Source organism: Pseudomonas mandelii, assembly GCF_002251635.1.
Taxonomy (GTDB): domain Bacteria; phylum Pseudomonadota; class Gammaproteobacteria; order Pseudomonadales; family Pseudomonadaceae; genus Aquipseudomonas; species Aquipseudomonas mandelii_B.
Genome location: NZ_NMOJ01000076.1, coordinates 57,672 through 115,072, shown reverse-complemented (window position 1 = coordinate 115,072; position 57,401 = coordinate 57,672). Strand labels below are relative to the sequence as shown.

General features: G+C 59.3%; 59 protein-coding genes (1 of these 59 only partly in view). 54 read left to right on the top strand and 5 right to left on the bottom strand.

Annotation, left to right across the window (positions count from 1 at the left end; translation table 11 throughout):
• The first annotated feature begins 4 nt into the window (after positions 1–4).
• From uppS to ispD, 19 genes are all read left to right on the top strand, one after another.
• Entirely contained in the window at positions 5–760 is a 756-nt protein-coding gene (uppS, locus tag B7L09_RS11345) for a polyprenyl diphosphate synthase (RefSeq protein WP_094468868.1), read from the top strand.
• Complete coding sequence (locus tag B7L09_RS11340) at positions 761–1,567, top strand: phosphatidate cytidylyltransferase (protein WP_094468867.1); 807 nt, start codon at positions 761–763, stop codon at positions 1,565–1,567.
• Entirely contained in the window at positions 1,564–2,754 is a 1,191-nt protein-coding gene (gene ispC, locus B7L09_RS11335; RefSeq protein ID WP_094468866.1) for a 1-deoxy-D-xylulose-5-phosphate reductoisomerase, read from the top strand. The genes B7L09_RS11340 and ispC overlap by 4 nt, the downstream gene beginning before the upstream one ends.
• Positions 2,755–2,807: 53 nt before the next feature.
• On the top strand, positions 2,808–4,160 hold the full coding sequence (gene rseP, locus B7L09_RS11330; RefSeq protein WP_094468865.1) for a sigma E protease regulator RseP: 1,353 nt from the start codon (positions 2,808–2,810) through the stop codon (positions 4,158–4,160).
• Positions 4,161–4,234: 74 nt separating this feature from the next.
• Complete coding sequence (gene bamA / locus B7L09_RS11325; RefSeq protein WP_094468864.1) at positions 4,235–6,625, top strand: outer membrane protein assembly factor BamA; 2,391 nt, start codon at positions 4,235–4,237, stop codon at positions 6,623–6,625.
• A 45-nt stretch (positions 6,626–6,670) separates the two neighbouring features.
• Complete coding sequence (locus B7L09_RS11320) at positions 6,671–7,174, top strand: OmpH/Skp family outer membrane protein (RefSeq protein ID WP_094468863.1); 504 nt, start codon at positions 6,671–6,673, stop codon at positions 7,172–7,174.
• Positions 7,175–7,177: 3 nt separating this feature from the next.
• Positions 7,178–8,233, top strand: a complete 1,056-nt coding sequence (gene lpxD / locus B7L09_RS11315; protein WP_094468862.1) for a UDP-3-O-(3-hydroxymyristoyl)glucosamine N-acyltransferase — start codon at positions 7,178–7,180, stop codon at positions 8,231–8,233.
• 111 nt (positions 8,234–8,344) lie between these two features.
• A complete protein-coding gene (gene fabZ, locus B7L09_RS11310) occupies positions 8,345–8,785 on the top strand; it encodes a 3-hydroxyacyl-ACP dehydratase FabZ (protein WP_094468861.1) in 441 nt (146 codons plus the stop codon).
• A complete protein-coding gene (gene lpxA / locus B7L09_RS11305) occupies positions 8,782–9,558 on the top strand; it encodes an acyl-ACP--UDP-N-acetylglucosamine O-acyltransferase (protein WP_053254744.1) in 777 nt (258 codons plus the stop codon). The genes fabZ and lpxA overlap by 4 nt, the downstream gene beginning before the upstream one ends.
• A gap of 2 nt (positions 9,559–9,560) precedes the next feature.
• Positions 9,561–10,691, top strand: a complete 1,131-nt coding sequence (lpxB, locus tag B7L09_RS11300) for a lipid-A-disaccharide synthase (RefSeq protein WP_094468860.1) — start codon at positions 9,561–9,563, stop codon at positions 10,689–10,691.
• An 11-nt stretch (positions 10,692–10,702) separates the two neighbouring features.
• Positions 10,703–11,329: a ribonuclease HII gene (rnhB, locus tag B7L09_RS11295; RefSeq protein WP_094468859.1), complete on the top strand. Its 627-nt coding sequence runs from the start codon at positions 10,703–10,705 to the stop codon at positions 11,327–11,329.
• 76 nt (positions 11,330–11,405) lie between these two features.
• Positions 11,406–14,927 (top strand): DNA polymerase III subunit alpha, encoded by a 3,522-nt coding sequence (dnaE, locus tag B7L09_RS11290; protein WP_094468858.1) that lies wholly within the window; start codon positions 11,406–11,408, stop codon positions 14,925–14,927.
• Between the two features lie 140 nt (positions 14,928–15,067).
• The gene (locus B7L09_RS11285; protein WP_094468857.1) at positions 15,068–16,015 is read left to right on the top strand and encodes an acetyl-CoA carboxylase carboxyltransferase subunit alpha; all 948 of its coding nucleotides are present in this window, start codon (positions 15,068–15,070) and stop codon (positions 16,013–16,015) included.
• Between the two features lie 148 nt (positions 16,016–16,163).
• Positions 16,164–17,492, top strand: a complete 1,329-nt coding sequence (gene tilS / locus B7L09_RS11280) for a tRNA lysidine(34) synthetase TilS (protein ID WP_094468856.1) — start codon at positions 16,164–16,166, stop codon at positions 17,490–17,492.
• A 273-nt stretch (positions 17,493–17,765) separates the two neighbouring features.
• Complete coding sequence (gene pyrG, locus B7L09_RS11275; protein WP_094468855.1) at positions 17,766–19,397, top strand: CTP synthase; 1,632 nt, start codon at positions 17,766–17,768, stop codon at positions 19,395–19,397.
• 5 nt (positions 19,398–19,402) lie between these two features.
• Positions 19,403–20,248: a 3-deoxy-8-phosphooctulonate synthase gene (gene kdsA, locus B7L09_RS11270; RefSeq protein WP_094468854.1), complete on the top strand. Its 846-nt coding sequence runs from the start codon at positions 19,403–19,405 to the stop codon at positions 20,246–20,248.
• 156 nt (positions 20,249–20,404) lie between these two features.
• Positions 20,405–21,694 (top strand): phosphopyruvate hydratase, encoded by a 1,290-nt coding sequence (gene eno, locus B7L09_RS11265; protein WP_094468853.1) that lies wholly within the window; start codon positions 20,405–20,407, stop codon positions 21,692–21,694.
• Between the two features lie 171 nt (positions 21,695–21,865).
• Entirely contained in the window at positions 21,866–22,144 is a 279-nt protein-coding gene (ftsB, locus tag B7L09_RS11260; protein WP_094468852.1) for a cell division protein FtsB, read from the top strand.
• The gene (gene ispD / locus B7L09_RS11255) at positions 22,141–22,848 is read left to right on the top strand and encodes a 2-C-methyl-D-erythritol 4-phosphate cytidylyltransferase (protein WP_094468851.1); all 708 of its coding nucleotides are present in this window, start codon (positions 22,141–22,143) and stop codon (positions 22,846–22,848) included. Before ftsB ends, ispD begins: the two co-directional genes overlap by 4 nt.
• A gap of 133 nt (positions 22,849–22,981) precedes the next feature.
• Here ispD and B7L09_RS11250 read toward each other — a convergent pair whose 3' ends face one another.
• On the bottom strand, positions 22,982–23,878 hold the full coding sequence (locus B7L09_RS11250; protein WP_094468850.1) for a LysR substrate-binding domain-containing protein: 897 nt from the start codon (positions 23,876–23,878) through the stop codon (positions 22,982–22,984).
• Positions 23,879–23,985: 107 nt separating this feature from the next.
• On the opposite strand from B7L09_RS11250, the gene B7L09_RS11245 reads away from it, so the two are divergent.
• The 8 genes from B7L09_RS11245 (at position 23,986) to rpoS (ending at position 31,134) form a co-directional block, all read left to right on the top strand.
• On the top strand, positions 23,986–25,098 hold the full coding sequence (locus B7L09_RS11245; RefSeq protein WP_094468849.1) for an S-(hydroxymethyl)glutathione dehydrogenase/class III alcohol dehydrogenase: 1,113 nt from the start codon (positions 23,986–23,988) through the stop codon (positions 25,096–25,098).
• Between the two features lie 8 nt (positions 25,099–25,106).
• Positions 25,107–25,952 carry an S-formylglutathione hydrolase gene (fghA, locus tag B7L09_RS11240; protein WP_094468848.1) on the top strand — a complete coding sequence of 282 codons (846 nt, stop codon included), beginning with the start codon at positions 25,107–25,109 and terminating at the stop codon, positions 25,950–25,952.
• A gap of 53 nt (positions 25,953–26,005) precedes the next feature.
• Entirely contained in the window at positions 26,006–26,479 is a 474-nt protein-coding gene (gene ispF, locus B7L09_RS11235; RefSeq protein WP_094468847.1) for a 2-C-methyl-D-erythritol 2,4-cyclodiphosphate synthase, read from the top strand.
• Positions 26,476–27,534: a tRNA pseudouridine(13) synthase TruD gene (gene truD / locus B7L09_RS11230; protein ID WP_094468846.1), complete on the top strand. Its 1,059-nt coding sequence runs from the start codon at positions 26,476–26,478 to the stop codon at positions 27,532–27,534. Before ispF ends, truD begins: the two co-directional genes overlap by 4 nt.
• Positions 27,522–28,271, top strand: a complete 750-nt coding sequence (surE, locus tag B7L09_RS11225) for a 5'/3'-nucleotidase SurE (protein WP_094468845.1) — start codon at positions 27,522–27,524, stop codon at positions 28,269–28,271. The genes truD and surE overlap by 13 nt, the downstream gene beginning before the upstream one ends.
• Positions 28,272–28,312: 41 nt before the next feature.
• Positions 28,313–28,948: a protein-L-isoaspartate(D-aspartate) O-methyltransferase gene (locus B7L09_RS11220; protein WP_176457689.1), complete on the top strand. Its 636-nt coding sequence runs from the start codon at positions 28,313–28,315 to the stop codon at positions 28,946–28,948.
• A 211-nt stretch (positions 28,949–29,159) separates the two neighbouring features.
• On the top strand, positions 29,160–30,017 hold the full coding sequence (locus B7L09_RS11215; protein ID WP_094468843.1) for a peptidoglycan DD-metalloendopeptidase family protein: 858 nt from the start codon (positions 29,160–29,162) through the stop codon (positions 30,015–30,017).
• A gap of 106 nt (positions 30,018–30,123) precedes the next feature.
• Positions 30,124–31,134, top strand: coding sequence for an RNA polymerase sigma factor RpoS (gene rpoS / locus B7L09_RS11210; protein WP_094468842.1), 1,011 nt, complete (start codon positions 30,124–30,126; stop codon positions 31,132–31,134).
• A 471-nt stretch (positions 31,135–31,605) separates the two neighbouring features.
• On the opposite strand, the gene fdxA is transcribed toward rpoS, so the two are convergent.
• Together fdxA and mutS are read right to left on the bottom strand one after the other, a co-directional pair.
• Complete coding sequence (gene fdxA, locus B7L09_RS11205) at positions 31,606–31,944, bottom strand: ferredoxin FdxA (protein WP_094468841.1); 339 nt, start codon at positions 31,942–31,944, stop codon at positions 31,606–31,608.
• Positions 31,945–32,086: 142 nt separating this feature from the next.
• Complete coding sequence (mutS, locus tag B7L09_RS11200; protein ID WP_094468840.1) at positions 32,087–34,666, bottom strand: DNA mismatch repair protein MutS; 2,580 nt, start codon at positions 34,664–34,666, stop codon at positions 32,087–32,089.
• A 190-nt stretch (positions 34,667–34,856) separates the two neighbouring features.
• Between mutS and B7L09_RS11195 the strand changes: the two genes are divergently transcribed.
• The 25 genes from B7L09_RS11195 to recX all read left to right on the top strand — a co-directional run bounded on the left by B7L09_RS11195 (position 34,857) and on the right by recX (position 54,848).
• A complete protein-coding gene (locus B7L09_RS11195) occupies positions 34,857–35,603 on the top strand; it encodes a LexA family transcriptional regulator (protein ID WP_094468839.1) in 747 nt (248 codons plus the stop codon).
• Positions 35,604–36,108: 505 nt separating this feature from the next.
• Positions 36,109–36,456, top strand: coding sequence for a phage holin family protein (locus B7L09_RS11190; RefSeq protein WP_094468838.1), 348 nt, complete (start codon positions 36,109–36,111; stop codon positions 36,454–36,456).
• Positions 36,457–36,587: 131 nt separating this feature from the next.
• Positions 36,588–37,172 carry a phage tail terminator protein gene (locus B7L09_RS11185; RefSeq protein ID WP_010462760.1) on the top strand — a complete coding sequence of 195 codons (585 nt, stop codon included), beginning with the start codon at positions 36,588–36,590 and terminating at the stop codon, positions 37,170–37,172.
• A complete protein-coding gene (locus B7L09_RS11180; RefSeq protein ID WP_010462758.1) occupies positions 37,169–37,351 on the top strand; it encodes a DUF2635 domain-containing protein in 183 nt (60 codons plus the stop codon). The genes B7L09_RS11185 and B7L09_RS11180 overlap by 4 nt, the downstream gene beginning before the upstream one ends.
• Positions 37,351–38,847, top strand: a complete 1,497-nt coding sequence (locus B7L09_RS11175) for a phage tail sheath subtilisin-like domain-containing protein (RefSeq protein WP_010462756.1) — start codon at positions 37,351–37,353, stop codon at positions 38,845–38,847. Before B7L09_RS11180 ends, B7L09_RS11175 begins: the two co-directional genes overlap by 1 nt.
• A gap of 80 nt (positions 38,848–38,927) precedes the next feature.
• Positions 38,928–39,275, top strand: a complete 348-nt coding sequence (locus B7L09_RS11170; protein WP_010462754.1) for a phage tail tube protein — start codon at positions 38,928–38,930, stop codon at positions 39,273–39,275.
• Entirely contained in the window at positions 39,272–39,568 is a 297-nt protein-coding gene (locus tag B7L09_RS11165) for a phage tail assembly protein (protein ID WP_010462752.1), read from the top strand. The genes B7L09_RS11170 and B7L09_RS11165 overlap by 4 nt, the downstream gene beginning before the upstream one ends.
• 130 nt (positions 39,569–39,698) lie before the next feature.
• Positions 39,699–41,576 carry a phage tail family protein gene (locus tag B7L09_RS11160; protein ID WP_010462750.1) on the top strand — a complete coding sequence of 626 codons (1,878 nt, stop codon included), beginning with the start codon at positions 39,699–39,701 and terminating at the stop codon, positions 41,574–41,576.
• Positions 41,563–42,798: a DNA circularization protein gene (locus B7L09_RS11155; RefSeq protein WP_010462749.1), complete on the top strand. Its 1,236-nt coding sequence runs from the start codon at positions 41,563–41,565 to the stop codon at positions 42,796–42,798. Before B7L09_RS11160 ends, B7L09_RS11155 begins: the two co-directional genes overlap by 14 nt.
• 2 nt (positions 42,799–42,800) lie before the next feature.
• Positions 42,801–43,844 carry a phage baseplate assembly protein gene (locus tag B7L09_RS11150; protein WP_010462746.1) on the top strand — a complete coding sequence of 348 codons (1,044 nt, stop codon included), beginning with the start codon at positions 42,801–42,803 and terminating at the stop codon, positions 43,842–43,844.
• Between the two features lie 74 nt (positions 43,845–43,918).
• Entirely contained in the window at positions 43,919–44,428 is a 510-nt protein-coding gene (locus tag B7L09_RS11145) for a phage baseplate assembly protein V (protein ID WP_010462745.1), read from the top strand.
• Positions 44,428–44,826, top strand: a complete 399-nt coding sequence (locus B7L09_RS11140) for a phage GP46 family protein (protein ID WP_010462743.1) — start codon at positions 44,428–44,430, stop codon at positions 44,824–44,826. Before B7L09_RS11145 ends, B7L09_RS11140 begins: the two co-directional genes overlap by 1 nt.
• Positions 44,816–45,856: a baseplate J/gp47 family protein gene (locus B7L09_RS11135; protein ID WP_010462741.1), complete on the top strand. Its 1,041-nt coding sequence runs from the start codon at positions 44,816–44,818 to the stop codon at positions 45,854–45,856. The genes B7L09_RS11140 and B7L09_RS11135 overlap by 11 nt, the downstream gene beginning before the upstream one ends.
• Positions 45,847–46,446, top strand: a complete 600-nt coding sequence (locus B7L09_RS11130) for a YmfQ family protein (RefSeq protein WP_010462739.1) — start codon at positions 45,847–45,849, stop codon at positions 46,444–46,446. Before B7L09_RS11135 ends, B7L09_RS11130 begins: the two co-directional genes overlap by 10 nt.
• An 11-nt stretch (positions 46,447–46,457) precedes the next feature.
• Positions 46,458–47,609, top strand: a complete 1,152-nt coding sequence (locus B7L09_RS11125; RefSeq protein ID WP_010462737.1) for a hypothetical protein — start codon at positions 46,458–46,460, stop codon at positions 47,607–47,609.
• On the top strand, positions 47,606–48,121 hold the full coding sequence (locus tag B7L09_RS11120; RefSeq protein WP_042932334.1) for a hypothetical protein: 516 nt from the start codon (positions 47,606–47,608) through the stop codon (positions 48,119–48,121). The genes B7L09_RS11125 and B7L09_RS11120 overlap by 4 nt, the downstream gene beginning before the upstream one ends.
• Before the next feature lie 125 nt (positions 48,122–48,246).
• Positions 48,247–49,341 (top strand): hypothetical protein, encoded by a 1,095-nt coding sequence (locus tag B7L09_RS11115; protein WP_010462733.1) that lies wholly within the window; start codon positions 48,247–48,249, stop codon positions 49,339–49,341.
• Between the two features lie 7 nt (positions 49,342–49,348).
• A complete protein-coding gene (locus B7L09_RS11110; protein WP_010462731.1) occupies positions 49,349–49,909 on the top strand; it encodes a tail fiber assembly protein in 561 nt (186 codons plus the stop codon).
• Between the two features lie 39 nt (positions 49,910–49,948).
• On the top strand, positions 49,949–51,160 hold the full coding sequence (locus tag B7L09_RS11105; protein ID WP_010462729.1) for a hypothetical protein: 1,212 nt from the start codon (positions 49,949–49,951) through the stop codon (positions 51,158–51,160).
• Positions 51,161–51,171: 11 nt separating this feature from the next.
• Entirely contained in the window at positions 51,172–51,576 is a 405-nt protein-coding gene (locus B7L09_RS11100; RefSeq protein WP_010462727.1) for a phage tail assembly chaperone, read from the top strand.
• Positions 51,577–51,579: 3 nt separating this feature from the next.
• Positions 51,580–52,143 carry a glycoside hydrolase family 19 protein gene (locus B7L09_RS11095; protein WP_094468837.1) on the top strand — a complete coding sequence of 188 codons (564 nt, stop codon included), beginning with the start codon at positions 51,580–51,582 and terminating at the stop codon, positions 52,141–52,143.
• On the top strand, positions 52,125–52,652 hold the full coding sequence (locus B7L09_RS11090; RefSeq protein ID WP_094468836.1) for a lysis system i-spanin subunit Rz: 528 nt from the start codon (positions 52,125–52,127) through the stop codon (positions 52,650–52,652). Before B7L09_RS11095 ends, B7L09_RS11090 begins: the two co-directional genes overlap by 19 nt.
• 80 nt (positions 52,653–52,732) lie before the next feature.
• On the top strand, positions 52,733–53,233 hold the full coding sequence (locus B7L09_RS11085) for a CinA family protein (RefSeq protein ID WP_094468872.1): 501 nt from the start codon (positions 52,733–52,735) through the stop codon (positions 53,231–53,233).
• 83 nt (positions 53,234–53,316) lie between these two features.
• Entirely contained in the window at positions 53,317–54,369 is a 1,053-nt protein-coding gene (recA, locus tag B7L09_RS11080) for a recombinase RecA (RefSeq protein ID WP_094468835.1), read from the top strand.
• An 11-nt stretch (positions 54,370–54,380) separates the two neighbouring features.
• Positions 54,381–54,848: a recombination regulator RecX gene (recX, locus tag B7L09_RS11075; protein ID WP_094468834.1), complete on the top strand. Its 468-nt coding sequence runs from the start codon at positions 54,381–54,383 to the stop codon at positions 54,846–54,848.
• A gap of 57 nt (positions 54,849–54,905) precedes the next feature.
• On the opposite strand, the gene B7L09_RS11070 is transcribed toward recX, so the two are convergent.
• A complete protein-coding gene (locus B7L09_RS11070) occupies positions 54,906–56,024 on the bottom strand; it encodes an LOG family protein (protein WP_094468833.1) in 1,119 nt (372 codons plus the stop codon).
• Positions 56,025–56,501: 477 nt separating this feature from the next.
• Here B7L09_RS11070 and B7L09_RS11065 point away from each other — a divergent pair, with 477 nt between their 5' ends.
• Positions 56,502–56,696: a hypothetical protein gene (locus B7L09_RS11065; protein ID WP_094468832.1), complete on the top strand. Its 195-nt coding sequence runs from the start codon at positions 56,502–56,504 to the stop codon at positions 56,694–56,696.
• Here the strand turns inward: B7L09_RS11065 and B7L09_RS11060 are convergent, their stop codons facing one another.
• Positions 56,697–57,122, bottom strand: coding sequence for a PA3611 family quorum-sensing-regulated virulence factor (locus B7L09_RS11060; protein ID WP_008153984.1), 426 nt, complete (start codon positions 57,120–57,122; stop codon positions 56,697–56,699).
• Positions 57,123–57,311: 189 nt separating this feature from the next.
• Here B7L09_RS11060 and B7L09_RS11055 point away from each other — a divergent pair, with 189 nt between their 5' ends.
• Positions 57,312–57,401 carry the 5' end (the start) of a tRNA-uridine aminocarboxypropyltransferase gene (locus B7L09_RS11055; RefSeq protein ID WP_094468831.1) on the top strand. 669 nt of this gene lie beyond the right edge of the window, so 90 of the gene's 759 nt are visible here — the first part of the coding sequence; it begins with the start codon at positions 57,312–57,314; the stop codon falls past the right edge of the window.

Below are 57,401 nucleotides of genomic sequence, written 5' to 3'. Positions count from 1 at the left end.
CTTCATGGAAAAGACCAAGCAGACTGTGCCCTCCGCGGTGCCGCGCCATGTCGCGATCATCATGGATGGGAATAATCGCTGGGCGAAAAAACGCTTTATGCCGGGTGTTGCCGGGCATAAAGCGGGTGTCGATGCGGTGCGCGCCGTGATTGAGGTGTGTGCCGAGGCCAAGGTCGAAGTGTTGACTCTGTTTGCTTTCTCCAGTGAGAACTGGCAGCGGCCGGCCGAAGAAGTCAGCGCCTTGATGGACCTGTTCTTCAAGGCCTTGCGTCGTGAGGCCAAGCGCCTCAACGACAACAACATCAGCCTGCGCATCATNGGTGATCGTTCGCGCTTTCATCCTGAGCTTCAGGCGGCCATGCGTGAAGCCGAGGCGATGACCGCCGGTGCCAACCGCTTTGTCTTGCAGATCGCCGCCAACTACGGCGGTCAGTGGGACATCGCGCAGGCCGCACAGCGTCTGGCACGGGAGGTTCAGGCCGGGCACTTGCGTCCGGAGGACATCACCCCGGAGCTGTTGCAGACCTGTCTGGCCACCGGCGATCTGCCGTTGCCGGACTTGTGCATCCGCACCGGCGGCGAACACCGCATCAGTAACTTCCTGCTGTGGCAGCTGGCCTATACCGAGCTGTACTTCTCCGACCTGTTCTGGCCGGACTTCAAACACGATGCCATGCGTAATGCGCTGGCCGATTTCGCTTCCCGTCAGCGTCGCTTCGGTAAAACGAGCGAGCAGATCGAAGCTGGAGCCCGGGTTTAAATGCTTAAACAACGAATCATCACTGCGCTGATCCTGCTGCCGATCGCTTTGTGCGGGTTTTTCCTGCTCGAAGGCACAGGCTTTGCGCTGTTCATCGGGCTGGTCGTGACCCTCGGTGCGTGGGAATGGGCTCGCCTGGCAGGCTTCAATGCCCAGCCGATGCGCGTGGCCTACGCGGTTGTGGTCGCATTGATGCTGTTTGTCATGCACATCCTGCCGGGACTCGCGCCCTGGGTGTTGGGTGCTTCGGTGCTCTGGTGGGGCGTGGCGACGTATCTGGTGCTGACTTATCCGCGTTCCAGCGAGCACTGGTCCAGTGCCGCCTGCAAGCTGGTGATCGGTTTACTGATCCTGCTGCCGGCCTGGCAGGGGCTGGTCCAGATCAAGCAGCAACCCCTGGGTAACTGGTTGATCATGGCGGTGATGGTGTTGGTGTGGGGTGCCGATATTGGTGCCTATTTCTCCGGCCGGGCCTTTGGCAAGCGCAAGCTGGCGCCGCAGGTCAGTCCTGGCAAGAGCTGGGAAGGCGTGTATGGCGGCTTGCTGCTGAGCCTGGTGATTACGGCGATCGTCGGTTTTGTACGCGACTGGAGCTTCGTGCAGATGCTGATGGGCCTGATCGGTGCGGCAGTGATCGTCTTCATCTCGGTTGTGGGCGACCTCACCGAGAGCATGTTCAAGCGTCAATCGGGGATCAAGGACAGCAGTAACTTGCTGCCAGGCCACGGCGGTGTGCTGGATCGCATCGACAGCCTGACGGCCGCGATCCCGGTATTCGCCGTGTTGTTGTGGATGGCTGCACCGTGAGCCGCCCACAACAGATTACCGTCCTGGGGGCGACCGGCTCGATCGGTCTGAGCACCCTGGACGTGATCGCTCGCCATCCCGAGCGTTATCAGGTGTTCGCCTTGAGCGGTTTCACTCGCCTGAGTGAGTTGCTGGCCTTGTGCGTGCGCCACACGCCGAAGTTTGCCGTCGTGCCGGAAGCGGGCGCTGCCCGAACCTTGCAGGACGACTTGCGCGCCGCAGGCCTGTCGACCCGTGTGCTCGCAGGGGAAGAGGGGCTGTGTCAGGTCGCTTCCGACCCAGAGGTCGATGCGGTCATGGCGGCCATCGTCGGTGCGGCGGGCTTGCGTCCGACCCTGGCGGCGGTCGATGCTGGCAAGAAGATTTTGCTGGCCAATAAAGAAGCGCTGGTCATGTCCGGCACACTCTTTATGCAGGCGGTGCGTAAAAGCGGTTCGGTGCTGCTGCCGATCGACAGCGAGCACAACGCGATTTTTCAGTGCATGCCGCAGGATTTCGCCCGTGGGCTTGGCGCGGTGGGCGTGCGGCGGATTCTGCTGACAGCTTCTGGTGGTCCGTTCCGACAGACACCGATGGCCGAACTGGCGCATGTTTCCCCTGAGCAAGCCTGCGCCCACCCGAACTGGTCCATGGGGCGCAAGATCTCCGTGGATTCGGCGAGCATGATGAACAAAGGGCTCGAGTTGATCGAAGCCTGCTGGCTGTTCGACGCCAAGCCATCCCAGGTCGAAGTGGTGATTCACCCGCAGAGCGTGATTCATTCGCTGGTCGACTATATCGATGGTTCGGTGCTGGCGCAGTTAGGCAATCCGGACATGCGCACGCCGATCGCCAACGCCCTGGCCTGGCCGGAGCGCATCGATTCAGGTGTGGCGCCGCTGGATCTGTTTGCCATCGCGCGACTGGACTTCCAGGCACCCGATGAAGATCGTTTCCCTTGCCTGCGCCTTGCGCGTCAGGCCGCCGAAGCCGGCAATAGTGCGCCGGCCATGCTCAATGCGGCCAACGAAGTGGCTGTGGCGGCGTTTCTCGACCGGCGCATCCGTTTTCCGCAGATCGCGAGTATCATCGAGGAAGTGTTAAGCCTCGAGCCGGTCGTCGCGGTCGATGATCTCGAGGCGGTGTTTACGGCCGACGCGAAAGCGCGAGTACTCGCCGAACAATGGTTGAGCCGTCACGGGCGGTAAGTGCTGCAATACGTTGACCCATGCGGCACTGGACAGGATTGCGGAGAAAGTAGATGAGCGCGCTCTATATGATTGTCGGCACCCTGGTTGCACTGGGCGTGCTGGTCACCTTCCACGAGTTCGGCCATTTCTGGGTCGCACGTCGCTGTGGGGTCAAGGTACTGCGTTTCTCCGTGGGCTTCGGTATGCCGCTGCTGCGCTGGCACGACAAGAAAGGCACTGAGTTCGTCGTCGCCGCGATCCCGCTGGGCGGTTACGTGAAGATGCTCGACGAGCGCGAAGGTGAAGTGCCGGCCGATCAGGTCGATCAATCCTTCAATCGCAAATCGGTCCGTCAGCGCATTGCCATCGTGGCGGCCGGGCCGATTGCCAACTTTCTATTGGCAATGGTGTTTTTCTGGGTGTTGGCCATGCTCGGCAGCGAGCAGGTGCGGCCGGTCATCGGCGCGGTCGAGTCCGGCAGTATCGCCGCCAAGGCCGGTCTGGGTGCCGGTCAGGAAATTATTGCCATCGATGGCGAGCCAACGTCTGGTTGGGCCGCGGTCAATCTGCAACTGGTCCGTCGTCTTGGCGAGAGCGGTTCTCTTCAATTGCTGGTGCGTGAGCAGGGCTCCACGGCGGATTCACCCCGTGAGCTGATGCTGGATAAATGGCTCAAGGGTGCTGACGAACCGGATCCGATTCGTTCNCTGGGGATTCGCCCATGGCGTCCGGCGTTGCCGCCGGTGCTTGCNGANCTCGATTCGAAAGGCCCGGCACAGGCTGCGGGCCTGAAGACCGGTGATCGGCTGTTGGCGCTGGATGGCAAGTCCCTTGATGACTGGCAGCAGGTGGTCGACACGGTCCGTATGCATCCAGATACCAAAATCATGCTGCGCGTTGAGCGTGATGGTGCTCAAATCGACGTCCCTGTGACCTTGGCCGCTCGCGGCGAGAGCAAGGCGCCCACCGGTTATCTGGGCGCTGGGGTGAAAGCGGTCGATTGGCCACCAGAGATGATTCGCGAAGTCAGTTATGGTCCGGTGGCCGCAATTGGGGAGGGTGCTCGACGCACCTGGACCATGAGCGTACTGACCCTCGATTCGCTCAAGAAGATGTTGTTCGGCGAGCTCTCGGTAAAAAACTTGAGTGGGCCGATAACCATTGCTAAAGTGGCGGGCGCTTCTGCCCAGTCGGGTGTCGCGGATTTCCTGAATTTCCTGGCTTATCTGAGTATTAGCCTGGGGGTTCTGAATTTGTTGCCCATTCCAGTACTGGATGGGGGGCATCTGTTGTTTTATCTGGTCGAGTGGGTGCGTGGTCGCCCCTTGTCGGATCGGGTGCAGGGTTGGGGGATACAGATCGGTATCAGTTTGGTGGTCGGGGTGATGTTGTTAGCTCTGGTCAACGATCTGGGACGACTGTAACGCTTCGCTGAATTGCGAATCTGCCGCATTTTGCGGCAGTTTGTTTATTGCCAGTTGGAATAAGAAAGGACTTCATGAAACGTCTGCTGCTAACTGCGGTTCTCACCGTATTGATGATCGCCGAAGTTCACGCCGAGTCCTTCACTATCTCCGATATTCGCGTCAACGGCCTCCAGCGGGTTTCCGCAGGTAGCGTCTTTGGTGCCTTGCCGTTGAACGTCGGGGAACAGGCGGATGATCGTCGCCTGGTGGAATCCACTCGTGCGCTGTTCAAAACCGGGTTCTTTCAAGATATCCAACTGGGTCGCGAAGGCAACGTCCTGGTCATCACTGTCGTTGAGCGACCTTCCGTCGCCAGTATCCAGATCGAGGGTAACAAGGCGATCTCTACTGAAGACTTGATGAAGGGCCTCAAGCAATCCGGCCTGGCCGAGGGCGAGATCTTCCAGCGCGCCACCCTTGAGGGTGTGCGTAACGAACTGCAACGCCAATANGTCGCCCAGGGCCGCTATTCAGCGACCGTGGAAACTGAAGTGATCCCGCAGCCTCGTAACCGTGTCGGCCTCAAGGTCAACATCAACGAAGGCACTGTGGCGGCGATTCAGCACATCAACGTGGTGGGCAACACCAAGTTCGCTGACGACGACCTGATTGACCTGTTCGAGCTCAAGACCACCAACTGGTTGTCGTTCTTCAAGAACGATGACAAGTATGCCCGTGAAAAGCTATCCGGTGACCTGGAGCGTCTGCGTTCCTACTATCTGGACCGTGGCTATATCAACATGGATATCGCTTCGACCCAGGTGTCCATCACCCCGGATAAAAAGCACGTCTACATCACCGTCAACGTCAACGAAGGTGAGAAGTACACCGTTCGTGACGTGAAGCTCAGCGGCGACCTGAAAGTACCGGAAGACCAGGTCAAGTCCCTGTTGCTGGTGCAGAAAGACCAGGTTTTCTCGCGCAAGCTGATGACCACGACCTCCGAGCTGATCACCCGTCGTCTGGGTAACGAAGGCTACACCTTCGCCAACGTCAACGGCGTGCCTACCCCGCACGATGATGACCACACAGTGGACATCACCTTCGTTGTCGACCCGGGCAAGCGTGCCTACGTGAACCGCATCAACTTCCGTGGCAACACCAAGTCTGCGGACGAAGTGCTGCGTCGTGAAATGCGCCAGATGGAAGGTGGCTGGGCTTCGACCTACCTGATCGACCAATCCAAGACCCGTCTTGAGCGTCTGGGCTTCTTCAAGGAAGTCAACGTCGAAACCCCGGCAGTACCGGGTGTGGATGACCAGGTTGACGTGAACTACGCCGTTGAAGAGCAGGCGTCGGGCTCGATCACCGCCAGCGTAGGTTTCGCACAGAGTGCCGGCCTTATCCTCGGTGGTTCGATTACCCAGAACAACTTCCTCGGTACCGGTAACAAGGTCTCCATTGGCCTGACCCGAAGCGAATACCAGAGCCGCTATAACTTCGGTTATGTCGACCCCTACTGGACAGCTGATGGTGTGAGCCTGGGCTACAACGCCTTCTACCGCACCACCGACTACAAAGACCTCAACGTTGACGTTGCAAGCTATGCGATCGACAGCCTCGGTGCCGGTGTCAATATCGGTTACCCGATCAGCGAGACTTCGCGCTTGACCTTCGGCTTTACCGCGCAGCAGGACAAGATCAAGACCGGTCAGTACACCGTTGACGAGATTTTCGACTTCGTTAACCGCGAAGGCGATAACTACCTGAACTTCAAGGCGTCTGCCGGCTGGTCCGAGTCGACGTTGAACAAAGGTGTACTGGCGACCCGCGGCCATTCCCAGAGCTTGACNNNAGAAGCCACCACGCCGGGCAGCGACCTGTCGTTCTTCAAACTTGATTATCGTGGTCAGCTGTTCCAGCCAATCACTGAAAACTACACCGTTCGCCTGCACACCGAACTGGGTTATGGCGACGGCTACGGTTCCACCGATGGCTTGCCGTTCTATGAAAACTACTATGCGGGCGGTTTCAACTCGGTTCGTGGTTTCAAGGACAGTACCCTGGGTCCGCGCAGTACACCTAGCCGTGGTCAGGCTGTAACGGGTAACGCCGGTACGCTCGCCGACCCGGACCAGGATCCGCTGCCGTTTGGTGGTAACGTCTTGATGCAGGGTGGTGCGGAGCTTCTGTTCCCGCTGCCGTTCGTCAAGGATCAGCGTTCGTTGCGGACCTCGCTCTTCTGGGATGTGGGTAACGTATTCGATTCCAAGTGCGACAAAACGACGAACGCCAATGTCGGTTCGACCTCTCAAACAGAGTGCAACGACATCAGCCTGAGCAACGTTGCGAGTTCCGTCGGTGTGGGCGTGACCTGGGTCACCGCGCTTGGCCCATTGAGCTTTGCTCTGGCCATGCCGATCAAGAAGCCGGATAACGCTGAAACCCAGATTTTCCAATTCTCCCTCGGCCAGACGTTTTAAGCGTCTGACCCAAGATAACGACAACGGATTCTGTAGGAGTACATCGTGCGTAAGTTGACTCAATTGGTTCTGCTGGCCACTGTGCTGGTAACCACACCGGCCTTCGCCGAAATGAAAATCGCCGTTCTGAACTATCAGATGGCTCTGCTGGAATCCGATGCTGCCAAGAAATACGCTGTGGATGCCGAGAAGAAGTTTGGCCCGCAACTGTCCAAGCTCAAGACGCTGGAAAGCAGCGCCAAAGGCATCCAGGACCGTTTGGTAGCGGGTGGCGACAAGATGCAGCAAGGCGAGCGTGAGCGTCTGGAGCTTGAGTTCAAGCAAAAGGCCCGTGACTACCAGTTCCAGTCCAAGGAGCTGAACGAAGCCAAAGCCGTTGCTGACCGTGAAATGCTCAAGCAGCTCAAGCCGAAGCTCGACAGCGCAGTGGAAGAAGTCATCAAGAAAGGTGCCTTTGACCTGGTGTTCGAGCGCGGCGCCGTGATTGACGTCAAGCCTCAATACGACATCACCCGTCAGGTGATCGAGCGCATGAACCAGCTGAAGTAAGCCATGACCGCGACTATAAAACTCGGCNAGTTGGCCGAGTTCCTTGGGGCCACNNTNCGTGGCGACCCGGAGAAAGAAATTACTGGGCTAGCCACCTTGCAGGAGGCTGGCCCAGCTCAGTTGAGCTTCCTCGCAAATCCCCAATACCGTAAATACCTGGTNGACTGCCGGGCCGCAGCGCTGTTGCTGAAGGCCGCTGACGCTGAAGGTTTTGCCGGCGATGCCTTGGTGGTGCCTGATCCGTATCTGGCCTACGCGCGTATTTCCCATCTGTTCGATCCCAAGCCCAAGGCGCAGGCCGGTATTCACCCGACAGCGGTAGTGGCCGCGGACGCAGTGGTTGATCCGGCGGCGAGCATCGGTGCCTTTGCGGTGATCGAAAGCGGCGCGCGTATTGCTGCCGGTGTGACCGTGGGGGCGCATTGCTTCATCGGTGCCCGTAGCGAAATCGGCGAAGGCGGCTGGCTGGCCCCGCGCGTCACGCTGTACCACGACGTGCGCATCGGCAAGCGGGTAGTGATTCAGTCCGGTGCCGTGCTGGGTGGCGAAGGCTTCGGCTTTGCCAACGAGAAAGGTGTCTGGCAGAAAATCGCCCAGATCGGCGGTGTATTGGTCGGTGATGATGTGGAGATTGGCGTGAATACCGCTATCGATCGCGGTGCGCTGGCCGATACCGTATTGGGTAACGGTGTGAAGCTCGACAATCAGATTCAGATCGCCCACAACGTACAGATTGGCGATCACACCGCCATGGCGGCATGCGTCGGGATTTCCGGCAGCACCAAGATCGGCAAGCATTGCATGCTCGCCGGTGGCGTTGGGCTGGTGGGGCATATCGATATTTGCGACAACGTCTTCATTACCGGCATGACCATGGTGACCCACTCGATTACCGAAAAGGGTTCCTATTCTTCCGGTACGGCGATGCAACCAGCCGCCGAATGGCGCAAAAGCGCGGCCCGTATCCGTCAGCTCGATGACATCGCGCGACGTCTGCGACAGCTGGAAAAGCGTGTTGGGGACGTGACCCCTGGCGGTAATGCTTCATCAGAAGGCTGATACCATTTCCATATCAAGTGTGCACAGCCGCTAGACTGCCTCCTTGATTTGCTAGCGGGGCGTGCGTTTAGTCCGCCCGCCCCCAATCTTTATTACAGGCTTCCCCCCGAAATGATGGACATCAACGAGATTCGCGAATACCTGCCTCACCGTTACCCGTTCCTGCTGGTGGATCGTGTAGTGGACCTCAATGTCGAGGAAAAGCGCATTCGTGCCTACAAGAATGTCAGCATCAACGAACCGTTCTTCAATGGTCACTTCCCTGCGCATCCAATTATGCCGGGCGTGCTGATCATCGAAGCGATGGCCCAGGCTGCCGGTATCCTTGGTTTCAAAATGCTCGACNTCAAGCCTGCCGACGGCACGCTCTATTACTTCGTCGGCTCCGACAAGCTGCGTTTTCGCCAGCCCGTCACTCCAGGCGATCAATTGATCCTCGAAGCTCGTTTCATCAGCTGCAAACGCCAGATCTGGAAGTTCGAGTGCCAGGCCTCGGTGGACGGCAAGCCGGTGTGCTCCGCTGAGATCATCTGTGCGGAACGCAAACTATGAGTTTGATTGACCCTCGCGCAATCATCGATCCGTCGGCCGTTCTGGCCGCCGACGTTGAGGTCGGCCCCTGGTCGATCGTCGGCGCAGGTGTTGAAATCGGCGAGGGGACTGTCATCGGGCCACACGTGATCCTCAAAGGTCCGACCCGCATTGGCAAACACAATCGCATCTACCAGTTTTCCTCGGTAGGCGAAGACACCCCGGACATGAAGTACAAGGGTGAAGAAACACGCCTGGTAATCGGTGATCACAACATCATCCGTGAAGGCGTGACCATTCACCGTGGCACCGTGCAGGATCGTGCCGAAACCACCTTGGGTGACCACAACCTGATCATGGCCTATGCGCACATCGGCCATGACAGTGTGATCGGCAACCATTGCATCCTGGTTAACAACACTGCACTGGCTGGCCATGTGCACGTTGACGATTGGGCGATCCTGTCCGGTTTCACCCTGGTGCATCAGTATTGCCATATCGGCGCCCACAGCTTTTCCGGCATGGGGACGGCGATCGGCAAGGACGTTCCTGCATTCGTCACGGTCTTCGGCAACCCTGCCGAAGCCCGCAGCATGAACTTCGAAGGCATGCGCCGTCGCGGTTTCAGCGAGGACGCTATTCACGCCCTGCGCCGTGCCTACAAGGTGGTTTACCGCCAAGGGTTGACGGTCGAGCAGGCTCTGACCGAACTGACCGAGCCGGCAGCGTTGTTCCCGGAAGTCGCGGTGTTCCGCGACTCTATCCAGGCATCGACCCGCGGCATCACCCGCTGATCATGGCTAATCTGCGTATCGCGCTGGTGGCCGGTGAAGCTTCCGGTGACATTCTGGGCGCGGGCCTCATGCGCGCCCTCAAGGCTCAGCATCCGGCGGTGGAATTCATCGGTGTCGGTGGTCCGCTGATGCAGGCCGAGGGCCTGACTTCGTATTTTCCGATGGAACGGCTTTCGGTCATGGGCCTGGTGGAAGTGCTGGGTCGATTGCGCGAGTTGATGGCGCGTCGCAAAAAGCTGATCGGCGACCTCATCGCCGAAAAGCCGGACGCGTTTATCGGCATCGATGCCCCGGACTTCAATCTCAATATCGAACTCAAGTTGCGTCAGGCCGGTATCAAGACCGTGCATTACGTCAGCCCGTCCGTGTGGGCGTGGCGTCAGAAGCGCGTGCTGAAGATCCGTGAAGGCTGCGACTTGATGCTGACCTTGTTGCCATTCGAGGCCAGGTTCTACGAAGAGAAGGGCGTGCCGGTGCGGTTTGTCGGGCACACGCTGGCTGATGCGATCCCGCTTGAAGCTGATCGCTCCGCTGCTCGGGCCGAACTCGGTTTGCCGGAGGGGCCGCTGGTTGCGTTGATGCCCGGCAGCCGTGGTGGCGAAGTCGGCCGCCTCGGTGCGTTGTTCCTCGATACTGCCCAACGCTTGCGGGCCTTGCGCCCCGGCGTTCGGTTCGTCATGCCTTGCGCCAGCCCTGAACGCCGCGCGCAGCTTGAAGAGTTGCTGGCCGGCCGCGACCTGCCGCTGACCCTGCTCGATGGCAAATCCCATCTAGCCCTTGCCGCGTGCGACGCCGTGTTGATTGCCTCCGGCACGGCGACCCTTGAGGCGCTGCTGTACAAGCGCCCAATGGTCGTGGCCTATCGTCTGGCGCCGCTGACGTTCTGGATTCTGAAGCGCATGGTCAAAAGCCCTTACATTTCCTTGCCGAACCTGCTGGCCCAGCGTCTTTTGGTGCCTGAGTTGCTGCAGGACGACGCGACGGTCGAAGCCCTGGCCCAGACCTTGTCGCCGTTGATCGAGGGTGGAGAAGAACAGACCCGCGGCTTCGACGAAATCCACCGGACCTTGCGTCTGGATGCCTCCAACCAGGCGGCGGATGCCGTGCTGAAACTGATTGGCCCAGTACAATGAGTAAAACAAGCATGCAAATGGGGCTGGATTTCACCTTGGTCGCTGAAGTGGAAGATCTGGTTGCCGGTGTCGACGAAGTCGGTCGCGGCCCGCTCTGCGGCGCCGTGGTCACGGCTGCGGTGATTCTCGATCCGAATCGGCCGATNCTCGGCCTCAACGACTCGAAAAAACTCACCGAGGCGCGCCGTGAAAAGCTCTACGACGAGATTTGCGAAAAAGCCCTGAGCTGGCATATCGCCCGTGCCGAAGTCGAAGAGATCGACGAGTTGAATATTCTCCATGCGACCATGCTGGCCATGCAGCGCGCGGTGGAAGGCCTGCACATCACCCCTAAACTGGCGATGATCGATGGCAACCGCTGCCCTAAATTGACGATGCGGNCNGAAGCCGTGGTGCAGGGTGACAGCAAGGTGCCGGCCATCGCCGCCGCGTCGATCCTGGCCAAGGTCAGCCGTGACCGTGAAATGGCTGCTTTCGAATTGATCTACCCCGGCTACGGTATCGGAGGCCATAAAGGCTACCCGACCCCCGTTCATCTGGAAGCCCTGGCTCGTCTGGGCCCGACGCCGATCCATCGGCGCTCGTTCGCCCCGGTTCGCCTGGCTTACGAGGCGCGGGAAAACCTGATCGAGAGTTAGTCGCGAGGCTGATGTTTTACTCAAGGCCCGGTACAATCCGGGCCTTGTTGTCTTCACGTTTCTAGACAGGATCACTATGCCGGCTTCATTCGTTCACCTACGCCTGCACACTGAATACTCCCTGGTCGACGGCCTGGTACGGATCAAACCCCTGGTCAAAACCCTGGTGGGCATGAATATGCCTGCGGTCGCGGTTACCGATCAGAACAACATGTGTTCCCTGGTCAAGTTCTACAAGAACGCCATGGGCGCCGGCATCAAGCCCATTTGCGGCGCCGACCTGTGGCTGTCCAACAAAGACCCGGATAACCCCCTGAGCCGCATCAGCCTGCTGGCGATGAACGGCGTGGGTTATCGCAACCTCACTGAACTGATTTCCCGCGGCTTTATCGACGGCCAACGTAACGGCTCGATCATTATCGAGCGCGAGTGGGTGGCCGAAGCGAGCGAAGGCTTGATCATGCTGTCGGCGGCCAAAGAGGGCGAGATTGGCCTGGCCATGCTCAGTGGCAATCCGGCAGAAGCGGAAAACCTCGCGCGCGAATGGATGGCCGTGTTCCCGGATCGTTTCTATCTGGAGATCCAGCGCACCAACCGCCCCAACGACGAAGAGCAGTTGCACGGCGCCGTGGCGCTGGCCGAGAAAATCGGTGCGCCGCTGGTCGCCACCAACGACGTGCGTTTCATCAAGCAGGAAGACTTTGCCGCTCACGAAACCCGCGTCTGCATCGGTGAGGGCCGCGCCCTCGACGATCCGCGGCGTTCGAAGAATTACAGCGAGGAGCAATACCTCAAAAGCGCCGACGAGATGGCCGAGTTGTTCAGCGACCTGCCCGAAGCCCTGGAAAACTCCGTCGAGATCGCCAAGCGCTGCAACATCGAAGTGAAGCTGGGCAAGCACTTCCTGCCCAACTTCCCGATCCCTGATGGCATGACCATCGATGAGTANTTCCGTAAGGTTTCCTTCGATGGTCTGGAAGAACGTCTATCCGTTCTGTTGCCCAAGGACACCACCGAAGACTACGACGCCAAGCGCCAGGTCTATGTTGATCGGCTGAATTTCGAGCTGGATATCATCATCCAGATGGGCTTCCCCGGTTACTTCCTGATCGTTATGGACTTTATCCAGTGGGCCAAAAGCAACGGCGTGCCGGTTGGCCCAGGCCGGGGGTCGGGTGCTGGTTCGCTGGTGGCCTATGTGCAAAAGATTACCGACCTCGACCCGCTGGAATATGACCTTCTGTTCGAACGGTTCCTGAACCCGGAGCGGGTTTCCATGCCCGACTTCGACGTCGACTTCTGCATGGACGGTCGCGACCGTGTCATTGAGTACGTGGCTGAGAAATACGGCCGCAACGCTGTAAGCCAGATCATCACCTTCGGTTCGATGGCGGCGAAAGCGGTAATCCGAGACGTGGCTCGAGTGCAGGGCAAGTCCTACGGCCTGGCGGATCGCCTGTCGAAGATGATCCCGTTCGAAGTCGGCATGACCCTGGAAAAAGCCTACGAGCAGGAAGAAATCCTGCGTGACTTCATCAAGGTCGATGAAGAAGCCGCTGAAATCTGGGACATGGCACGCAAACTCGAAGGCGTGGTGCGTAACGTCGGGAAACACGCCGGTGGTGTGGTCATCGCGCCGACCAAGCTGACCGACTTTTCGCCGATCTATTGCGATGAAGAAGGCGGCGGCCTGGTAACCCAGTTCGACAAGGATGACGTGGAGGCGGCCGGCCTGGTGAAGTTCGACTTCCTTGGCCTGCGGACCCTGACCATCATCGACTGGGCACTGAAAACCATCAACCGCGACCGCGCCAAGGTCGATCAACCGCCGCTGGACATCGCGTTCATCCCGCTGGATGACAAGCCGACCTACCAGCTGCTGCAAAAAGCCGAAACCACGGCGGTGTTCCAGCTTGAGTCGCGCGGCATGAAAGAGCTGATCAAAAAGCTCAAGCCCGACTGCCTGGAAGACTTGATCGCACTGGTGGCGCTGTTCCGTCCAGGCCCACTGCAATCGGGCATGGTGGACGACTTCATCAACCGTAAGCACGGCCGCGCCGAGCTGGCGTATCCGCACTCCGACTATCAGTACGAAGGCCTCAAGCCGGTACTGGCGCCGACCTACGGCATCATCCTGTACCAGGAACAGGTGATGCAGATTGCCCAGGTCATGGCCGGTTACACCCTCGGCGGTGCGGACATGCTGCGTCGCGCCATGGGTAAGAAAAAACCCGAGGAAATGGCCAAGCAGCGTGGCGGTTTCATTGAAGGTTGCGCCACGAACAATATCGACGCCGACCTCGCCGGTAACATTTTCGACCTGGTGGAAAAATTCGCCGGTTATGGCTTCAACAAATCCCACTCCGCCGCCTACGGCCTGGTCTCGTACCAGACCGCGTGGCTGAAAGCCCACTACCCGGCGCCGTTCATGGCCGCGGTACTCTCGGCGGATATGCACAACACCGACAAGGTCGTGACCTTGATCGAGGAAGTGCGCACGATGAAGCTGCGCCTCGACGCACCGGACGTGAACGCCTCGGAGTTCAAGTTCACGGTGAACGACGAAGGCCGCATCATCTACGGCCTGGGCGCGATCAAAGGTGTGGGCGAAGGCCCGGTGGAAGCGATCACCGAGGCGCGCCAGGATGGGCCGTTCAAGGACCTGTTCGATTTCTGTGCGCGGGTCGACCTCAAACGCATCAACAAGCGCACGCTGGACGGTCTGATCCGCAGCGGTGCACTGGATCGTCTGGGCCCTTGTTTTCATGACGAACCGAAAGCCTATCAAGCGAGCATCGACCAGAACCGTGCGGTGCTGCTGACCGCCATGGAAGAAGCGATCAAGGCCGCCGAACAGACTGCCCGCACTCACGACAGCGGCCACGCCGACCTGTTTGGCGGGTTGTTCGTCGAAGCAGACGCGGACGTGTACGCCAACCACCGCAAGGCCAAGGAGCTGACCCTCAAGGAACGGCTCAAGGGCGAGAAAGACACCCTGGGCCTGTACCTCACCGGTCACCCGATTGACGAGTACGAAGGCGAAATCCGCCGTTTCGCCCGTCAGCGCATCATCGACCTGAAACCGGCACGGGACACCCAGACCGTCGCCGGCATGATCATCGCCCTGCGGGTGATGAAAAATAAGAAGGGCGACAAGATGGGTTTCATCACCCTCGACGATCGCTCCGGGCGGATCGAAGCCTCGCTGTTTGCCGAAGCGTTCCATTCGGCACAATCGCTGTTACAGACTGACGCGATGGTGGTGGTCGAAGGCGAAGTCAGCAACGANGACTTCTCCGGTGGCTTGCGTCTGCGGATCAAAAGGGTGATGAGCATGGAAGATGCGCGTACCAACCTCGCCGAAAGCCTGCGCCTGAAGCTGCAGACCAAGGATTTGAAGGGCGATCAGCTACGCTGGCTGGGTGAGTTGTTCAAGCGTCACCGCGGCGCGTGCCCGATCACCATGGAGTACACGAGCCCNGATGCCAAGGCCATGCTGCAGTTTGGGGAGACGTGGCGAATTGATCCCGCTGATGGCTTGATTCAAGCTTTGCGTGACCAGTTCGGGCGAGACAACGTCTTCCTCCAATACCGTTGACGGTCAGNGTCTGNTGTTGTCGNCCGATCTCGACCAGCATNTTTAATCTCGACCTAAACGCGCCTCTCCCTTAAGGTAGGGCGCGAATAGACAACCGGCTGGCCAGGCACCCCTTGGCCGTCGACCCAAGACGGACGCTTATGAACCCGAATTTTCTTGATTTCGAACAGCCGATCGCTGACCTGCAAGCCAAGATCGAAGAACTGCGCCTGGTCGGCAATGACAATTCGCTGAACATCGGCGATGAGATCGCTCGCCTGCAAGACAAGAGCAGCACGCTCACCGAAGATATCTTCGGCAAGCTGACCAGCTGGCAGATCGCGCGTCTGGCTCGCCACCCGCGCCGTCCCTACACCCTGGACTACATTCAGCACATCTTCACCGAGTTCGACGAGCTGCACGGCGACCGTCACTTCTCCGATGACGCCGCGATCGTGGGCGGTATTGCCCGTCTGGACGATCAGCCGGTGATGATCATCGGTCACCAGAAAGGCCGCGAAGTGCGCGAGAAGGTACGCCGCAACTTCGGCATGCCGCGCCCTGAGGGCTACCGCAAGGCCTGCCGCCTGATGGAAATGGCCGAGCGTTTCAAAATGCCGATCCTGACCTTCATCGACACCCCGGGTGCCTACCCAGGTATCGACGCCGAGGAGCGCAACCAGAGCGAAGCGATCGCCTGGAACCTGCGCGTGATGGCCCGCCTGAAAACCCCGATCATCGCCACCGTGATTGGTGAAGGTGGTTCCGGCGGTGCACTGGCCATCGGTGTTTGCGACCAGTTGAACATGCTGCAATATTCGACCTACGCGGTGATCTCGCCGGAAGGTTGCGCTTCGATCCTGTGGAAAACCGCCGAAAAAGCGCCGGACGCTGCCGAAGCCATGGGTATCACTGCCGATCGCCTGAAAGGCTTGGGCATCGTTGATAAAGTCATCGCCGAGCCATTGGGCGGCGCTCACCGTGACCCGGCTGCGGCTGCGGCGACCATCCGCGCTGAACTGGGCTCGCAACTGGCGATGCTCAAGAAGTTCGATAACGAGGCGCTGCTGGCCCGTCGTTANGAGCGTCTGATGAGCTACGGTCTCTGATCTGACACTGCTTCGGCAGATGATCAAAAACCAGTGTGGGAGCGAGCTTGCTCGCGATAGCGGCTTAACATTCAACTAATCGGTTGTCTGTTACACCGCTATCGCGAGCAAGCTCGCTCCCACAGTTGATTTGGGCGACGTGAACTTTATGAGCTCATCCAGGATTGATTTGTCAGCCAAGCTACTCCTGAGTCTGAAGCCTTGGCGCAACGCCAAAACCTGGCGNATCGCGTTCTCCGGTGGACTCGACTCCACCGTCCTGCTGCACCTTCTCGCCACCCTGGCAAAAAACCAATCCCTGCCAACGCTCAGCGCCCTCCATGTCCACCATGGTCTTCAGGCTGCGGCCGATGCGTGGCCCGCACATTGCCAATCCGTCTGTGATGCCTTGGGCGTGCCGCTGCAGGTGGTTCACGTTCAGGTTCAGTCCGGCGCCAGCCTTGAGCGCGCCGCCCGGGATGCGCGCTATGGCGCGTTCATTGAGGCCACTCAAGCCAATGAACTGCTGCTGACCGCGCAGCACCGTGACGATCAAGCGGAAACCCTGCTGTTTCGGCTGTTGCGCGGGGCAGGGGGGAGGGGCTTGTCGGGGATGCCTCGCGAACGCGTCCTGGGTCGCGGGCATCTGGTGCGTCCGTTGCTCGATGTCTCACGCGCCGCGCTTGAGGCGTATGCGGCCGAGCATCAGCTGAGCTGGATCGAGGACCCGTCGAACCAGGACCGCCAGTTCTCGCGCAACTACCTGCGCCATCAAGTGTTCCCGGTATTGACCGAACGCTGGCCGCAAGCGATCGCGACCATGGCCCGCAGCGCCGCGCATCTGAGCGAAGCGCAGGGGTTGCTCGATGACCTGGCGCACATCGATCTGGCCAGCGCCAGTACCGCCAATGAATTCGATTGGCTGGGTTTGCCATCCCTGGCGTTGGCGCCTTTGGCAAAACTCTCCACTGCGCGTCAGCGCAACGCAGTGAGTCACTGGCTCACAACGCGGACACGGCTGCCGGATAGCGACCATTGGTCGGGTTGGGATGATTTGCGCGATGCCACGGGTGATGCCCGTCCGGTCTGGCGATTGGCGCAGGGCGAATTGCATCGGGCGGGTGGGCGTATCTGGTGGCTGTCGGGCTACTGGCTGCGCATTCCGCCCTCCGCCGGCGTCTGGGCTGATCCCTCGACAGCGCTGGTGTTGCCGGAAAATGGTGTGCTGACACTCACCGGCCAAATCCCCGCTGGCTCGCTGCAGATCCGCTATCGTGAAGGAGGCGAGGTCATGAATCTGCCTGATCGCGGCCACCGGGATCTCAAGCGTTTGCTCAACGAACGAGGGGTTCCGGGCTTCGTCCGTGGCAGATTGCCGCTGCTTTACCGGGACGCGCAATTGCTGGCGGTGGCCAACCTGCGGGGCCTCGATGGCAACGAGCAGGAGGGCTGGCATTTGCAGTGGGACCCACTGAGCGAAGATCAAGGTTTGAGCTGATAGAGCCTTTCCGGTAGACTACGCTCCCTTCTTGATACAACTTCTGTGGATTCGACTGAATCGCAGCAGTTGCCGATTACCAAGCAGTCTTTGCTGGGCGATTCCAAAAAATGTGTAGCGATCAACGTACCGGTGTTTCATTGCTGGTCTGTCACAACGCGGCGGTTTTTTTGAAAGGTGCACTGTGATTAATGCAGGTGATCGGGGGCTTCGGCCTTCCTTCGCTTTCCCCGGCGGCTCGGACCGCTTTAACGCAGACTTCTAGGGTTTTTCATGACGCGCTACATATTCGTCACGGGCGGTGTTGTTTCTTCATTGGGGAAAGGCATTGCCTCCGCTTCATTGGCGGCCATCCTGGAGGCGCGGGGACTTAAGGTCACCATGCTCAAGCTGGACCCGTACATTAACGTTGACCCGGGCACCATGAGCCCGTTCCAGCACGGTGAAGTGTTCGTCACACACGACGGCGCCGAGACCGACCTGGACCTGGGCCACTACGAGCGGTTCATCCGCACGACCATGACCCAGAACAACAACTTCACCACCGGCCGTGTCTACGAGCACGTGCTGCGCAAGGAGCGCCGTGGTGACTACCTGGGTGCAACCATCCAGGTGATCCCGCACATCACCGACGAAATCAAGCGCCGCATCATCAAGGGTGCAGGCGATGCCGACGTGGCGATGGTCGAGATCGGTGGCACCGTAGGTGACATCGAATCCCAGCCGTTCCTCGAAGCCATCCGCCAGTTGCGTTTCGAAGTCGGCGCCAAGCGCGCGATGCTGATGCACCTGACGCTGGTGCCGTACATCGCTACCGCCGGTGAAACCAAAACCAAGCCAACCCAGCACTCGGTCAAGGAACTGCGTTCCATCGGCCTGCAGCCGGACGTGCTGGTGTGCCGCTCCGATCACCCGATCGATATTTCCTCGCGTCGCAAGATCGCGCAGTTCACCAACGTTGAAGAGCGTGCGGTGATTGCCCTGGAAGACGCCGACACTATCTACAAGATCCCGGGCATCCTGCATTCGCAAGGCCTGGATGATTTTGTGGTCGAGCGTTTCGGCCTGCAGTGCAACGGCGCGGACCTGTCCGAGTGGGAAGCTGTGGTTGATGCCAAGCTCAACCCTGAGCACGAAGTCACCATCGCCATGGTCGGCAAGTACATGGAGCTGCTGGACGCGTACAAGTCGCTGATCGAAGCGATGAGCCACGCCGGTATCAGCAACCGTACCAAGGTCAACCTGCGCTACATCGATTCCGAAGACATCGAGAACCAGGGCACCGCCCTGCTCGAAGGCGTTGACGCGATCCTCGTTCCCGGCGGTTTCGGCCTGCGTGGTGTGGAAGGCAAGATCACCGCTGTGCAGTACGCGCGTGAAAACAAGGTGCCGTACCTGGGTATCTGCCTGGGCATGCAAGTGGCCGTTATCGAGTTTGCCCGCAACGTGCTGGGCTGGAAAGACGCCAACTCCACCGAGTTCGATCACGCCAGCGGCCACCCGGTCGTAGGTCTGATCACCGAGTGGGAAGATGCCACCGGCGCCGTTGAGACCCGTACTGAAAGCTCCGACCTGGGCGGCACCATGCGCCTTGGCGCGCAAGACTGCCTGCTCGAGCCGGGCTCGCTGGTTCACGATTGCTACGGCAAGGATGTGATCGTCGAGCGTCACCGTCACCGCTACGAAGTGAACAACAACCTGCTGCCGCAGATCAAAGAAGCCGGCCTGAAAGTNTCTGGTCGCTCCGGCGATGGCANGCTGGTTGAAGTGGTNGAAGCCCCGGATCATCCATGGTTCGTGGCGTGCCAGTTCCACCCTGAGTTCACCTCGACCCCGCGCGACGGTCACCCGTTGTTCACCGGTTTCGTTAAAGCAGCACTGACGCAACATCAGAAGAAGGCGTAAACCTGATGGCCCAGAAGATCATTCGCGTAGGCGACATCGAGATTGCCAACGACAAGCCCATGGTGCTGTTCGGCGGCATGAACGTGCTGGAAAGCCGCGACATGGCGATGCAGGTCTGTGAAGAGTACGTCAAGGTGACCGAGAAACTCGGTATCCCTTACGTGTTCAAGGCCAGCTTCGACAAGGCCAACCGTTCGTCCGTGACCTCCTATCGCGGCCCAGGCCTTGAAGAAGGCATGCGGATCTTCCAGGACATCAAGCAAGCCTTCGGCGTGCCGATCATCACCGACGTCCACGAGCCTGAACAGGCTGCCGTGGTCGCCGAGGTGTGCGACATCATCCAGCTGCCGGCCTTCCTGTCGCGCCAGACCGACCTCGTGGTCGCCATGGCCAAGACCGGCGCTGTGATCAATATCAAGAAAGCCCAGTTCCTCGCGCCTCAGGAAATGAAACATATCCTGAGCAAGTGCGTGGAAGCGGGTAACGACCAGTTGATCCTCTGCGAGCGTGGTTCGAGCTTCGGCTACAACAACCTCGTGGTGGATATGCTCGGTTTCGGCATCATGAAGCAGTTCGAATACCCGGTGTTCTTCGACGTGACCCACGCGCTGCAAATGCCCGGTGGTCGTGCCGATTCCGCTGGCGGGCGGCGTGCCCAGGTCACTGACCTGGCCAAGGCGGGCATGAGCCAGTCGCTGGCCGGNCTGTTCCTGGAAGCCCACCCGGACCCGGACAACGCCAAATGCGACGGTCCCTGCGCCCTGCGCCTGGACAAGCTGGAGCCATTCCTGGCCCAGCTCAAGCAGTTGGACGAACTGGTCAAGAGTTTTCCGACGGTAGAGACCGCGTAAGCCCCATTTCTCCGGTAAAGTACCGCACGATTTGTTGCTCAGGCCCTCGGGCCTGAGCCTTATCGTCCGCAAGTCTGCCCGCTGCACACCACTTGCCGACGGTAAAAGATTTCCTCTAGCTGCGTCGTTTTCGTCAACTTTGGAGTGTTTACAACAATGGCAAAAATCGTCGACATCAAAGGTCGTGAAGTTCTCGACTCCCGTGGCAACCCCACCGTCGAAGCCGACGTGCTTCTCGATAACGGCATCATCGGCAGCGCCTGCGCGCCGTCCGGTGCTTCTACCGGTTCGCGCGAAGCGCTGGAACTGCGTGATGGCGACAAGAGCCGTTACCTGGGCAAAGGTGTACTCAAGGCTGTAGCCAACATCAACGGCCCGATCCGTGACCTGTTGCTGGGCAAGGACCCGCTGGACCAGAAAGCCCTGGACCACGCGATGATCAAGCTCGACGGCACCGAAAACAAAGGCAGCCTGGGCGCCAACGCCATCCTCGCCGTGTCCCTGGCCGCTGCCAAGGCCGCCGCACAGGATCAGGACCTGCCGCTGTACGCCCACATCGCCAACTTGAACGGCACTCCGGGTGTGTACTCGATGCCGGTGCCGATGATGAACATCATCAACGGTGGCGAGCACGCTGATAACAACGTCGACATCCAGGAATTCATGGTGCAGCCGGTTGGCGCCAAGACCTTCTCCGAAGGCTTGCGCATGGGCACCGAGATTTTCCATCACCTCAAAGCTGTGTTGAAGGCCCGTGGCCTGAGCACCGCCGTGGGTGACGAAGGGGGTTTCGCACCGAACCTGGCGTCCAACGAAGATGCACTGAAAGTGATCTCCGAAGCCGTGGCCAACGCTGGCTACAAGCTGGGCACCGACGTGACCCTGGCCCTGGACTGCGCCGCGAGCGANTTCTACGANGACGGCAAATACAACCTGTCCGGCGAAGGCCAGGTGTTCACCGCTGAAGGTTTCGCTGACTACCTGAAAGGCCTGACCGAGCGCTACCCGATCATCTCGATCGAAGATGGCCTGGACGAGTCTGACTGGGCGGGCTGGAAAGTCCTCACCGACAAGATCGGCGAGAAAATCCAACTGGTCGGCGATGACCTGTTCGTGACCAACACCAAGATCCTGAAAGAAGGCATCGACAAGAAGATCGCCAACTCGATCCTGATCAAGTTCAACCAGATCGGCACCCTGACCGAAACCCTGGAAGCCATCCAGATGGCCAAGGCCGCGGGCTACACCGCCGTGATCTCGCACCGCTCCGGCGAAACCGAAGATTCGACCATTGCCGACCTGGCAGTGGGCACCTCGGCCGGCCAGATCAAGACCGGTTCCCTGTGCCGTTCCGACCGCGTTTCCAAGTACAACCAATTGCTGCGTATCGAAGAGCAACTGGCAGGTAAAGCCAAGTACAACGGTCGCAGCGAGTTTCGCGGCTGAGTGTTAACTGGTAAAAAGACACCGGATTGTGTCGGAAAAATCGCTACAGCGATGGATTTGCCACTAATCTGATGCCTTATACGCACAAGCCTGGTTCATCCAGGCTTCGTGCTATCAGTTGCTTCAAAAGTTTTGCATGGCTGTCTTTTTTTACTGGATACCCGGATTTCGATGCGCAGTCCCAATTGGTTGTTCCTCGTCTTGCTCTTATTGCTGGCTGGCCTGCAGTACCGCCTATGGGTCGGNAATGGCAGTCTGGCGCAAGTGGCCGAGTTGACTCAGCAGATCGCAGATCAGCACGCTGAGAACGAAGGGTTGCTGGAGCGCAATCGGGTCATGGACGCTGAAGTGCTTGAGCTGAAAAAAGGTACGGAGACCGTTGAAGAGCGGGCTCGTCATGAATTGGGCATGGTCAAGGAGGGCGAAACCCTCTACCAGTTGGCCCAATGAATCAGTCTTTACCGGCCTTCTGGGCCGTGATTCCTGCCGCGGGCGTCGGTGCCCGTATGGCCGCGGACCGTCCCAAGCAGTACTTGCAACTGGGCGGGCGCACTATTCTCGAACACAGCCTCGGCTGTTTTCTCGATCATCCTGGCCTNAAGGGGTTGGTGGTCAGTCTTGCTGTTGATGATCCCTTCTGGCCGAACTTGGCGTGTGCTACCGATCCGCGTATTCAGCGGGTCGAGGGCGGCGATGAGCGTTCCGGGTCGGTGCTCAATGCTTTGCTTCATCTACATGCGCAGGGTGCTGACGATGAGGATTGGGTGCTGGTTCACGACGCCGCACGGCCGAATCTGAGTCGCGACGATCTGGACAAGTTGCTGACCGAGTTGGCTGATGACCCGGTGGGCGGCTTGCTCGCCGTACCGGCGCGCGACACCCTCAAGCGTGTCGACAAGCACGGCCGCGTGGTGGAAACCGTGGATCGCAGCCTGATCTGGCAGGCGTACACGCCGCAGATGTTCCGCCTGGGCGCCTTGCACCGTGCCTTGGCCGACAGCCTGGTCGCAGATGCAGTGATCACCGACGAAGCCTCGGCCATGGAATGGTCGGGCCAGGCACCACGCCTGATCGAAGGGCGCGCGGACAACATCAAGGTCACTCGTCCCGAAGACCTGGAGTGGCTCAGGTTGCGGTGGGCAAACCGCAGATAGTCAGTGACACCGCGTCGACTTCATCGCAGGCAAGCCAGCNNNNGTTCTGCGTGTACACCCATTCAGTGCTCACCGCAGATTCCCTGTGGGAGCGAGCTTGCTCGCGATGGCGGCGGCACAGCCAACACCTGACTCAACCCCGATACTCCGGCCGCTCAGCCAACCCTTCCTTCAAATAATCCACCAACTTGCGCACCTTGGGCGACAGATGCCGTTGCTGCGGGTAAAGCGCCCAAACCGCCGTGTTCGGCGGTTGGTGAGCCTCCAGCAGTGAAATCAATTCGCCGTTTTTCAGATGCTCCAGCACGTAATAGTCCGGCAGCTGACACAAACCCACCCCCTGTAGCGCCGCATCCAGTACCGCTTGCCCACTGTTGCAGCGCCAGTTGCCTTGCACCCGCTGGGAAAATTCCCGCCCGTTCTGTTCCAGTTGCCACATGTCTGAACTGCCGATGAGGCAATTGTGGCGGCTGAGTTCCGACAAGCTGTGTGGGCGACCATACCGTTCCACGTAGGACGGCGACGCGCACAGNTACATGCGCCGTGGTGCCAGGCGTGTGGCGACCAATCGTGAATCCTGAAGACGTCCGAGGCGGATCGCCAGGTCCAGCCCTTCGTGCACCAGGTCGAGCGGGCGGTTGCTCAGTTCGATGTCGACGCGCAATTGTGGATATAGGCCCATGAAACGGGTCACCAGCGGCACGATAAAGCGCTCGCCGTACGCCACCGCACAGGTCATGCGCAACATGCCCTTGGGTTCGCTGGTGAGGTCGCCCACGGCGCGCAAGGCTTCTTCGCGACCGTCCTGCAAGCGCTGGCAGTGCTGCAGGAAGGTNTGCCCGGCTTCGGTCAGCGTAACCCGGCGAGTGCTGCGGTAAAGCAGTCGCGTCTGAAGACGCTCTTCGAGGCGTGCGATTTGTCGACTGATGTGAGAGGAAGAAACCCCCAGCCGCTCGGCCGCCGCTGTGAATTGGCTGCATTCGGCCACGGCGACGAACTCATCGATGCCTTCCCAGCGGTTTTCCAGCATCAAAGATTATCCCTGTATGGCAATAATGTTTTGCTTTTGCCCGGATTATTCCTCGTAAGGCGCTGTATTACACTCCCTGTCTCGTTTTTATTCACTGGAGAATCCACATGATCAAGTCGCGCGCTGCCGTTGCCTTCGAGGCCAAGAAACCTCTCGAGATTGTCGAAGTGGATGTCGCCATGCCCAAGGCTGGCGAGGTGCTGCTGCGGGTGGTCGCGTCCGGCGTGTGCCATACCGATGCCTACACCTTGTCGGGCGCCGACCCGGAAGGCATCTTCCCGTCGATCCTTGGCCATGAAGGCGGTGCGGTGGTTGAAGCGATCGGCGAGGGCGTGACCTCGGTCGCGGTCGGCGACCATGTGATCCCGCTNTACACCCCGGAGTGCGGGAAGTGCAAATTCTGCCTGTCGGGCAAGACCAACTTGTGCCAGGCCATCCGCTCCACCCAAGGCAAAGGCCTGATGCCCGATGGCACCACGCGCTTCTCCTACAAGGGTCAGCCGATTTTCCACTACATGGGTACCTCGACGTTCTCCGAGTACACCGTGCTGCCGGAAATTTCCGTCGCCAAAATCCCTAAAGAAGCGCCGCTGGAAAAAGTCTGCCTGCTGGGCTGCGGCGTCACCACCGGCATCGGTGCGGTGATCAACACGGCCAAGGTCAAGCCGGGTGACACCGTGGCGATCTTCGGTCTGGGCGGCATCGGCCTGTCGGCGGTCATCGGTGCGGTCAAAGCCAAGGCGGGTCGCATCATCGCCATCGACATCAACCCGGCCAAGTTCGAGATCGCCAAGCAGCTCGGTGCAACCGACTGCGTGAACCCGAAAGATTTCGACCGTCCGATTCAGGACGTGATTGTCGACATGACTGACGGCGGCGTGGACTTTTCCTTCGAGTGCATCGGCAATGTGCAACTGATGCGTGCCGCTCTGGAGTGCTGCCACAAGGGTTGGGGCGAGTCGGTGATCATCGGCGTTGCGGGTGCCGGCCAGGAAATCGCCACTCGCCCATTCCAACTGGTGACCGGTCGCGTCTGGCGCGGTTCGGCGTTCGGCGGCGTGCGCGGTCGTACTGAATTGCCAAGCTACGTGGAAATGGCCCAGACCGGCGAGATCCCGCTGGAAACGTTCATCACCCACACCATGGGCCTGGAAGACATCAACAAGGCTTTCGACCTGATGCACGAAGGCAAAAGCATCCGTAGCGTCATCCATTTCTGAGGTCGGTCATGAGCCTGGAAAATATCTCCTGCCAGAAAAGCTTCGGCGGCTGGCACAAACGCTACAAGCACCGCTCCGATGTGCTCGGCTGCGACATGGTGTTCGCCGTGTACCTGCCGCCGCAGGCGGAGCAGGGCGGCAAGTTGCCGGTGCTGTATTGGCTGTCCGGGTTGACCTGCACCGACGAGAACTTCATGCAGAAGGCCGGCGCCCATCGGATGGCCGCCGAGCTTGGATTGATCATCGTTGCACCGGACACCAGCCCTCGCGGACCCGATGTGCCGGGTGATCCGGACGGCGCCTGGGACTTCGGTCTCGGTGCCGGGTTTTATCTGAATGCCACNCAGGAACCCTGGTCCAAGCACTATCGGATGCATGACTACGTGGTGCAGGAATTGCCGGCGTTGGTTGAAGCGCATTTCCCTGCGTCGGATAAGCGCGGCATCAGCGGTCATTCAATGGGCGGCCATGGTGCGTTGGTGTGTGCCCTGCGCAACCCTGGACGTTACCAATCGGTGTCGGCATTTTCGCCGATCAACAACCCGATGGACTGCCCATGGGGCCAGAAAGCCTTTTCCCGTTATTTGGGCGAAGAACGCTCGAAATGGCGCGAGTGGGATGCCTGCGTACTGATCAGCGAAGCCTCGGAAAAGCTGCCACTGTTGGTCGATCAAGGTGATCGCGATGATTTCCTCGCCACCCAGCTCAAACCTGAAGCCTTGCAACAGGCCGCCAAACTGGCCGGTCATCCGCTGACGTTGCGCCTGCAACCCGGCTACGACCACAGCTATTTCTTCATCGCCAGTTTCATCGACGACCACTTGCAACATCATGGGCGCGCTCTAAGCGCCTAATGTTCGACAAAGTAGGTAGAATCACGCCCTGAATTAAATCGGGGCGTTTTTTTATGCGTATTGGCCACGGCTACGATGTGCACCGTTTCGCTGAAGGCGATTTCATCACCCTGGGCGGCGTGCGGATTGCACACGGCTTCGGGCTGCTCGCTCACTCCGACGGTGACGTCCTGCTGCACGCCTTGAGCGATGCCTTGCTCGGCGCCGCTGCGCTGGGTGATATCGGCAAGCACTTCCCGGACACCGACCCGACATTCAAGGGCGCCGACAGCCGTGTGNTGCTGCGCCATGTGGTCGGCCTGATCCACGCCAAGGGTTGGAAAGTCGGCAACGTCGATAACACCATCGTGGCCCAGGCGCCGAAAATGGCGCCCCACATTGAGTCGATGCGCGCACTGATTGCCGCGGACCTGCAAATTGAATTGGATCAAGTGAACGTGAAAGCCACCACCACCGAAAAGCTCGGGTTTACCGGTCGTGAAGAGGGCATCGCGGTGCACTCCGTCGCCTTGTTGCTGCGCGCATGAATGACTTGGAACTGTTGGGCCCGCGGGCCTATGGCGAGGCGCTGGGCAGCGCGGTCCTGAAGGCTACGGCGGAAGATTTCCAGGTCGACGAAGTGCTCGATATCCCGCTGANNGGCGATGGCGAACACTTGTGGNTGTGGGTNGAAAAGCGTGGTCTGAATACCGAAGAAGCTGCACGGCGAATCGCCAAGGCCGCTGGCGTGCCGTTGCGCACCGTCAGCTATGCCGGGCTCAAGGACCGCCAGGCGTTGACCCGCCAGTGGTTCAGCGTGCAACTGCCAGGCAAGGCTGATCCTGATTTGTCGGCGGCGGAAAACGACACGCTGAAAATCCTCAAGACCGGTCGGCACAAGCGCAAGCTGCAACGCGGTGCCCACTCGGCGAATGGCTTCACCTTGCGCCTGACGCAATTCTCTGGCGACAAAGCCGCGATTGAAGAGCGGCTGCAGCTGATCGCCAAGCAAGGTATTCCCAATTATTTTGGTGCCCAGCGTTTCGGCTTTGATGGCGGTAACGTGGTCGATGCCCGTGCCTGGGCCGCGCGCAAGGCGTTGCCGGAGCAACGCAATGTCCGTTCGCGTCTGCTCTCCACCGCCCGCAGTTTTCTGTTCAACCAGGTATTGGCGGCGCGTGTGGCAGATGGCACCTGGCAGCAAGCGCAGGTGGGCGACCTGTTGGCGTTTACCGACAGCCGCAGTTTTTTCCCGGCGGGGGAGGCTGAATGCAGCGACCCGCGCCTGGCGATTCTCGACCTGCACCCGACCGGCCCCCAGTGGGGCGAAGGTGACTCGCCGGCGACCGGCGCTGTCCATGTACTGGAGCAGGCAATCGCCGCTCGCGAAGCAGATCTGCGCGATTGGTTGATTAACGCCGGAATGAGCCACGAACGTCGCATCCTGCGGCTGCCCATTGGTGGGTTGACGTGGCATTATCCCGAGCCTGACATTCTGCAACTGGAATTCGTCCTCCCGGCCGGATGCTTTGCCACNGTNTTGGTGCGCGAGCTTGTTGATCTGGTGCCGGTGGGGCAGACGGACAGCCCATGCGTATTCTGATATCAAACGATGACGGTGCCACCGCACCCGGTCTTGCCGCGCTTTATGCAGCGCTGGAAGATTACGCCGAGTGCGTGGTGGTTGCCCCGGACCAGGACAAGAGCGGCGCCAGCAGTTCGCTGACGCTCGACCGTCCGTTGCACCCGCAAACCCTGGCCAACGGCTTTATCAGCCTGAACGGCACACCCACCGATTGCGTGCACCTGGGCCTTAACGGCTTGCTGGAGCGCGAACCGGATATGGTGGTTTCCGGCATCAACCTGGGCGCCAACCTGGGCGACGACGTGCTGTATTCCGGCACCGTTGCGGCGGCACTTGAGGGGCGTTTCCTTGAGCGTCCTTCGTTCGCCTTCTCGTTGGTCTCACGGCAAGTGGAGAACCTTCCCACGGCCGCTTACTTTGCGCGCAAACTGGTCGAGGCCCACGCCGACCTCGACTTGCCACCGCGCACGGTATTGAACGTGAACATTCCCAATTTGCCGCTGGACCACATTCGCGGCATTCAGCTGACCCGCCTCGGACACCGCGCACGTGCGGCGGCGCCGATGAAAGTGGTCGACCCACGCGGCAAATCCGGTTACTGGATCGCCGCCGCCGGGGACGCCGAAGATGGCGGCCCGGGCACGGACTTNCATGCGGTGATGCAGGGCTATGTGTCGATTACTCCGCTGCAACTGGATCGCACCTTCAATGATGCCTTCAGAAGTCTCGATGGCTGGTTGGAGGGGCTGCGCTAATGGCTCGTGAACAAGACGATATTCTGCGTCGCGGCATCGGGATGACCTCGCAACGAACCCGCGAGCGCCTGATTCAACGCCTGTATGAGGAGGGGGTNTCCAACGCCCAGGTGCTGGAAGTCATCCGGCGCACGCCGCGGCACCTGTTTGTCGACGAAGCGCTGGCTCATCGTGCCTACGAAGACACGGCGCTGCCGATCGGACACAACCAGACCATCTCCCAGCCTTATATGGTGGCGCGCATGAGCGAGCTGCTGCTGGAGGCCGGTCCCTTGGACAAGGTGATGGAAATCGGCACCGGCTCGGGCTACCAGACGGCGGTGCTGTCGCAGCTGGTTGAACGGGTGTTCTCGGTGGAGCGCATCAAGGTCCTGCAGGATCGCGCCAAGGAGCGCCTGGTGGAGCTCAACCTGCGCAACGTGGTGTTCCGTTGGGGCGATGGTTGGGAAGGTTGGCCTGCGCTGGCGCCTTATAACGGCATTATCGTCACGGCCGTCGCCACCGATGTGCCTCAGGCGCTGCTGGATCAGTTGGCGCCTGGCGGGCGACTGGTGATTCCTGTCGGCTCCGGTGAGGTGCAGCAACTGATGCTGATCATCCGCGAAGAACAGGGCTTTTCCCGTCGTGTTCTGGGGTCGGTTCGCTTCGTGCCACTACTCAACGGGCCGCTGGCCTGAGCATTTGTTCAAGCACGCTGAATTCTCTTCGATTGCCCGGGTCTTACAGCGGCATCGATGCGTTAAACAGGATTCATCGGCAGGCAGCAAACGTGTGCGCGAAGCGATTTCGCTTCATTAAAGGTAAAGCCTGTTCGGCCCGTTATACTTGCGACATTTCGTGCCGAAACACGGCAATCCACTATTTCAGCCACCACAAAGGGAGCGGCGGGTGAGTCTCACAGTCATTGCGCAGCGTATGGGTACAAAGAGCTTTCAGCGCCTGGTGACTGGCCTCGTCTTGAGCACCTTGCTGGTCGGTTGCTCCAGTTCCAAAACGAGTGACGTGCGTGTCGTCGATCGCAACAAGACTGTCGCCCAGCGTCCGGCGGTGACCACGGGTCAATACGTCGTTCGACCAAAAGATACGTTGTTCTCGATCGCTTTTCGCTACGGCTGGGACTACAAAGCCCTCGCCGCACGGAACAATATTCCTACGCCGTATACGATCCATCCGGGTCAGACAATTCGCTTCGACGGTCGCACCGGATCAACGTCGGCGCCGGTGGCCAGTGCTACCGATTCAACGCCTTCGTCGTCGCTGAAAACCACGGTAATCCGGCGTCAGCCGAATGGCGCAACCACCAGCACAGCGGTGGTTGCACCGTCCGTCGCCAGCAAGGCGACCCCTGCTCCGATGCCTCCTGCCGGCCCGGCCCCGACCGGCTGGGGATGGCCTTCAAACGGTGTATTGATTGGAAAATTCTCTTCAAACGGTAGTTTGAATAAAGGCATTGATATCGCCGGGGATTTGGGACAGCCTGTTTTAGCTGCGTCTGATGGGACAGTGGTTTACGCCGGGAGTGGTTTACGGGGCTACGGCGAACTGGTCATCATCAAACACAGCGATACCTACGTCAGTGCTTACGGTCACAACCGTAGGCTGTTGGTTCGGGAGGGGCAGCAGGTCAAAGTCGGACAGACAATTGCCGAAATGGGGTCAACTGGTACAGACCGGGTGAAACTGCACTTTGAGATTCGCCGCCAAGGGAAACCTGTAGATCCGCTGCAATTCCTACCCCGTCGTTGATGTGTTGCACAGCCTGTTCCCTCGCGTAGAAGGAACAGGCTCCAGCGTTGCCAAGGATATAGGCGTCGCTCGAGCTTGAGGTCGAACTCACCAAAGGACTATAACAATGGCTCTCAGTAAAGAAGCGCCGGAGTTTGACATCGACGATGAGGTTCTCCTTGAAATGGAGATACTCACCGATAAGGAATCGATGTCGAATGATGAAGGGTCTGCTACACCTTCAGTTCGCACCAAATCCAAGAACGCCACCGCGTTAAAGCAACACAAGTACATTGACTACACGCGGGCGCTTGATGCCACGCAGCTGTACCTCAACGAAATCGGCTTTTCCCCGCTGCTCTCCCCGGAAGAAGAAGTTCATTTTGCGCGTCTGTCGCAAAGTGGCGATCCGGCCGGGCGTAAACGCATGATTGAAAGTAACCTGCGGCTGGTGGTGAAAATCGCCCGGCGTTATGTCAATCGTGGTCTGTCCCTGTTGGACCTGATCGAAGAGGGCAACCTGGGCTTGATCCGGGCGGTGGAGAAGTTCGACCCTGAGCGGGGCTTCCGCTTTTCAACTTATGCCACCTGGTGGATCCGCCAGACCATCGAACGGGCGATCATGAATCAGACCCGTACGATTCGGTTGCCGATCCATGTGGTCAAAGAGCTCAACGTCTACCTGCGGGCGGCGCGTGAGCTCACACAAAAACTCGATCATGAACCTTCGCCTGAAGAAATCGCCAACCTGCTGGAAAAACCGGTGGGGGAGGTCAAGCGCATGCTTGGCTTGAATGAGCGTGTATCTTCGGTCGACGTCTCGCTGGGTCCGGATTCGGATAAAACCCTGCTGGACACCCTGACGGATGATCGCCCGACGGATCCTTGCGAGCTGTTGCAGGATGACGACCTGTCCCAGAGCATCGATCAATGGCTTTCGGAACTGACCGACAAGCAACGCGAAGTGGTGGTACGCCGCTTCGGCCTGCGNGGCCATGAGAGCAGCACCTTGGAGGATGTAGGCCTGGAAATTGGCCTGACCCGTGAGCGGGTGCGGCAGATNCAGGTGGAAGGCCTGAAGCGTCTTCGGGAGATTCTCGAGAAGAACGGCCTGTCGAGCGAGTCACTGTTTCAGTAAATAACGCGCTTGAGTGGCATTGGAAAACCCCGACTGGTTCGGGGTTTTTTAATGCCTGGGATATGGCTGGCAAGCGCCTCAGGTTTGTAGTCTCGCGCTGTAAGTCTTTGCTTACTCTTTCGTAAGTGTTCGTTATTTTTACAGTGTGGTAGTCGCCCATCTGTTACATCTGTCAGAGGTATCTAATTGACTTATATGGTTATTGATAAATATTAAAAGCATATGACAGGCAGTTTTGCGGATTGGGGACGATTGCTCTCGGTGAGGAATTCTCTAGTATCTGAACTGTGTCGACGGACAGACACACCCTTCAAGGATGAGGGGAATGGACATCGCAGGAAGCGATTCATCAGGACGATGAAAAGGAACACAGGGAATAGGGAAAAAATGTGGGCGGGTCAAACCGCCCCTTTTTTTGCCTGCAGAAAAGCAAAAAGGCCCGCTAGGGGCCTTTTGGGAACGCGGGGGAAATCAGCGTTCGAGGTCTTTGAGCTTGCTACCTACAGATTTGTTGATGACGCGATCAAACTCTTCAGCATCGGGCATCGATTCTTTCTTCTCGGTGATGTTGGGCCAGATTTCGGCCAACTCAACGTTCAGCTGAATGAACTGCTGCATGTCTTCCGGGACTTCATCTTCAGAGAAGATGGCCACGGCAGGGCATTCTGGTTCNCACAGGGCGCAGTCGATGCACTCATCCGGGTGGATAACCAGGAAATTCGGGCCTTCGTAGAAGCAGTCCACCGGACACACTTCGACGCAGTCGGTGTACTTGCACTTGATGCAGTTGTCGGTAACGACGAAGGTCATTTCTAATTTTCTCCTCAGGCGGCGGCAGCGAAACCCCTTATGGTGGGGCTCGCGAGGTTCGGGAGCGATAGTCTGCAGGCCAGGCTAAAAGCCCGCAGCATCCCAAACCGCGCGAGATTCTATCAGCTTGCACGCGTCTGCGTTATATCCGAGTCTTTAGTGNATAGAGCATTTCGAGCGCTTTGCGTGGCGTCANGTCGTCCAGATCCAGTTTGGCCAACTCATCCAGCACCGGATGCGGCAGGCTGGCAAACATATCGCTCTGCTGCGGCGCGGCCGGTTTGCCTTTGGCGGGTTTCGGCACTTCATGGGGCAGGGCAGTCGCTTCCAGTCGGCCGAGGTGCTCGCGAGCACGCACGATCACTTCGCTCGGCACACCAGCCAACTGCGCAACCGCCAGACCGTAGCTCTGGCTGGCAGGCCCGGGCAGCACATGGTGCAGGAACACGATGCGCTCGTTGTGCTCGGTGGCGTTGAGGTGAACGTTGGCCACCAGCGGTTNCGCTTCCGGCAGTACCGTCAGCTCAAAATAGTGCGTGGCAAACAGCGTATAGGCCCGCAGATGCGCCAGACGCTCGGCCGCCGCCCACGCCAGCGACAGGCCGTCGAAGGTGCTGGTGCCGCGACCGACTTCGTCCATCAGCACCAGGCTGCGCTCAGTGGCGTTGTGCAAGATGTTGGCGGTTTCGCTCATTTCCACCATAAAGGTCGAACGGCCACCGGCTAGGTCATCGCTGGAACCGATCCGCGTGAAAATGCGGTCTACCAGAGACAATTCGCAACTGGCCGCCGGCACAAAGCTGCCGATATGCGCCAGCAACACAATCAAGGCGGTCTGACGCATGTAGGTGGATTTACCGCCCATGTTCGGACCAGTAATCACCAGCATGCGCGTGTTGTCGTCGAGGCTCAGGTCGTTGGCCACGAACGGCGTTGTCAGCACTTGCTCGACCACGGGGTGACGACCCTGGGAGATGCGCATGCACGGCTCGTCAACGAAGCGCGGGCAGTTCAGGTCGAGGTTCAGGGCGCGTTCGGCGAGGTTGCTCAGCACGTCCAGTTCGGCCAGTGCGGCGGCGGTGTCTTGCAGCGGCGGCAATTGGGCGATCAAGTCTTCGAGCAGCGCTTCGTACAGCATCTTCTCGCGGGCGAGGGCGCGGCTCTTGGCCGACAGCGCCTTGTCCTCGAACGCTTTCAGTTCCGGCGTGATGAAGCGCTCGGCACCTTTGAGCGTCTGGCGGCGGATGTAGTCGGCCGGCGCCGACTCGGCCTGCTTGCTCGGCAACTCAATAAAGTAGCCGTGCACGCGGTTGTAGCCGACCTTCAAGTTGGCCAGGCCCGTGCGCGCCTTTTCGCGGGCTTCGAGGTCAATCAGGAACTGCCCGGCGTTTTCGCTCAGGGACTGCAGCTCATCCAGTTCGCTGTCGTAACCGGTTTTCAGCACGCCGCCGTCACGGATCACCGCCGGCGGGTTGTCGATGATGGCTTTTTCCAGCAGTGCCGCAAGTTCCGGGTAGGTGCTGGTGGTCTTCGCCAGTTGAATGATGTGCGGTGCTTCCAGCTCCGTCATCGCCACTTGCAACTCAGGCAGTGCGCTCAAGGCATCGCGCAGGCGCGCCAGGTCACGGGGCCGCGCATTGCGCAGGCCGATCCGCGCCAGGATGCGCTCGATATCGCCGATTTCCTTGAGCTGCGGTTGCAGTTTTTCAAAACGGTAACCGTCGAGCAGGCAAGTGATCGAAGTCTGGCGCGCCAGCAANACGGTCAGGTCGCGCAAAGGACGGTTGAGCCAGCGGGTCAGCAAGCGGCTGCCCATGGCGGTCTGGCAACGGTCGACCACCGATTGCAGCGTGTTATCGCGACCACCGGCCAAATTGGTGTCCAGCTCCAGGTTGCGACGGCTGGCGCCATCGAGCACCACGGTGTCATCCAGGCGTTCATGGCGCAGGCTGCGCAAATGCGGCAGGGCGGTGCGCTGGGTTTCCTTGGCATAACCAAGCAGGCACCCGGCAGCGCCGATGGCCAGGGTCAGGGTTTCGCAGCCGAAGCCTTTCAGGTCCTGGGTGGAGAATTGCTGGCAAAGACTTTTCAGCGCCGAGTCGCGCTCGAAATCCCACGGCGCACGGCGTCGAACCCCACGACGTTTTTCCGCCGGCAGGTCCTTTGGCCAGTCATCCGGAATCAACAACTCCACCGGGTTGATGCGCTCCAGCTCCGCCAGCAGGTTCTCCCAGCCCTTGATCTCCAGCACGCTGAAATTGCCGCTGGTGATGTCCAGTACCGACAGGCCGAACAGGCGTTCGTCACCCAGCACCGCCGCGATCAGGTTGTCCCGACGCTCATCCAGCAGCGCTTCATCACTGACCGTACCCGGCGTGATGATCCGCACCACTTGCCGATCCACCGGCCCCTTGCTGGTCGCCGGGTCGCCGATCTGTTCACAGATCACCACCGACTCACCCAGCTTCACCAGCTTGACCAGATAGCCTTCCAACGAATGGTAAGGAATCCCGCACATCGGAATCGACTGCCCCGCCGACTGCCCGCGCGCGGTCAAGGTGATGTCCAGCAACTTGGCGGCCTTCTTCGCGTCTTCATAGAAGATCTCGTAGAAGTCGCCCATGCGATAGAACATCAACTGATCAGGGTGCTGGTTTTTCAGACGCCAGTACTGCTGCATCATCGGCGTGTGGGAGGACAGATCGGACNGTGTTTTANTCATNGGATATCAGGCAAATTCGTTGAAAGGTGTAGGGCAAAGGAGGGACATCGGCCCGGCTTTTCCGCGATGGGCGCAAGGTTAACATGAGCCGTCTGCCGGACGCAGGCATGAAAGCCCTGCTGCACATTTCTGTTGTTTATGCACGATCTATGCGAATCAGCATTTGTCTTCCGAAAAAAGTTCAAGCACTATGCCCGTTATGCAAAAACGCAATGTTTCTACCGTCTTAAGAGAGCTGCTGGACCGCGACCGGATCTCCCCCACGGAGCTTCACCGGCGTACCGGCGTGCCTCAATCCACTCTCTCGCGGATCCTCAGCGGGAAGATCGTCGATCCTTCGGATAAACACATTTCGAAGATCGCCGAGTACTTCGCCGTGAGTACCGATCAGTTGCGCGGACGCGTGGATGTCGCTGCCACCGCCGCCAATGCCGGGCGCGATCAATTGCATTCCGAACTCAAGGACATAAGTCTGTGGGACGACGACACACCCGTCGATGATGACGAGGTGTCGATCCCCTTTCTGCGCGAGGTTGAATTGGCTGCTGGATCAGGAAGATTCGTCATCGAGGAAAGCGAGAAGGCCAGCCTGCGGTTCGGCAAGCGCAGCCTGCGGCATAACGGTGTGCAGTTCGACCAGGCCAAGTGTGTAACGGTGCGCGGCAACAGCATGTTGCCGGTGCTGCGCGATGGCGCGACGGTGGGTGTCAATGCGGGCAAGAGCGGCATTGGCGATATCGTTGATGGCGACTTGTATGCCATCAATCACAATGGCCAACTGCGCGTGAAACAGCTCTACCGTTTGCCTACCGGTATTCGCCTGCGCAGCTTCAATCGCGATGAGCACCCGGACGAGGACTACACCTTCCAGGAAATCCAGGAAGAACAGATCGTCATCCTCGGTCACGTTTTCTGGTGGGGCATGTACGCCCGTTAACCTCGCCGCACTGCATTAGAACCCGCCTCCGAGCGGGTTTTTTTTCGCCCGCCCAAAACCGTCAGCGCCTTTGTTTGCGAGGTTTTCATGCGCTAGCGCATTCTAAACGCATAAATAAATGCATTTACGCATTGACTGTATATGCATCAATGCATATTCTTTGTCTCAAGCCGCTCAACACAGCAGCTCGAAATGAAGCTCTTTAGTTCCACCACAAAAGGCAGCGATGAACCGGCCTCAACGGTTCAGAGGGTTGGCAACTGACCCGGGTGTGCAGCGTAAAGCACCAGAAGCAGTTATCCGACAGACAGGGATCGTGGTCGGAAAAACATTGAGGACAGGTCCGTACCGCGCCAGTAGCGCCGAAAGACCGAAGCTGGACCGCATTACTGAAAAGCCNGGCAAGCGCCGGGCTTTTTGGAATGCCTACCTATCGTCAGGCACCTCAAGAGACACCGTTTGAAAGAAACACGCATCACTCATCAATCACCCCGGGAGGCGTGACATGACAAACGAGCAACAAGCGTTGCTGGACATGCCGATCTGGCTTGTCATCGTCCTCGCCCTGGTNGGCGGTGTATCCGGCGAAATGTGGCGCGCCGACAAGGAGGGCGCCCGCGGCTGGTCACTGTTGCGGCGCCTGGCCTTGCGCTCCGGGGCCTGCGTGATCTGCGGGGTCTCGGCCATCATGCTGCTGTATGCCGCCGGCGTGTCGATCTGGGCCGCTTGCGCATTTGGCTGCCTGACGGCGATGGCCGGGGCGGACGTGGCCATCGGACTTTATGAACGCTGGGCGGCCAAGCGGATTGGCATTTGCGAAGTGCCGCCGCGCGATTCTCGCCCTGATCAATAGTGAGGAGCCGTCGCTGATCCCTCACATTGAAATCTGACAGGAGACCCTTAATGCCGGTCGTCATCGAAAAACCTTCACAGCTGTTTACCGCGATTGCCGAGGCATTGGTTTTTAATGCCCGGTGAAAACCCATGAAAATCACTCCACTGATTTCGCAACTGCGTGATCACTGCCCAACCCTCGCCAATCGCGTGGCCGCCGGCATCGACCTCACCACACTGCAAGCCGACAACCCACTGCAAACCCCTTGCGCCTACGTCGTACCGATCGCCGATCTGGCGAGCAAAAGCGTGGCGCAGAACCTGAACCTGCAACCGATCCGCGACAACTTTGAAGTGACCCTGGTGCTCGACACCACGGACGCTACAAAAGCGCTGGATCTGATGCACGACCTGCGGGCCGAGCTGTGGCGTGCGCTGGTGGGTTTCAAGCCCGGCAGCGACTACCAGGCCATCGCGTATGACGGTGGCGAACTGGTTTCCATTAACAGCAGCCGTGCGCTGTATCGCCTGCGCTTTTTTACCGAGTTCCAGCTCGGCCGCAATCTGCCTGGTCAGCCTGCGGAGAGCTGGCACGAACGTGAACTGGACGGCTTGTCGTCCTTTACCGGGGTCACGGTGCGGGTCGATGCGATCGATCCGGCGGACCCCAATCTGAAACGCCCGGGGCCCGATGGGCGCCTGGAACTGACTTTCTCTGGAGACGTAACCCCATGAGCAAACGCATCACCGTGCTGCCGGCCCCAGGCCGTGCCGTGCCCGACCCGGAAGCGGGCGATCTGTTGCCCCTCGAGGGCCGTGAAGTGCCGGACAACGCCTGGTGGCGTCGACGTCTGGCTGATGGCGATATCACTACCAAAGCCGTGAAAGCGGCAAAACCACAGGGAGCCCAATAATGGCGATCGGATTCAGCAACATCCCCGCGGACATTCGTGTTCCGCTGTTCTACGCCGAGATGGATAACTCGACGGCCAATAGCGCATCCTCGGCCATGCGCCGTCTGATCGTCGCCCAGGTCAACGACAACATTGCGCCGGCCGACGTCGGCAAGCTGGTGCTGGTGTCCAGCGTGGCGCTGGCCAAAAGCATCGGTGGCCAAGGCTCGATGCTGGCCTCTATGTACGAGACGTTTCGCAAGACCGATCCGGTCGGCGAGATCTGGTGTCTGCCGCTGCACAACACAGAAGGCAGCATTGCCAAAGGCGTGCTGACCCTGACTGGCGCGGCCACCCAAAGCGGTGTGCTCAACCTCTATGTGGGTGGCGTTCGCGTTCAAGCGGCCATCGTCAACGGCGCGACGGCGACTCAAGCGGCAACGACGCTGGCGCTGAAAATCAACGCAGCTGCCGATCTGCCGGTCACCGCCGCCGCGGCTGAAGGTGTCGTGACCCTGAGTGCCAAGTGGACCGGCGACAGCGGCAACGACATCAGCCTGCAATTCAATCGCCTGGGCAAGAGCAATGGCGAAGAAACGCCGGCCGGCCTGACCTCGGCAATCACCGCCATGACCGGCGGCGCCGGGGTCCCGGATCAGGTTGGAGCCGTGGCAGCGCTGGGCGATGAGCCGTTCGAGTTCATCTGCATGCCGTGGTCCGACCTGTCGACCCTCAACACCTGGCAAGCCGTCATGGATGACAGCACCGGTCGTTGGTCCTGGGCCAAGCAATTGTTCGGTCACGTCTACAGCGCCAAGCGCGGCACTATCGGAACACTGGTTGCCGCTGGTCAGGCGCGTAACGATCAGCACATGACCATTCAGGCGCTGGAACCGGGCGTACCGCAACCGTTCTGGGTTCAGGCCGCTGCACTGGCTGCACGCACGTCGGTGTTCATCTCCGCCGATGCCAGTCGTCCGACTCAAAGCGGTAGCCTGCCAGGTCTCGATCCGGCTCCGGCGAGCGAACGTTTTACCCTGACTGAGCGTCAGTCGCTGCTGAACTACGGCATCGCCACTGCCTACTACGAAGGCGGCTACGTGCGCATCCAGCGCTCGATCACTACCTACCAGAAGAATGCCTACGGCCAAGCCGACAATTCCTACCTGGACAGCGAAACCATGCACCAGTCGGCGTTCATTGTGCGGCGCCTGCAAAGCGTGATTACCAGCAAGTACGGTCGCCACAAACTGGCTTCCGACGGCACCCGTTTCGGCGCCGGCCAGCCGATTGTGACCCCGAGCACTATTCGCGGTGAGCTGATCGCCCAGTACGCCAAGCTCGAACTGGAAGGCCACGTCGAAAACGCCGAGCTGTTCGCCCAGCACCTGATCGTCGAGCGCGACGTGCAGGACCCGAGCCGGGTCAACGTGCTGTTCCCGCCGGATTACATCAACGGCTTGCGCGTGTTCGCGCTGCTCAACCAATTCCGTCTGCAGTACGACGACGCGGCGTGATCGCTGCCGTTCTCTGACTGTAAAGACTGTGTGATTTCAGCCCACCGCGCGTGGGCTTTTTATTTGAAGGGAGAAACACCATGGGTCAACTGATTGCAGGCACCTGCTACGTCAAAGTGGACGGCGCTCAACTGACCATCAACGGCGGCTGCGAAGCGCCTTTGATGGCGGTGAAACGGGAAACCGTCGTACCCGGCTTCTACAAGGAAACCGATATCGCACCGTCGTTTAAAGTCACAGCGCTGCACACCGCGGACTTCCCGCTCAAACAGCTGATAGCCGGTTCCGACATGACCGTCACCTGCGAGTTCAGCAACGGCAAAGTCTACGTGCTGGCCGGTGCGTATCTAGTTGAAGAGCCGGCCTCCAAGGGCGATGACGCCACCATCGAACTGAAATTCGAAGGCATCAAGGGGACCTGGCAATGAGCGACGCCGTGAAGCTTCAGGTTGCGATCGAAGCTCACGGCGAGCCCTTGACCGAACTCAACCTGCGCCGTCCGACGGTGCAGGAAGTTCGAGCGATAAAGGCGCTGCCGTACAAGATCGACAAGAGCGAAGAAGTGAGCCTGGACATGGACGTCGCGGCCAAATACATCGCGATCTGCGCCGGCATCCCGCCGTCGTCGGTCAACCAGTTGGACCTGGCTGACCTCAACGCGCTGAGCTGGGCCGTCGCCAGTTTTTTCATGAGTGCGGCGTCGGCGCCATCACCGACCTGATCGCAGTCGCCTATGACCTGGCCTGGTTCTGGAAGGTTGACCCCGAACAGATGATGGCCCGGCCACTGGATGTGCTCCGCGAATCGCTGGAGCACGCGCAACGGATCAATGCGATGCAGCAGGTGCAGTGATGGCGAATACACAGATAAACATGAGCCAGACGAATATCCAGGCCACGGTGAACATGATCGTGGTGATGCAGGGCGCCAAGAAACTGGACGCCGAGCTGAAGGGCATTCGTGGCAAGGTCGCATCGTTTAAAAAGAGCATGGAGGACAGCGGTCTCAAGCCGCTGGATCTCTCTGGATTTATCTCCGGCGGCGGTTTGCTGAAGCCGTTTCAGGACAGCATCAAAAAAGCGATCGCGTTTCAGGATGAGTTGGCGAAAAAGGCCAGCAGTCTCAAAGGGCTCAAAGTCCCCAAAGTCGGCCTCGGGGAAACGTCCGCCAACCTCGCCAAATTCAACAAGGCGCTGGATGACATTTCGTTGAAAGTCGGCCAGGCATTGCTCCCGGCCCTCAACAGCATCGTCACTGCGCTCGCGCCGGTAATGACCTCTATCGGCCAGTTTGTGGCGGCCAACCCTTATCTGGTGGAAGGATTGGCCGCCGCCGCGGTGGCTTTCACCGTTGTCACGGTGGCAGCGATGGGCCTGGCCACGGTGATGGGCATTTTGACCTCGCCGATTGGCTTGATTGCCGCTGCTGTCGCGGCGGTCGTCGCGGTCCTCGTTATCGGCGCCCGATTGATAATGGACAACTGGCAGCCGATTTCAGGATTTTTCACCGGGCTCTGGCAAGGCATTTCAAGTGAGTCCGACGCTGCGATTACCCGGGTCAAGGCACTGTTCGACTGGAAGCCGGGTGAAGTTGTGAAGAAATATTGGAATGAAGCGGGCGACTATATGTCCGGGGCCATAGACAGGGGTGGCGCCTTCACCCGCAAGTCACTGGATGAGGTGAAGTCTGCCTTCTTCGAAGCCGGTATCAGCGTCACCACCACGGTTGCCGGATGGCTGGGCACGATCAAACCCTACTTTGACTGGTCGCCAAAAGAGCAGGTCGACAAGGCGATTGGGGCGGTCGTTCGTATTTACAACGATGTCGGTAACAACTTGATCAACACAGTTGCCGGATGGCTGGACACACTCAAATCGTACTTCGACTGGTCGCCAAAAGGGCAAATCGACAAGGCGATGAGCGCGGTCGTCGGCGTCTATACCGATGTCTTTGACGGCATTACCGCTCGTGTCGTTGCGGGGCTGGAAACCCTCAAGTCAGTGTTCACCTGGTCGCCCAAGGCGCTCATCGAAGAAACCTGGCAACCGGTGGCGGGTGTTTTCACTGCGCTATGGGACGTCATCTGGGCACTGAGCGCGCCGGTGGCGGACCGTCTCAAAGGTTTGTTCGATTGGTCGGCGCAGGAACGGGTCCGCGTTTGCTGGGAAGGCGTGGAAGGTTTTTTTGCCGGTTTGTGGGAATCCTTGACTGGCCCGCTACAGACAGTAAAAGACCTGTTCCAGTCGCTATTCGGTTGGTCGCCCAAGGACCAGTTCACAGCAAACTGGGAACCCCTGTTGGGTTGGTTCAGCGATTTGTCGGCGAAACTACAGGCTGTGATAGGGCCAATCAGAGCGCTGCTGGATGGCAACCTTTCCGGTTTTGTCGCGACAATCACCGGCAACGTTGACAGTGTCACCGAGCAGAGTGGCAAGCCAGGTGCTGACGGCGAAAATGGCCTGGCGCCTTCGTTCTTCCGCAAGAACACGCCGGCCCCGCAAACGACTTCAGTGTCGTCCGGCAGTCTCCCCCAACACTCCAGCGCCCTGATCCAGCAAACCGCTACCAACAACCGCACGCAACTCGAAGGCGGCCTGACCGTGCGCTTCGAAAATGCGCCGGCGGGCATGCGCACCGATCAACCACAAACCAATCAACCGGCGCTGGCGCTCACTTCGCGCATCGGCTACCGCTCACTTTCACTTGGAGGTTCCAATGAGCTGGCGTGATCGTTTGATGCCGGCATCCTTTCGGGGTGTCGGATTCTGGGTTGATCAGGCGAAATCCCCGGTCGGCCAAAAAGGCCAGTTGCACGAGTATCCGCAGCGAGACCTGCCGTACTTCGAAGGCCTTGGCCAACAGGCGAAGATTCACGATCTGACGGCGTTCATCGTCGGCCCCGATTGCCTGGAGCAGCGCGACAAGTTGCTCAAGGCGCTGGAGCAGGGCAGTGGCGAGCTGGTCCATCCGTGGCTCGGACGGCTACAGGTCAAGGTCGGCGAATGCGACATGACCCACACCCGCCAGGACGGCGGGTTGGTGACGTTTGCCCTGAAGTTCTACCCGGATGTGCCGGTGCCGTTTCCGGTCGCGGCGATCAGTACACAGAAACTGTTGCTGGCGTCCGCAGACACTTTCCTGGGCTCGGCGGTGGCGCGCTTCGAAGATGCCATGAGCCTGATCCAGGCGGCGCGGATCGGCATTGCCGACCTGCGCAACAGCATCAAGGACATCTACGGGGTGATCCAGCAACAGCTGCAACCGTTGATCGACCAATACCGCCAGATCAGCGACCTGGTCAAAGCCGTGAAGGAATTGCCCAAGGAAGTAGCGGCGGAGTTCAAGGCGTTGCTCGGCGACATCAAGGAGCTCAAGGACTTCGCTCGTGAGGGGTATCGTGGCGTGATTGCCAACGTCTCCCAGCAGGTCGAAGCGATCCGCAAGGCCGATGCACCGAAGCTGACTACCGGCAAAGACACCATGGCCGCGGCTCAGGCACTGACCAACCTGGTGCAGGATGCCTTGGTGGTGCAGGCCGCCAAATGGGTGGCCTTGTTGCCGATTGCGACGTTGCCGGTGAAGGTTTCTCCGTCACCGCTGGATCTGCAGGTAGAGCAGCCGGTCACCCGCCCGGAGGTGCCGGTGATTGATGATGTGCAAAGGGCGCTCAAGGAAATTGAAGAGGCGATCAAACTGGTCGAGGACAAGGCCAATCCTGCGCACTATCAGGCCGCGGCTGATCTGCGCCAGAAGCTGAAAGCGCACCTCAAGGCCGTTGCATCGTCTGGCATCAGGCTGGTGAGCAAGTCTTTTCAGGACAGCCTGCCGGCGCTGGTTGCGATCTACAGACAGGTGGCTGACGCCACTCGGGTCCTGGAAGTGACTCAGCGCAACGGCATTGTCCACCCAGGCTTTCTCCCGCCGCGCGAACTCAAGATCTCCGGGGAGTAGCCATGAACGAGCAGGATAACCGCGTCACGCTGACCGTCGACAATCTGGAATACGGCGGGTGGAAAAGCGTAGAAATCACGGCGGACCTGGAGCGTCAGTTCCGCACCTTCAAACTCGACATCACCTGGCAATGGCCGGGGCAGACCGAGGTGCGCCGGATTCAACCCGGCGCACCCTGCGAAGTGCGCATCGGCAGTGATCTGGTGCTGACTGGTTATGTGTTCAAGGCACCCATCAGCTATGACGGGCAACGCATCAGCCTGAGCATTGAAGGCAGCTCAAAGACCCAGGACCTGGTGGATTGTGCCGCGACCAATAAACCCAACCAGTGGCACCAGCAATCGCTGCTGCGAATCGTGCAAGACCTGGTCTCGACCTACGGCGGTTATGTCGTCAGTGAAATCCCGGAAACGGCTCGGCGAGACAGTCACACCATTGTGCCCGGCGAGACGGTTTTCCAGTCCATCGACCGATTGCTGTCGTTGTTCCGAGTGTTTTCCACCGATGATGCGCAAGGCCGGGTCGTGCTCGCACGGCCGGGCAGCGGTGGGCGTGCCAGTGAAGCGCTGGAGTTGGGCAAGAACATTCTCTCGGCCAACGCGCCGACGGACTACAGCCAGGTGTTTTCCGAATACCGGGTGATTGGCCAGCAGAAGGGTGACGACAAGAAAAGCGGGGCGGCGGTCAGCGAGGTCGAGGCGGTTTCCACGGACCTTGGCTTCAAGCGACGGCGAACCACGGTGATCAATGAAGGCATGCAGATCACCCCAGAACTGGCCCTGCAAAGGGCCAATTGGGAAAGCGCCACCCGTATGGGCAAGGCCTTGACCACGACCTATCAAGTGCAAGGCTGGCGGCAAGCGAACGGCGATTTGTGGCGACATAACACACTGGTGCGGGTCAAGGATCCGGTGCTGGAAGTGGATGGCGATATGCTGATTTCCAAGGTCACTTACTCGCTTTCGCAGCAGGGCTCAATCACAACCCTGCAAGTCGCGCCACCTCACACGTTCGACGCCAACCCCGCGCCGCCCAAGAAAGCTTGAACTTGGCGCCGGATCTTCCGTGCGGCCCATTCTGTGAATGATCGCGTTCGGGCCGATTATCCGAAGGAAACCCAATGAGCCTACTGACACGCCTCCTGGCGCGCGGCACCGTCGTGCTCGCCAACTCGGCCACCAAGCTTCAATCGCTGCAAATGCGCCTCACCGCCGGCGAAGTGAACGACGACATGGAGCACTTCGAACCCTACGGTTTCACCAGCAATCCGCTGGCCGGCGCCGAAGGTATCGCCACGTTTCTGGGCGGTGACCGTTCCCACGCCATCGTGTTGGTGGTCGCCGACCGTCGCTATCGCCTCAAGGCCCTGGCCCAGGGCGAAGTGGCGATCTACACCGACGAGGGCGACAAGATCCATTTCAAGCGCGGGCGGGTCATCGACATCGAAACCGCGACCCTGAACATCCGCGCCAGTACCGCCGTAAACATCGACACGCCGGTGATCAATCAGACGGGCAAGGTCGTCTCCACTGGCGATCAGATTGCCGGCGGCATCAGCCAGATCAAGCACGTGCACGTCGGCGTGCAGGCGGGCAATGGCCAGACCGGTGTACCGGCAGGAGGGCAGTGATGTTCATCAGTCAGAACCTCCACGCCGCGCTGACCCGTTCAGTGCTGATCAGCCTGTTCACCTGGCGCCGCGCCGCCGATGACGATGCCCTCGATGACGAAGAACGTTTCGGCTGGTGGGGCGACACCTTTCCGACAGTGGCGGACGACCGGATCGGCTCGCGGCTGTGGCTGCTGCGCCGGGTCAAGTTGACCCGCCAGACCCAGATGGACGCCGAGTTCTATGCCCGTGAAGCCTTGCAATGGCTGCTCGATGACGGCCATTGCAGCGCCATCGACATCATCAGCGAACGCCTCGACGCCCAGCGCCTGAACCTGCGCACGGTCCTGACCCTGGCCGACGGCGAGCGCCTGGACATCAATCCTGATAACAGTTGGCAGGTGATTTATGCCGTTTGAAACTCCTTCGCTGCCGGTGCTGATCAAACGCGCCCAAAGCGACCTGGCCAGCGATTCGCTGCGCCAGTCCGATGCGCAAGTGCTGGCCCGAACCCTCGGCGGCGCGGCTTATGGTCTGTATGGCTACCTTGACTGGATTGCCGAGCAGATTCTGCCAGACAAAGCCGATGAGTCGACGCTGGAACGGATCGCCGCATTGCGCCTGAACCAGCCACGTAAAGCGGCGCAAGCGGCGACGGGCAGTGTCAGTTTTACCGCCAGCGCCGGTGCTGTGCTGGACGTCGACACGTTGCTGCAATCGAGCGACGGTCGCACGTATAAAGTCACCGCTTCACGCACCACCAGCAATGGCCTCAACAGCACGACCATCGCAGCGCTCGACGCTGGCAGCCTGGGCAATGCAGACGCCGGCCTGACGCTGATTCCGGTGCAGCCGATTCTGGGCATTGTCGGCAGCAGCTTCACTGTTGAGGCTCCGGGATTGATCGGTGGTGTCGCGCAGGAAAGTCTGGAGTCCCTGCGGTCCAGGGTGATCAGTTCCTATCGCATCATCCCCCATGGTGGTTCGGCGCAAGATTACGAAACCTGGGCGCTGGAATTTCCCGGGGTCACCCGTGCCTGGTGCCGCGGCAGTTACCTGGGCCCAGGCACCGTTGGCTTGTTCATCATGCGCGATGACGATCCACAACCGTTGCCCACCCCCGTGCAACTGGCTGAAGTCCAGGCCTACATCGAACCGCTGCGCCCGGTTACCGCCGAGTTGCACGTGTTGCCACCGGTACAAAAGCCAGTCACCTATCAACTGAGTCTGACGCCCGATACCAGCGCTGTCCGCGCCGCTGTCGAGGCGCAACTGCGCGATCTGCACAACCGCGAAGCCGGCCTGGGTGACACCTTGCTGATCAGCCACATCCGTGAAGCGATCAGCAGCGCCACGGGTGAAAGCGATCATGTACTGGCCAGTCCGTCAGCCAATGTGCAAGCCGCCGTCAACCAGTTGCTGACCTTCGGGGGGTGCGTATGGCAGTGATCAGAACCGCCGCGCAGTACCAGGCGCAACTGCGCAGTTTGCTGCCCAGCGGCCCGGCCTGGGATCCCGAACGAGTGCCGGAACTCGAGGAGGTCCTTGAAGGCGTGTCTCAGGAACTGGCTCGCCTCGACGCTCGCGCCGCCGACCTGCTCAACGAGATGGACCCGGCAGGCGTCAGCGAACTGGTGCCGGACTGGGAGCGAGTGATGAACCTGCCCGACCCGTGTCTTGGCGCCACGCCGCTGTTCGACGACCGACGACTTGCCGTGCGCCGCCGACTGCTCGCGGTCGGCAGTCAGGCCGTCAGCTACTACATCGAGATCGCCCGCACTCAAGGCTACCCGAACGCGACCATCACCGAACACGAAGCCCCGCGGATGGGGCGCGCACGATTCGGTGCGGCGCATTTTGGCACATGGCAGGTGCAGTTCATGTGGACGCTCAACACTGGCGGGCGTTTGTTGCTCGGTCGACGTTTCGGTGCCAGTTACTGGGGCGAACGCTTCGGCATGAACCCGGGCTCAGCCCTGGAGTGTCTGATCCACCGCAGTGCCCCGGCGCATACCAAGGTGCACATCAATTATGACTAGGAAGTAGAGAGATGGATTTTCCAACGAAAGTGCCCAGCGCCGGGTTGGTGGACGGCAAGTTTATCGATGAGAACCCGATGACCGGGACGCCGGGGTCACTGATTCCGGCAAGCTGGGGCAATGGGGTGACGCAGGAAATTGTGAACGTGATTAAGGCCGGAGATTTGACACCGGACGAGACGAAGTATGACCAATTGCTGCAAGCCATTCAGAGCGTTTCGGCCAAGGGCTGGAATCTCGATTCAGCGTTGCCGATTGGCTCGCTGCCGACACCCACTGTGGCTACAGCTGACGGGCGTCTGTCGGTGACTCCGATGGCGGTGTCTACCAGCGGCGGGAAAGTGTCAATTCCGGCCGGGGTGTTGGTCAGCCTGGGCCAGGAAGTGGTGGCGGGGCAGTTGGGACGGTTACGCACGTTTACCACCCAGGCCTGGAGCAGTGCGGAGATGTTGCCGAATGCCTGGTATTTCTTGAGGGCTCAGGTGGTGGGGGGTGTGCTCAAGTTCTATACCCAGCGCGGCAGTCTGTATGACCTTGCCCCCGCTTCCTTGAAAGGCACGCCAGATGGGGCGGGGGGAGGCGGTTTTCAATCGACTCCGCTGGACATGTGTCTCGCCTGGATCATTAGCAGCACACCTGGATCGGTGCCGTCAGTGTTCCCTATTTACAACCGTTCGAGACTCACTTGGACGCAAACCGTAAATGGCACAGGCGCCATTTATCTACCTCTCGATCCCCATGCGCGTTCGGCACGCCTGATCGTCGGTAACCCGACGCCCTCGTCGACGGATATCTCCGGTGTAGCTTTTGCGCTGTCGGGTTGGGTGGGTGGCAACTACTGCTTTCTCTCACCGGCGCTGACAACCAGCTCCAACCATGACGGCGGTTGGACAACACCGCTGCCGTGTACGATTTTCACCAATAACTTTGTCAACGATGTAACGGTTACCACCCTGACCGCCAGTTTTGACCATTCGCAATTACGCTCGTTGTGGCAGTCCTACCAGGCGGAACACACATTGGGTTCGACCAGTGCCGTCAGCGATGAACTGTTGTTCAGCATGGGCATCAAGAACCATCCCGTGACTGACTATGTTTCGGGTATCGCGGTCAATTTCAGTGCCGCCGTCAATATCAGTTTTTCTTGGGAGCTGATTCGATGAACGTTATTCAAGAGCTTCATCAATTCGAGGACGGACTTCGTCCCCCACAACCTTCTGTTGCGCACGCATGGGATGGAGAAAAGTGGGTGCCGGATGCTTCGAAAGTCGCGCTAATGGAACAGCTGAACATCGAACGCCTGTGCGCCAGAGTTGATGCGGCGGCGGACTATGCGCGCAATGCTCTGGCCGGTGATCCGCTCAAGGCCATGGAATACGCACAAGCCGCTGCCGAGGCTCAGGCTTACATAGACGAAGGCTATCCGAAAAAAGCGGTGCCCCTCTCGGTGTCTGCCTGGGTCGTCAAAGGACGTACCGCCAGGCAGGCGGTAGATCAGATCATTGCCAAGGCAGCTCGATTCAAGGAGGGGCTGCTGACACTTCGAACCCTTCGTTTGAAAGCGAAAGAACAAATCAAAGTTCATATCGCCAAGGGTAAAACCGATCTCGCCAATCAAGTCAGTGAAGACGCGATTGCCGCAATACGTGCTGTGGCGAACGACCTCGCTGGCTAATCCATTCGAAATATCCGCTGTACCCAACGCCCACACTTCCGTGGGTGTTTTTGTTTTTTTTCAAACATGACCTGCATTGCCGTTGTGCCATGGCCATGCAGGACTTTATTAAAGGGAGCAGAACGATGGATTATCCAAAAAGCATCCCCAGTGTCGGATTGGTGGCCGGCCGGTTTGTCGATGAAAACCCGGTGGCCGGTACGCCGGGATCTTTGATTCCGGCGGTGTGGGGCAACGCAGTTACGCAAGAGATTCTGGGTGTTGTGGCCGGGGCCGGAATGGCCGCGTCGGAAGCGGACAACGGTCAGTTGCTCAAGGCGATCCAGGCGATTATCGGCGTGACCAGTCCGATGCGCTCGGTGGTCACCCGATTGGCTGCATCGAAAATGCTGGTGCCAGAAGAACTTGGTCTGGTGTTGATTGACGCCAGCTCCGCAGCCGCCACTATCACGCTTGCGCCGGCCAACGTTGCCATGGGCATTCGCGACGTCATTGTGCGACGCGTGGACAACAGCGGCAACCGACTGGTTATCCAGGCTGCCGGCACTGATCGCATCAGATTTCACACCCATTTATCTGCGACCGGTTACACGTTCCTGGTGTTGATGGGCGGCGGCGACTGGTGGCATTTGCGCAGCGATGGCGCCGGTAGTTGGTGGCCTGTGGGGCGGTTTGACAATACCCCTTTGGGTCGACCGTTTTTCGAAACCACCACGTTGCTCAGCCCCGGTGGCTATGGGGCGCTCAACGGTACGGTCATGAACCGTGCGCAATGGCCTTGGTTGTGGGATCACGCCCAACAATCGGGAATGCTTGGCACCGAGGCTGCGCGAGTGGGCAACGAAGGCAAGTGGACCAGTGGTGATGGTGCGTTGACGTTTCGTGGTCCTGAAAACCGCGGGGAGTTCTTGAGGGTTCTGGACGAAGGACGTGGCGTTGATACGGATCGGGCCATGGGCGCCTTCCAGCGCGGCTCGATCCATTCCTATGTACAAGGGGCTAACGGTGGCGGTGCGGTGGGTTCGCGATGGTCCGATAGCCTGGCCGCATTTGGCGCAGATACCCGTGAGGAAATTCAGTATGTATCGGGGTTAAGCAACGGTGGTCCTATCTACCCTGCGGGCACCTCTTACCAAATGGATGCTGCCAATACCTTGCTTTTCGCCTTCAAATCCCGCCCTCGCAACATCGCCTATCCCGGCCGCATCAAACTTATCTGAGGTGTCCATGTTTAATTATCTGATTGATAACTCGGGGGCCTTGTCCGGGCCTGTCGAGTTTTTTGTGACGCCGGGTATTGGCATTCAACTTCCTGGTAATGCCGTGGAGCTTTCATTTGAATTACCTCCGGCGGAACAAGGCCGTAGCTGGGCGCTGGTCAATGATGTTCCGCGCGAAGTGATTGACCGGCGTGGCGTGGTTTATCGCAAAGAAGGTGGAGCCCGGCAGGTCTGGAATGAACTCGGGGAGTTGCCCGACACCTTTACTACTGCTCCGTGGCCGGGAGAGTTTTATATCTGGCGCGATAACACCTGGGAGTTGGACGAACAGGCGCGGTTGGCAGATTTGAGGAATCAGTTGCTGGCCAAGCGCGACGCACTGCTTGGTGACGCGGTCTTGCGCATAGCCCCTCTTCAATATGCCGAAGATATGGGTGACGCCACTCATGATGAGCAACTGGCATTGATGGAGTGGAAGCTCTACAGCGTTGAGTTGAATCGTCTTGAACGGCAAGCAACCTTTCCAGCTGAGATTGACTGGCCGCAACTTCCAGGTTCGACCGAGTGACCCCAACAGCCTCTATGCCCTACAACCAGAGTAGATAAGATGGACTATCCAAAAAGCGTAACCAGCGCGGGGCTGGTCAACGGCCAATTTGTCGATGAAAACCCGGTCGCCGGAACCCCCGGTTCCCTGATTCCTGCCACTTGGGGCAATGCCGTCACCCAGGAAATCGTCAACACCATCACAGCTGCCGGACTGATGCCTTCCGAAAATCAAACGGATCAGTTGAGCCTGGCCATTAAGGAGTTGGCGAAACTCGACCCGCAACAGAATTTTCCTGTACAGGTTTATCGCAAAAACCTGCTGATTAATGGCAACTTCGATATCTGGCAGCGCGGGACAGCCAACTTGGGACCTTATACCGGGGCCTATATTGCTGACCGTTTTCGTTGCGACTGGAACGGGAGCGCCGGGGTGAATATTTCCAGGCAGAATTTTGCACTGGGTCAGACCGAGGTCCCCAATGAACCCCGTTACTTTATGCGTTGGCAGCAAATCACCGCGGGAGTTGGCGCCAGCGTACATAAGATCTCCCAGGCTATCGAATCGGTCAGGACCTTGGCGGGAAGAGCCGCGACGTTGACGTTCTGGGCCAAGGCCGACACGGCGCGTCAAATCAATGTGACGATCGCACAGTATTTCGGTGCGGGCGGTAGCGTGGATACGGTGACGCCGGTGGGCAGCTTTCAACTCAAGACTTCGTGGTCCCGATACAGTGCAACGATTCAAGTTCCGTCCTTGGCGGGTAAGTCATTAGGAAGTAGTGGTAATGACTTTCTGCGGCTGTCCTTCGACCTGCCTATGAATGTTTTGCAAGTCATTGACCTGGCGCAGGTTCAGTTGGAAGAGGGGCGAGTGTCAACGCCGTTCGAGCTCCGTAGCCCGGGCGATGAGTTGATGATGTGCCAGCGTTATTACGAAAAAACCTACAGTCAGGATGTGCCGCCGGGCACCGTGACAGGTCCCTACGGTGCACTGATATCCACAGTGAAACAGGGGCAAACAGGGTTCGCCTCACAGCCCTTGGCTCAGTGGACTTTCAAGGTTGAAAAGAGAGGTACTCCGAGTCTCAGTTTGTATACCACCACGTCAAAGGGAGTTGCTGGGCAATGGCGTTCGGGAAGTGACGATATGTCATCGGCTAATGCGCGGGCGCTTGGGGTTTCGACTCGCGGCGTCTGGGTGGATAACTCCGATGTCGGGTTGATCGCTCAGTCGTACTACATCCACGTCACCGCCGACGCCGAACTTTAAGGAGGTTTCTTATGAGCTATCAACTTACTCAAGATCCGGACACTGTCATCCGTCTGCCTGACGGGGCAACCGTTCCCCTTCATCACCGTTTCTGGGATGAATATCAGCAATGGTTGGCGAGCGGTGGTGTGCCGTTGCCTGTGATTCTGGACGGTGCTTCAGAAGCGAAACCCGAACCAGAGACTGTTGCTCGAGCCTGGCGGGATCAAGCGTTGGCCGCCAGCCAATGGCTGGTCGACCGTGATCGCGATCAGCAAGCGGCGGGCACTCCGATGACCTTGAACAGCGATCAATATCATGAACTGCTGGATTACCGGCAGGATCTGCGTGACTGGCCCTCAACGGCCAACTTTCCAAAAGACTTCAGCAAACCCCTGGCGCCTGTCTGGTTAAAAACAACGGCCAATGGAACATGACCCATGTCTCTCACTTCAGCTCAGTTACAACAAATATTTCCTAACGCCCGCTTACAAGCGGGCGTTTTCATTTCCGCTCTCAACACCGCCATGCTTCGTTTCAGCATCAACACCCCGAAACGCGCCGCCGCCTTCCTGGCGCAAGTTGGCCATGAATCTGGACAACTACATTACGTGCGTGAACTCGGCAGCGATCAGTACTTGAGCAAGTACGACACCGGCACGTTGGCCGCACGTTTGGGTAATACACCAGTGCTCGACGGCGACGGCCAAAAGTACCGGGGCCGGGGCCTGATCCAGATCACCGGTCGCGACAACTACCGTCAATGCAGCCTCGGCCTGTTCGGCGATGATCGCTTGGTGTTTATTCCGCAGTTGCTGGAAAAGCCCCAATGGGCCGCCGAATCAGCCGCCTGGTTCTGGCAACAGAACGGCCTGAACGAACTGGCCGATCGCGATCAGTTCAACAGCATCACCCGCCGCATCAATGGCGGCCTTAACGGCTTGCAAGATCGCCTGCAACTCTGGGCGCGGGCGAGGGCGGTGTTATGCCAGTCTTCGGCCTGATGCCGATTTTTTACCGGGTGATCGGCCTTGTTGTGTTACTGGCGGTGTTGGCCGTCGGCGCTGCGGCGCTGGCCTGGCACTTTCAGGATTGGCGTTATGGCCGGCAAATGGCGGAACAGGCCAGGTTGCATGCCGAGGCACTGAATCAGCTGACGCTGGCCGCCGCAAGGCAGCAACAGGCCGAACAGGACAAGCGTCTGGCGCTGGAGCAGCGTCTGTCGGCCAGTGAGCAAACCCATTACCGAGCGCTTAGCGATGCCCAACGTGATCAAGGTCGCCTGCGCGATCGTCTTGCCACTGCTGATCTGCGCTTGTCAGTCCTCCTCGATGCTGCCTCAAGCCATTCAGTGCCAGCCTCCGCCAGCACCCGCAGCCTGGATAATGACGCCCCGCGAGCCCGACTTGACCCGGCGCATGCTCAACGAATTATCGGCATCACCGACGACGGTGATAACGGACTGATTGCCTTGCGGGCCTGCCAGGCCTATGTCAGAGCCGTCGCTCGCTAACATTTTGATCGATCCTGTGCCTTGCAAGCGCAATTCGCTCGTGTACGGTAGTGCTCATTCCGCTCGCTCAGGAGATGACCGTGAAAGAAATCACTCAACTGGCCGCTGAACTTGGCAGGCGCTTGCAGGTTCTGAATGCCCACGTCACCGCAGCCGAGTCCTGTACCGGCGGAGGGATCTCGGAAGCGATCACTCGCATTCCGGGGAGTTCGGCGTGGTTCGAGGCCGGTTATGTGACGTATTCCAACCGGCAGAAAACCGAGCAGTTGAACGTGCCTTCCGAATTGTTCCCTGCGGTGGGCGCGGTCAGTCGCGAAGTGGTCGAGGCGATGGTTCGCGGTGCCCAGGAAAAAAGCCNNNCGCNNTTTGCCGTGGCGGTCAGCGGTGTCGCCGGCCCGGATGGCGGTTCGCCGAACAAACCGGTCGGCACTGTCTGGCTGGCCTGGGGCGTCGGTGAGCAGGTGTTCAGCGAGGTGCAGCACTTCGCCGGTAACCGTGATGAGGTCCGCCGACAAACGGTTAAGGCCGCGCTAGAGGGGCTGCTGCGCCATGCCGCTGGAGAAATCTCAAATCAGGGGTAGGCGATCCCGGATCTTTGTGGAACAATACTGTCTACTTATACAGGTGTTGGCCGTCAGGCCTTATTGATTACGTGAGGACTTTAATGGACGACAACAAGAAGAAAGCCTTGGCTGCGGCCCTGGGTCAGATCGAACGTCAATTCGGCAAGGGTGCCGTAATGCGTATGGGCGATCACGACCGTCAGGCGATCCCGGCTATTTCCACTGGCTCTCTGGGTCTGGACATCGCGCTCGGCATTGGCGGCCTGCCAAAAGGCCGTATCGTTGAAATCTACGGTCCTGAATCTTCCGGTAAAACCACCCTGACCCTGTCGGTGATTGCCCAGGCTCAAAAAATGGGCGCCACCTGCGCGTTCGTCGATGCCGAGCACGCCCTCGACCCTGAGTACGCCGGCAAGCTGGGCGTCAACGTTGACGACCTGCTGGTTTCCCAGCCGGACACCGGTGAACAAGCCCTGGAAATCACCGACATGCTGGTGCGTTCCAACGCCATCGACGTGATCATGGTCGACTCCGTGGCAGCCCTGGTGCCGAAAGCTGAAATCGAAGGCGAAATGGGCGACATGCACGTGGGCCTGCAAGCCCGCCTGATGTCCCAGGCGCTGCGTAAAATCACCGGTAACATCAAGAACGCCAACTGCCTGGTGATCTTCATCAACCAGATCCGTATGAAGATCGGCGTGATGTTCGGCAGCCCGGAAACCACCACCGGTGGTAACGCGTTGAAGTTCTACGCTTCGGTCCGTCTGGATATCCGCCGTACTGGCGCGGTGAAAGAAGGTGATGAAGTCGTCGGTAGCGAAACCCGCGTCAAAGTCGTTAAGAACAAGGTGGCTTCGCCGTTCCGTCAGGCCGAGTTCCAGATTCTTTACGGTAAGGGTATCTACCTGAACGGCGAGATGATCGACCTGGGTGTGCTGCACGGTTTCGTCGAGAAGTCCGGTGCCTGGTATGCCTATAACGGCAGCAAGATCGGTCAGGGCAAGGCCAACTCGGCCAAGTTCCTGGCGGACAACCCGGANATCGCCGCCACGCTCGAGAAGCAACTGCGTGACAAGTTGCTGACCCCGGCGCCGGACGTCAAAGCATCGCCAGTCAAAGAGACGGCTGATGACCTGGCTGACGCTGATATCTGATTGATCCGATGATGACCGCCGTACTCGATACACTCGTCGCCGTTCGGCGCATTGCGATGGACCTGCTCGCTCGCCGCGAGCATGGTCGAGTCGAGCTGACGCGTAAACTGCGTCAGCGAGGCGCAGNCCCTGAAATGATTGACACAGCACTCGACCGTTTGACGGAAGAGGGCCTGCTGTCCGAATCCCGTTACCTCGAAAGCTTCGTTTCTTACCGTGCTCGCTCCGGCTACGGCCCTTTGCGAATTCGCGAAGAACTGAGCCAGCGCGGCCTGCAACGTAACGACATCGAACTCGCCTTGCGCGAGAGCGGTATCAATTGGCAGGAGCAACTGGAAGAGACCTGGCGACGCAAATTTGCCGGGCATCTGCCGATAGACGTCCGGGAACGCGCCAAGCAAGGGCGTTTCCTGAGTTATCGGGGATACTCCATGGAAATGATCGGCCGCTTGTTCAGCGGTCGGGGAATGGATGATTGAATAAAAACGGCCCGCTATTTCGATAGCGGGCCGTTTTTTTTTTGCCTCGATTTTGCCTCACGTCACCTTGGACGGCTCTCGCGTGCGCTGTTGCGCCTGGGGTTTGGAATGGGCCCAGTTTTCCGGCAGGTTGATGTAGTCCACCAGCTCCCGCAGACGGCCATGATCCCTGGCGTTGAAGTTGAAGGCCAGCCGCGCCAGATGACTGAACTGCGCGTCATCGTGCTCCTCGCCGCTATAGGCGTGCTGATGAAAGTGATCGCTCAGGCACAGGTCGGCAAACGCTTCCTGCATGTGTTCGAGCGCCAGGTCGCTGAGCTTGTGGTTCATGCGGATCACGAACTGATGCTTCAGCCAGCGACTGGAGTGGAAGTTGCCGTAGAACTGATTGATCTGCTCAACCGCTTCTTCGGCGCTGTAGACCAGGCTCACGAGCTTCATGTCGGTCGGCAGGATGTAGCGATTTTCCTCCAGTTGATGGTGAATGAAGTCCAGCGCGCCCTGCCAGAACTTGCCGCCCGGTGCGTCCAGCAGCACCACCGGCACAAGTGGGCTTTTGCCGGTCTGAATCAAGGTCAGCACTTCGAGTGCTTCATCCAGCGTGCCAAAACCGCCCGGGCACAGCACCAACGCGTCGGCTTCCTTGACGAAGAACAGCTTGCGGGTAAAGAAGAAGTGGAAAGACAGCAGGTTCTCGGTGCCCTGGACGGTGGGATTGGCATGCTGCTCGAAGGGCAGGGTGATATTGAACCCCAGGCTGTGTTCCAGGCCCGCACCCTCGTGGGCAGCCGCCATGATGCCGCCACCGCCGCCCGTGATCACCATCAGGTCGGATTGCGCCAGCAGCGTGCCGACTTCCCTGGCCAAGGCGTACAGCGGGTGTTCGATCGGCGTGCGCGCCGAGCCGAAAACCGTGACCTTGCGTCGTCCCCTGAACTTCTCGAGCACGCGGAAGGCTTGCTCCAGTTCACGTAGAGCTTGAAGGGTGATCTTGGCGTTCCAGCGGTTGTGATCTTCCTGGGCCATGCGCAGCACGGTCAGGATCATGTCGCGGTAAATGGGGATGTTCGGGCTGTTGGGTGAAACCAGGTTGAGTTGCTCTTCGACCTTGCTGATGAGGTCGTGGCCGCTTTCTTCGAAATGACGGCTCAGGAGGTCATTCGGTTGGTAAGGCATTCAACTTCTCCTTCTGCACAGAACCCTCGGCACCGACAAAGCAGTCGTCAGCGCCGCGACACGTCATGTGTCGCTGTCTGCCCAAGCCCATGCCTGGGCGCTCCACCCGACTCGGTTCGAGTCGTCCATACAGGCTCTGTTTTTCCCTTGGATGAAAGAAACGTTCGCACAACAAGACACGCGACGGGCAGCCCCTTTCCTGCCGTGAAAAGTGATCGTGAACACTCTGAATCTAGACCCTTGCAGAGATTCTCGCTGCCTTGATCATTGCGCCGCAAAGTCTTTCCTGGCAACCGCTTATTGAGGCTTTGCAAGGTGGATTCACCGTTCGTCCGAACGCGTGCCGCAGGCCCGGCGCTCTGATTTACTAAGTTACAGGCGTGACACGACAACTTTGCGTCAAAGGCAGGACGCACAGTCCAAGCGGTTCAAGGATTTTTCGCTCAAGCAGGGCGAGGTGCAGGGAGGCTGGACACCATGGCCAGAGTCATTCTGGAAATCGATACGCAGCTGTATCGATTGCTGAAATCATCCGCCGAGACCAATCATTTGAGTCTCGAAGAGGAGTGCTGCCGGCGTCTGGAGGGCGGCGAGCGGCGTTCGCGCTATTTGCAGGCGTTGGTGGCAGAACTGCGCGCCGAGGATGAACAACGGCGCGCCAATTCCCGATGATTACTTCTTCTTGGCCGGTGCCGCTTTCGGGCAATCCGATTCCTGGTAGCTGGCCGAACCGACCGAGCGGTTGGTCTTCACCTCAGTGAAGTCGTAACGCATGACCGCGCCCTTGGCCATCAGTTTGCGGAACGATGGGTTGTTGCACACAGAGGCGCCCAGTTGGAAATACACGGCCTTGGGGTCGGCACGCATCTTGTTGGCGTGGCTGCTTTGTACGCTCAGATGGTTGATCAGCGTGTTGCCTTCGACGGTGTAGCCCTGATCAAGAATGTCCTCGTTGATCGCCCGTGGAGTACCGACACTGCTTTGTGTGGCGACGTTTCGCAGTTCTCGGTTGAGATTCTGCTCACTCAAGGACGCAGCCTGAGCGCTGAAGGACGACGCCAGCAAAATGGCAGCGGTGGGAACGATAAGGCGCAGCATGAAACTCTCCTGGTTCAGTGACTGGTGGTTCGACCTGTCACATGACTGTGCGTTCAGTGGCGGCGAATTATAGGGGACGAGGCCTGGACGGTACAGGCTTGCGCCGGCCGCTCTGATAAACTGCCGCCACTTTCTGCCTTGCCGAGTGTTTTTCGTGTCGATTTTCTTTCCCCTCCGGTGCTGCCTGCGATGAGCCCAGTAACTCCACCCTTTGCTGCAAACGCCGTCGCCCGCTTGCGCGACGAGCGAGAGGAGGAGGGCATCAAGCCGATTCAGGCC

What these genes read in the sequence shown, in the direction of transcription:
- B7L09_RS11175 (WP_010462756.1), top strand. Translation starts at nt 37,351, where the DNA reads ATGGCGATCGGATTCAGCAACATCCCCGCGGACATTCGTGTTCCGCTG.
- B7L09_RS11060 (WP_008153984.1), bottom strand. Translation starts at nt 57,122, where the DNA reads ATGCTGCGCCTTATCGTTCCCACCGCTGCCATTTTGCTGGCGTCGTCC.
- B7L09_RS11160 (WP_010462750.1), top strand. Translation starts at nt 39,699, where the DNA reads ATGGCGAATACACAGATAAACATGAGCCAGACGAATATCCAGGCCACG.
- B7L09_RS11115 (WP_010462733.1), top strand. Translation starts at nt 48,247, where the DNA reads ATGGATTATCCAAAAAGCATCCCCAGTGTCGGATTGGTGGCCGGCCGG.
- B7L09_RS11165 (WP_010462752.1), top strand. Translation starts at nt 39,272, where the DNA reads ATGAGCGACGCCGTGAAGCTTCAGGTTGCGATCGAAGCTCACGGCGAG.
- B7L09_RS11135 (WP_010462741.1), top strand. Translation starts at nt 44,816, where the DNA reads ATGCCGTTTGAAACTCCTTCGCTGCCGGTGCTGATCAAACGCGCCCAA.
- lpxB (WP_094468860.1), top strand. Translation starts at nt 9,561, where the DNA reads ATGGCTAATCTGCGTATCGCGCTGGTGGCCGGTGAAGCTTCCGGTGAC.
- B7L09_RS11195 (WP_094468839.1), top strand. Translation starts at nt 34,857, where the DNA reads ATGCCCGTTATGCAAAAACGCAATGTTTCTACCGTCTTAAGAGAGCTG.
- B7L09_RS11170 (WP_010462754.1), top strand. Translation starts at nt 38,928, where the DNA reads ATGGGTCAACTGATTGCAGGCACCTGCTACGTCAAAGTGGACGGCGCT.
- B7L09_RS11065 (WP_094468832.1), top strand. Translation starts at nt 56,502, where the DNA reads ATGGCCAGAGTCATTCTGGAAATCGATACGCAGCTGTATCGATTGCTG.
- B7L09_RS11340 (WP_094468867.1), top strand. Translation starts at nt 761, where the DNA reads ATGCTTAAACAACGAATCATCACTGCGCTGATCCTGCTGCCGATCGCT.
- B7L09_RS11095 (WP_094468837.1), top strand. Translation starts at nt 51,580, where the DNA reads ATGTCTCTCACTTCAGCTCAGTTACAACAAATATTTCCTAACGCCCGC.
- B7L09_RS11180 (WP_010462758.1), top strand. Translation starts at nt 37,169, where the DNA reads ATGAGCAAACGCATCACCGTGCTGCCGGCCCCAGGCCGTGCCGTGCCC.
- B7L09_RS11105 (WP_010462729.1), top strand. Translation starts at nt 49,949, where the DNA reads ATGGACTATCCAAAAAGCGTAACCAGCGCGGGGCTGGTCAACGGCCAA.
- B7L09_RS11145 (WP_010462745.1), top strand. Translation starts at nt 43,919, where the DNA reads ATGAGCCTACTGACACGCCTCCTGGCGCGCGGCACCGTCGTGCTCGCC.
- B7L09_RS11155 (WP_010462749.1), top strand. Translation starts at nt 41,563, where the DNA reads ATGAGCTGGCGTGATCGTTTGATGCCGGCATCCTTTCGGGGTGTCGGA.
- B7L09_RS11120 (WP_042932334.1), top strand. Translation starts at nt 47,606, where the DNA reads ATGAACGTTATTCAAGAGCTTCATCAATTCGAGGACGGACTTCGTCCC.
- B7L09_RS11185 (WP_010462760.1), top strand. Translation starts at nt 36,588, where the DNA reads ATGAAAATCACTCCACTGATTTCGCAACTGCGTGATCACTGCCCAACC.
- B7L09_RS11070 (WP_094468833.1), bottom strand. Translation starts at nt 56,024, where the DNA reads ATGCCTTACCAACCGAATGACCTCCTGAGCCGTCATTTCGAAGAAAGC.
- lpxA (WP_053254744.1), top strand. Translation starts at nt 8,782, where the DNA reads ATGAGTTTGATTGACCCTCGCGCAATCATCGATCCGTCGGCCGTTCTG.
- B7L09_RS11090 (WP_094468836.1), top strand. Translation starts at nt 52,125, where the DNA reads ATGCCAGTCTTCGGCCTGATGCCGATTTTTTACCGGGTGATCGGCCTT.
- B7L09_RS11150 (WP_010462746.1), top strand. Translation starts at nt 42,801, where the DNA reads ATGAACGAGCAGGATAACCGCGTCACGCTGACCGTCGACAATCTGGAA.
- B7L09_RS11130 (WP_010462739.1), top strand. Translation starts at nt 45,847, where the DNA reads ATGGCAGTGATCAGAACCGCCGCGCAGTACCAGGCGCAACTGCGCAGT.
- B7L09_RS11125 (WP_010462737.1), top strand. Translation starts at nt 46,458, where the DNA reads ATGGATTTTCCAACGAAAGTGCCCAGCGCCGGGTTGGTGGACGGCAAG.
- B7L09_RS11140 (WP_010462743.1), top strand. Translation starts at nt 44,428, where the DNA reads ATGTTCATCAGTCAGAACCTCCACGCCGCGCTGACCCGTTCAGTGCTG.
- B7L09_RS11110 (WP_010462731.1), top strand. Translation starts at nt 49,349, where the DNA reads ATGTTTAATTATCTGATTGATAACTCGGGGGCCTTGTCCGGGCCTGTC.
- B7L09_RS11100 (WP_010462727.1), top strand. Translation starts at nt 51,172, where the DNA reads ATGAGCTATCAACTTACTCAAGATCCGGACACTGTCATCCGTCTGCCT.